The sequence below is a fragment of the Neisseria elongata subsp. elongata genome (assembly GCF_900113545.1).
Classification (GTDB): Bacteria; Pseudomonadota; Gammaproteobacteria; order Burkholderiales; family Neisseriaceae; genus Neisseria; species Neisseria elongata.
In genome coordinates, this window is the sequence record NZ_FOPS01000012.1 from 1 (window position 1) to 46,588 (window position 46,588).

Below are 46,588 nucleotides of genomic sequence, written 5' to 3' on the forward strand. Positions count from 1 at the left end.
TTAAGCGATGATAGAAGAAACCACGCCCGCACCTACGGTACGACCGCCTTCGCGAATCGCAAAGCGCAGACCTTCTTCCATAGCGATAGGTGCAATCAGTTCTACAGTGATGGCCACGTTCTCACCAGGCATAACCATTTCTACACCTTCTTCCAAAGTAACCGCACCGGTTACGTCGGTAGTACGGAAGTAGAATTGTGGACGGTAGTTAGCGAAGAACGGAGTATGACGACCACCCTCTTCTTTGCTCAATACGTAAACTTCTGCTTTGAATTTGGTGTGAGGAGTGATGGTACCCGGTTTAGCCAATACTTGACCGCGTTCCACTTCTTCACGTTTGGTACCGCGCAGCAATACGCCTACGTTGTCACCTGCTTGACCTTCGTCCAGCAGTTTGCGGAACATTTCAACACCGGTACAAGTGGTTTTTTGGGTTTCTTTCAGACCTACGATTTCGATCTCGTCACCGACGTGGATGATACCGCGCTCTACACGACCGGTTACTACTGTACCACGGCCGGAGATAGAGAATACGTCTTCGATAGGCAACAGGAACGGTTTGTCCACGGCACGCTCAGGTGTCGGGATGTAGCTGTCCAATGCAGCAGCCAGTTCGAAGATTTTTTCTTCGTAAGCTGCGTCGCCTTCCAAGGCTTTCAGTGCGGAACCTTGTACGATCGGGCAGTCGTCGCCTGGGAAGTCGTAGCTTGACAGCAAGTCACGGATTTCCATTTCAACCAGTTCCAACAGCTCGGCATCGTCAACCATGTCGCATTTGTTCATGAACACGATGATGTAAGGTACGCCTACTTGGCGGGCCAACAGGATGTGTTCGCGGGTTTGCGGCATAGGACCGTCAGCAGCGGAACATACCAGGATTGCGCCGTCCATTTGTGCGGCACCGGTAATCATGTTTTTAACGTAGTCGGCGTGGCCCGGGCAGTCTACGTGTGCGTAGTGGCGGTTTTCGGTTTCGTATTCTACGTGTGAGGTATTAATGGTAATACCGCGAGCTTTTTCTTCGGGAGCGTTGTCGATTTGGTCGTAAGCTTTTGCAGCACCACCGAATTTTTTAGCCAAAATAGTAGTCAAAGCAGCTGTCAGAGTGGTTTTACCATGGTCAACGTGACCGATGGTGCCAACGTTTACGTGCGGTTTGCTACGTTCAAATTTTTCCTTTGCCATGGCAAATTTCCTATCTCAAATTACTAAATAAACGGGTATTTGGTGCCCATGGGCAGATTTGAACTGCCGGCCTCTCCCTTACCAAGGGAGTGCTCTACCCCTGAGCTACATGGGCCAAGATTATTGGAGCGGGTGAAGGGAATCGAACCCTCACCGTAAGCTTGGAAGGCTTCTGCTCTACCATTGAGCTACACCCGCAGACTTACTGCATCAATGCTCCAACATATTGGAATTTGGTGGTGGGAGAAGGATTCGAACCTTCGAAGCTTTCGCAACAGATTTACAGTCTGCCCCCTTTGACCGCTCGGGAATCCCACCAAAGAGATTGAACATCTTACTTAAACCTCAAAACCTTGTCAAACAAAATACGGTTAAAAAGATAAATTTTAACACAACCAATTGTTTTATAATTTTATTTTTCTTCTACGATGCGGATGTATTTTGCATACAACTCATCATGTGTTTCAGGATGTTCTTCATCAATCAATATGCAATCGACAGGGCATACCTGTTGGCATTGCGGCTCATCATAATGCCCAACGCATTGTGTGCACAAATTGGGGTTGATTTCGTAGATTTCCTCACCTTGGGAAATTGCGTCGTTTGGACATTCCGGTTCACAGACATCACAATTGATGCAGTCGTCCGTAATAAAGAGGGCCATAATTCAAAGTCCTTCTCAGATGCGGTATGGTTAAAATTATCGGGCGCGGATTATAGCACAACTTCTCTAGACGATTGTTTTCTTTATATTTATGAATAGTTATCATTTTTTAAACGCTTACCTTCCGAAGCAATACGAAACGGCTTAAGCCGGACCGTCCATCCCGGTAGTGTTCCAGCCAATCCGGATATTCGGGCAAAGAGCCTGCTTCGATATAGACAAATGCGTTTTCTTTGAGGCATTCCCTCAGCTGAGGGAATAAATCCTGCCACTGCGTCCAGTTGAACGGAGGATCAAGAAACACGACATCAAAAAGTTTATTCGTCGCCTGTAAAAAAACGGCAGCTGATTGCTGATGCAACGTTATTTTTTCTTGCCATCCAAATTGGTGGATATGTTTTTGCAAATTCTGAAACGTATTTCTATTTATTTCCACCATAGCTACTTCGGCAGCATTGCGTGAAGCAGCCTCAAAACCTAACGCACCGCTGCCGGCAAACAAATCCAATACTTTTAGCCCGGTTAAGTCCTGCCCCATCCAATTAAACAGCCGTTCACGAACGCTATCGGGAGTCGGACGCAATCCGTCGGCTGAAGAGAAAGTCAGCCTGCGACCTCTGCATTGCCCGCCGATGATACGTACTTGATTATTATGTTTATCGTGTTTATTGCTTGCCATTTTCACATATGAAGGCCGTCTGAAAGTTTTTCAGACGGCATTTGTTATTGATTCGGAAATAATTATACCTGCAAAGGCCGTCTGAAAATCAGAATATGGATTTTCAGACGGCCTTTTCTCTTTTAAACCAATCTAATCTTACTCTTTCGGTGCAGGCGGTTCAATCTGCTCTTTCCAGCCGCATTCTTTTTGCGGGCAGACTTTTTCCACGCCCCAGCGTTTGGTGGTTTTGATGGTCAAAACCGGCCAATGGCAGTTCGGACATTCTTCGGCGACGGGCGGGTTCCAAGTGGCATAGTTGCAGTCGGGATAGGTGCTGCAACTGTAAAACAGTTTGCCGTAGCGGGATTTTCGCTCGACGAGGTTGCCTTTTTTGCATTGCGGGCATTGGACGCCGGTGTCTTTAGGTTTTTCTAACGGCTCGACGTGTTTGCATTTGGGGTAGTTGGCGCAGCCGATGAATTTGCTGCCGGTGCGGCTGTATTTGTACACCAGCCGTCCGCCGCATTTAGGGCATTCGCGTCCGTCGAGTTCGGCTTGCTCGGCTTCGGCTTTGGCAATGCGCTCGGCGGCCTCTTCGGCGGTTTCGTTGACGTTGCGGGTGTAGCTGCACTCGGGATAGCCGGCGCAGGCAACGAAGCGGCCCATTTTGCCGAACTTGATTTGCAGTTTGTGTTCGCCGCATTTGGGGCAGGTTTCGTCGAGTTCCTGCGTGGTGAATTTGGCGCGTTCGATGCCTTCTTTTTCTTCCACTTGCTTGATGAACGGTTTCCAGAATTTGTCCATCACAGGAATCCAGCGGCGTTTGCCGTCGGCGATTTCGTCGAGCTGGTCTTCGAGTTTGGCGGTGAAGTGGTAATCGACGTATTGGGCGAAATGTTCGGTCAGGAATTTGTTGACGATGTCGCCTGTGTCGGTGGGCATGAAGCGTTTTTGCTCAAGGGTAACGTATTCGCGGTCTTTGAGCGTGGAGATGATGCTGGCGTAGGTCGATGGGCGACCGATGCCGTATTCTTCGAGGGCTTTAACCAGCGTGGCTTCGTTGTAGCGCGGCGGCGGGGTGGTGAAGTGTTGTTCGCCGTAGAGTTTGTCCACGGGCAATTTGTCGCCTTCGCTCATTTCGGGCAGTTTTTTGCTGTCTTCGCCTTCTTCATCGTCGCTGCTTTCTTCGTAAACGCTGAGGAAGCCTGCGAAGGTTTGCACTTGTCCGGTTACGCGGAATACGCCTTTGCCGACGGTAATATCAACGGTGGTTTGGTCGAATTTGGCGGGCGTCATCTGACAGGCAACGGTGCGCTGCCAAATCATTTGATAGAGTTTGAACTGGTCTGCGCTCAGGAAAGGTTTGACGCTTTCGGGCGTGCGGTACACGGAAGTCGGACGGATGGCTTCGTGCGCTTCTTGGGCGTTTTTGGATTTGGTTTTGTATTGTTTGGCGGCACTCGGCAGATATTCTTTGCCGATTTTGTTTTCGATGTAATGGCGGATTTCGGTTAACGCTTCATCGGCCAAATTCACGCTGTCGGTACGCATATAGGTAATCAGACCGATGGCGCCCTGCCCTACGTCTATACCTTCGTAAAGCTGCTGGGCGGTACGCATGGTGCGGTCGGTGGTGAAGCCGAGTTTGCGCACGGCATCCTGCTGCATGGTGGATGTGGTGAACGGCGCGGCAGGATTGCGGCTGCGCTTTTTCTTTTCGATGGCGGTAACGACTGCCTCTTTGCCTTCAAGTTCTTTCAGCACGTCGGCTTGCGCGGCTTCGTTCGGCAGGTCGAATTGTTCGAGTTTCGCGCCGTTGTATTGGGCGAGTTTGGCGGTGAACTTGCTGCGGCCTTTGTGGCTGTCGAGATGCACCGTCCAATATTCCTGCGCTTCAAAGGCGCGGATTTCGTTTTCGCGTTCGCAAATCAGGCGCAGTGCTGGGCTTTGCACACGACCCGCACTCAAACCGCGGCGGATTTTTTTCCACAACAACGGCGAGAGGTTGAAACCGACCAGATAGTCCAAAGCGCGGCGGGCTTGTTGCGCATCCACCAAATCCATTTCGATTTCGCGCGGGTTGGCGACGGCGTCGAGCACGGCGTTTTTGGTGATTTCGTGGAACACGACACGCTGCGGCTTGATGTTTTTCAGGCCGCGTTTGGTTTTGAGGATTTCATAAAGATGCCATGAGATGGCTTCGCCTTCCCTATCCGGGTCGGTTGCGAGGTAGATGTTTTCGGCTTCTTTGGCTCCGGCGACAATCGCATCGACGTGTTTGGCGTTGCGTTTGATCAGCTCGTATTTCATGGCGAAGTCGTGTTCGGGATCGACGGCACCGTTTTTGGGGATAAGGTCGCGGACGTGGCCGTAGGAGGCCAGAATTTCGAAATCGCCGCCAAGGTATTTTTTCAGGGTTTTGGCTTTGGACGGTGATTCGACGATTAAGAGGTTTTTCGCCATTGTCTGTTCTCTTTTAATGTATTGGATTTTATATTTCAGACGGCCTCTGCCGTATCGGGAGGCCGTCTGAAAGTTATGAAATGTGTTTGGATTTTGTGTTGCGCCGTAGCGCGGCGGCCGTTTTCAGACGGCCTCAATGCATGGTGGCTTCGCCGTGCAGCGCGGCCATCAGGTCGTCGCCCACCAATACGGGCAGTTCGGATTTCTGCGCCCACAACACCAGCAAGCTCATCACTTTGGCCATATCGACGGTAATGTCTTCGGCGGGCATGAACATCAGGGCGTTGATGACGAACTCGCGTTGTCCGGCATCCAGCGCGCCGGCCTGTTCGAGGTAGTGCAGCAGGCCGCGCACTTCCATCGGCAGCCTGTCGCTTTCCTCCGCCCAATAAACGCGCATGGCGGTGCCGCTTTGTTCGGCAACTTCCCATTGCGATGCTTCGTTCAATACGTCGATCAGCATCAGCAGTTTGTGTATGTCGGCCTCGTCGAAGCCCACTTCTTCCAAAACGTGCCCCAAATCGCCGCCCGAAGGGCAGGAGTCGAAGTCTTGGAAGTGTTCGATTAAGAAGGCTATCAATTCCACCATTTTTTATTCCTTGTCCGGCCGCGTTTTCAGACGGCCTGTTTATCCGATGCGTTGGTAACGCCCGCCCGGCATGGCGGCAACGAGTCCGCCCAGTTCCAATTCCAACAGGGCGGCGTAAATGTCGGCCGCGTTTTTGTCCAGCTGTTCGGCCAAAGTGTCGGGATGTATGGGGCCGTAGCCCATTTTCTCAAGAAGGGCGGCGGCATCGTTTGAGGCCGTCGCTGGGGAAGGTGGGCTTTCAGACGGCCTGTATTCTTTGTTTTCAACGACTTCTTCCCGCCTGCCGTCCGTTTCTGCCGCAGGGCTGACGGAAATTTTCCGCCGTACGGGCGTTTCCTTATATATAGAATATGATGAAGCGGCACTTTCTGGCAACAGTTGCGGGCATTCCTGCAGGATGTCTTCCAGCGATTCGGTCAGTTTCGCGCCTTCTTTAATCAACTTGTGGCAGCCTTTGCTGTGCGGGTTGTCTATCGAGCCGGGAACGGCCAGCACCTCGCGCCCCATTTCGCCCGCCAGCCGCGCGGTAATCAGCGAACCAGATTCCAAGGCGGCTTCAACGACCAATACGGCCTGCGAGAGTGCGGCTATCAGGCGGTTGCGGCGCGGGAAGTTGCCCGCCAGCGGGCGGGTTCCGAGCGGGAATTCGGATACGATCGCGCCTTTTTCGCCGAGTTCGTAGGCCAGTTCGCGGTTGGACGACGGGTAGATGCGGTCTATACCCGTCCCCCAAAAGGCCACGGTGCCGCCGCCGGCCGCCAATGCGCCGCGATGGGCGGCCGCATCAATGCCGGCGGCCATGCCCGAAACGACGGGAATCCCGAGCTCGGACAGGCTGCGGCCGAAATCATGGGCGATACGCAGTGCCTGCGGGGTGGCGTGGCGGCTGCCGACTATGGCCACGGACGGGCGGTGCAGCAGTCCGATGTTGCCGCGGACGAACAGCATCGGCGGCGGGGTGATGCCTTCGGACAGCATGGTGGGAAAGTCTTCGTCGCACAACAGCAGCAGGCGGCAGTTTTCCTGTTCCGACCATTTTTCGGCGGCTTCGGCGGCCTGTTCGGCTTCTCCGCGCCGGTTTGCCCATGCTTCCTGCGCGGCTTTGCGCACCAGTACCTGCCGTACGGCTTCGGCATCTGCCTGCCACGCGGCGGTGGCCGTGCCGAAATGGCGGATAAACTGCAGGAAGGTTTCCGCGCCGATGTGTGGCATCAGTGCCAGCCGCAGCCAGTAATGGCGTTCTTGTCCGTCTGTCATGCTGTTTTTCCATTCGCGTAATGTGGGCGCGGTTATGGCATATTTTGCCGCCGTTGGCAACGGGAAAGGCCGTCTGAAAAACGGCTTTTGCCCTTTTCAGACGGCCTCCTTTACCTGTTTGCTCAGGCTTCGCCTTCGTGTTCGCTCAAAAAGCCGCCGCTTTGGCGCGACCACAGTTTGGCATACAGTCCGTTTTGCGCAAGAAGTTCGGCATGGGTGCCTTGTTCGACGATGTGGCCTTTGTCCAAAACGATGAGTCTGTCCATGGCGGCGATGGTGGACAGGCGGTGGGCGATGGCAATCACGGTTTTGCCGTCCATCATTTTATCAAGGCTTTCCTGAATCGCGGCTTCCACTTCGGAATCCAGCGCGCTGGTGGCTTCGTCGAGCAACAGAATCGGCGCGTCTTTCAGCATGACGCGGGCGATGGCGATGCGCTGGCGTTGGCCGCCGGAGAGTTTCACGCCGCGTTCGCCGACGTGCGCGTCGTAGCCGCGCCGCCCTTTGGCATCGGAAAGGTTGGGGATGAAGTCGGCGGCTTCGGCGCGTTCGGCGGCCTGCATCATTTCTTCGTCCGTCGCGTTCGGGCGGCCGTAAACGATGTTGTCGCGCACGGAGCGGTGCAGCAGGCTGGTATCCTGCGTCACCAATCCGATTTGGGCGCGCAGGCTTTCTTGGGTAACGTCGCCGACGTTTTGGCCGTCGATGGAAATGGTGCCGTTTTGCGGTTCGTAAAAGCGCAGGAGCAGATTGACGATGGTGGACTTGCCCGCGCCGCTGCGGCCGATTAAGCCGACTTTTTCGCCCGGGCGGATGGTCAGGTTGAAATCCTGCAGCAGCGGTTTGCCCGCTTCGTAGGAAAAATCCACTTTGTCGAATTTGATTTCGCCGCGTACCACTTTCAGCGGCGGCGCGTTCGGTTTGTCCAAGATGGTTTGTGGTTTGGACAGGGTGGCCATGCCGTCGCTGACAGTGCCGATGTTTTCAAACAACCGTGCCGATTCCCACATGATGTATTGCGACAGGCCGTTCACGCGCAACGCCATGGCCGTGGCGGTAGCCACCGCGCCCACGCCGACCTGCCCCTGATGCCACAGCCAGATGCCCAGCGCGGCGGTGCTCAGCGTGAGCGACGTGTTCACCAGAAAACTGCAGGTGTGCAGCATGGTGGCCAGACGCATCTGGGCATGAACGGTTACCATGAATTCTTCCATCGACTGCTTGGCATAAGCCGCTTCGCGCGCGCCGTGGGAAAAAAGTTTAACGGTGGTGATGTTGGAATAGGCATCGGTGATGCGGCCGGTCATCAGCGAGCGGGCATCGGCCTGCGCGGCGGCGGTTCTGCCCAATTTGGGAATCAGGAAACGCATCACCAAGGCAAAGCCGATTATCCAGCCGATAAACGGCAGCAGCAGCCAGCTGTCGAGCGTCGCCAGTATCACGCCCGACGTGATGAAGTACACCAGCACATAAGTTACCATGTCGGCCAGGGTCATCACCACGTCGCGCAGCGAGAGCGCGGTCTGCATCACTTTGGCCGATACGCGTCCGGCAAATTCGTCCTGATAAAAACCCAGCGACTGCCCCAGCATCAGGCGGTGGAAATTCCAGCGCAGGCGCATGGGGAACACGCCTTGCAGGGTTTGCAGGCGCACGTTGGACGCGATGAATATCCAGCAGATGGAGAACAGCATCATCAAGGCCATGCCCGCCAATGCCCAACCTTTTTCGGCAAACAGCGTTTCGGGCGTGTATCTGCCCAGCCAGTCCACCACCTTGCCCATAAACTGAAACAGCAGGGCTTCCATGATGCCGATGCCCGCCGTCATCACCGCCAGCACGGCAATCCATTTGCGCACGCCGTCCATGCCCGACCAAACAAACGGCAGCAACCCTTTTTTCGGCGACAGCGGCACGGCCTCGGGATACGCTTCGACCCGGCTTTCAAACCAGTTGAAAATCTTGTTAATCATTTTATTGTGCTTCGATAAGTTTTCAGACGGCCGATAGCAAGACAAAGGCCGTCTGAAAGCATTTGTTGGAAAAGGCGGATTTTACGGGAAAAGGCACGGCGGAAAAAGCGCGGTATGGGAAAAGCGGTGTTTACGATCGGGAAAAGCCGTCCGAACAGTTTTCAGACGGCCTGCCGCAGCAAGGGCCGCTTAAGCAGCCCTATCCGTCCTGCTTTACCGCTCAACCCCCGTCAAACGGATACGCCGGTTTCGGTTTGGTGATAGGCAACGAAAATCAGCCGTAAAGAACAAAAAGGCCGTCTGAAAACGGAGAACCCTGTTTTCAGACGGCCTTTCCATCATTCAACCCTACCTTATTCGGGACGCATTTGCGGGAACAAAATCACGTCGCGAATGGTTTGCGAATCAGTCAGCAGCATCACCAGACGGTCGATACCGATGCCGCAACCGCCTGTCGGCGGCAGGCCGAATTCCATCGCGCGGATGTAGTCGGCGTCGTAGTGCATGGCTTCGTCGTCGCCCGCATCTTTTTGCGCCACTTGCGATTTGAAGCGTTCGGCTTGGTCTTCGGGGTCGTTCAACTCGGAATAGCCGTTTGCCAGCTCGCGACCGACAACGAACAATTCGAAACGTTCGGTCAGACCTTGTTTCGTATCCGAAGCGCGTGCCAACGGGGAAACTTCGACCGGGTAATCGACGATGAAGGTCGGGTTCCACAATTTGCTCTCAGCGCAACCTTCAAACAGGGCGAGTTGCAGGCTGCCGATGCCGGGGGACGGCGGCAGGCTTTCGCCGTGTTTGACGATTTCTTTTTTCAGCCACTCCGCATCATTCAACTGCTCGTCGGTGTAGTGCGGATTGTATTTTTTGATGGCTTCGAGAATGGTCAGGCGTTCAAACGGGCTTTCCAAATCGACTTCTTTACCGTTGTAGCTGATTTTCGCCGTGCCGTTTACCGTGCGCGATGCGTTGCGGATGATGTCTTCCGCCATCTGCATCATGCGTTCGTAGTCGGAGAAGGCTTCGTAGAATTCGATCATGGTGAATTCGGGGTTGTGGCGAACGGACATGCCTTCGTTGCGGAAGCTGCGGTTGATTTCAAACACGCGCTCCAAACCGCCGACCACCAGGCGTTTCAGATACAGCTCGGGGGCGATGCGCAGATACAGCGGGATGTCCAAAGCGTTGTGGTGGGTAACGAAAGGCTTCGCCGTCGCGCCGCCCGGAATCGGGTGCATCATCGGGGTTTCGACTTCGAGATAATGCTCGTTCACCATGAAATTGCGCACAGATTGGATGATTTGGCTGCGTTTGATAAACGTATTACGCGATTCTTCGTTGGCAATCAAATCGACGTAGCGTTGACGGTATTTGGTTTCCTGATCGCTCAAGCCTTTGTGTTTGTCGGGCAGCGGGCGCAGGGATTTGGACAGCAGGCGGATGTCGGACACGCGCACGGTCAATTCGCCGTGGTTGGTTTTGAACAAAGTGCCTTCCGCGCCGACGATGTCGCCCAAGTCCCAATGGTTGAAATCGTCCAAAACCTCCTGACTCACGCCTTTGTTGTTCAGATAAAGCTGGATTTGACCGGTCACGTCTTGAATGGTGGCAAAGCTCGCCTTGCCCATTTGACGCTTGAGCATCATGCGGCCGGCAATTTTGACGGGGACGGCTTGCGGGTCGAGTTCTTCTTTGCCGATTTCGCCGTATTGGGCGTGCAAATCAGCGGCAAAGCTGTCGCGTTTGAAGTCGTTGGGATAGGCAATGCGCTGTTGGCGGATGTTGTGCAGTTTTTCACGGCGCAGGGCGATGATTTGGTTTTCGTCCAACTGCGGCTCGGTTTGGTGAGTGTTTTGTTCGCTCATTTGGTTTACCTGATAAAAAACAGGCAGTTGAATCTGCCCGATAGGAATGGTGCAAACGGCGGATTCTACGCTGTTTCGGCTGTTTGTGAAAGCAAAGGCCGTCTGAAAAGGCAGGATATGCTTTCAGACGGCCTTTTGCGGTGCGGCAGTCGGGTTTTCAGCGTATATCCGCCCAAGTCAGCCCGAAGCGTTGCAGGTATTTGCGCAGGCGGTCGCTGTCGTTGGCGGTGGCGCGTTCCAGCCGCGATACGTTAAACAGGGCGCGGCCGGCGGCGGCCATGTTGGGGTGGCGGCGGCATTCGGCGATGACGTGTTGCAGTTGGACGCGGTCGAACAGGTCGAGGGTTCCGGCATCGATTTTGGCGGGCAGGCCGTCTGAAAGCCGGTTTGCAAAAGGATTTTCCGCATCGTCCGCATCCGTTTCGTCCGCCCACAGCCATTTCAGACGGCCTATTTCGGCTTCAACCAATTCTGTCTGTATCCTGCCCTGCGGGGCAAGTGTGGCCAGGCGCATGATGCTGGCGGCAAGGTCGCGGAAATTGCCGCGCCATCGGGCTTCGCTTGAATGGGCGAAGGCAAGGTAGGCGGACAGTGCTTCTTTATTGAAACGGGTGGCACGGCCGAGTTCCTGCGAGGCGAGCGCGAGCTGGTGTTCGATGTTCGGCTCGATGTCTTCGCGGCGGTCGGCGAGCGCGGGCAGCGGGTAGTTCCAAATATTGATGCGGGCGAACAGGTCTTCGCGGAAGCGTCCGGCGCGGATTTCCCGCCGCAAATCGCGGTTGGTACCGGCAATCAGCTGGAAACTGCTTTGCACTTCCTTGTCGCTGCCGACGGGATAAAAATGTTTTTCTTCAATGGCTTTGAGCAACATGGCCTGCTCGTCCAAGCCCAATTCTCCGATTTCGTCCAAAAACAGCACGCCGCCGTCGGCGGTTTTCAAATAGCCTTCGCGCTTTTCCGCCGCGCCGGTAAACGCGCCTTTTTTGTGTCCGAACAGGGCGGAAGCCGCGCCGTCGCCGCGCAAGGTGGCGCAGTTCACATCGACAAACTCGCCTTTAATCAGATGGCGCGCCTTTTTCAATTCGAAAATCCTGCGTGCCAACATCGATTTGCCCGCGCCGGTAGGGCCGGAGAGCAGAATCGGCGACGGAGAATGGAGCGCGACTTGTTCAATTTCGGCAATCATGCGGTTGAAGGCGGCGTTTTGGGTGGAGATGCCGCTTTTCAGGTAGCGCACCGCATCATCGCGCACGGCGGCGAGGCGTTCGGCCAGCACATCGTAACGCGCCAAGTCCAAATCGATGATTTCATAACTGCCGACATCGCCTTTTCCCATGTTTCGCCTTTGATTTTTCGGCGGCGCAGTCTGCAACAGCACGCCGGGGATTTGACGCGATTCCACCAATAAAAACAGGCAGATTTGCGCAACGTGCGTACCCGTGGTGATGTGGGTAAGATAGGTTTCCTCTTCCGTATCAAACGCATAGCCTGCTGCCCAATCGTGTAGCTTGGTATAAACCTCGGAAAAATCCCACGGGTTTTCCAGCTCCATAGGCACGAGATTGACGGCGGTGTGCGGCGACACCTGCTGAATATCGGCTTTTACATGATCCGCCAGATCGCGGTATTTCTCCGAATAAAACAGCTCCATGCGGTCAAGATGGAAATCCTGACGCTGATTCATGGCAACGTTCGGCCGCCATTTCTGCCAACGCCCTTGCCCGAAACCGCTATCCAATACCGTGCCGAGAAAGCTGACGGCGACGTTTTTTCTACTATTCATTTTTCTACTTTTCTATATTTTAAGATATTTTTTAGCATTCTACCCCTTCCGCAGCAAAAGGCTACCTGAAAATATCTTCTTTTTATTTTCAATCAATTAAAAATAATTTTTGCCATTTTACTCATGCTTGGCACGGCTATTGCAATATGGTTTTCAGGCACCGGCAAATGCCGGAGGAATTACAGCCTACGAAGCTCGAGGTCGCGGGTTCGAATCCCGCCTCTGCCGCCAACGATGGCAGAGTAGCTCAGAGGATAGAGCGCGTAACAATTTCTCCACCTCTAGTTGCCGAAGTGCCCCCTACGGGCGGATGCCGGCAGGATTACATTGTCTGGAAACAGCGGGTTCGATTCCCGCCGCCGGAAACGGCGAAATCCTGCCAATCTAGCCGCCCACCTTTTTTCGCGGCATGGAAAAACAAATGCCTTCGAAACTACATTGGTCGCAGGTTCGAGTCCTGCCCCGCTCCAAACGGGTAGCTCAGTTGGGTAGAGCGGTGAGGCGTTTCCAAAAAAACTCGTTGTTTGCCATGCCGCCCCTTAATAAATATTTTCAGGTAGCCTGAAACAGGATGTTTGTTATGAACACTTGGCAAATCATCAGCGTCATCGTTTTTTCGACCATGATTTATCTGTCCTTCCAAAACAGCCGCAGCCGTAAACGCGAACAGGCTTGGCGGGAGCGGACTTTTCCCGAAGCGGAATGCCGTTTGATAAAGGAAGGCAGCCGTTACGACATCATGCTTTCAGACGGCCGCGCCTTCGGCCAAGCCGAAATCCTCGGCACGGCACAGGGCAAAGAAGCGGAGTTTCTGTTCGGCTATGGGAACATGCTTGTTTTGAGGCTTTCAGACGGCCGCAAGGCCTATGTGCGGCAGTTCTGCGTCCGCTGCATGATTGAAAGCGAAAGGCCGTCTGAAAGCGCGGCTTCGATGAAGTTAAAACTAAGTTCCTGAAGGAGGCTAGGTTTCTGTGAAGCTAAAACGAAATACAGGCTACCTGAAAACGAAGTGTCCGAAGGAAGCTGAGTTTCTGCGGAGCTAAAACGGAGCTTCCAAAAGAAGCGAAGTCTCTGCGAAGCCAAAACCAATATTTGCAAGTTTTACGGGCGGATGCCGGCAGGATTACATTGGATAAACAATCGTCGTACTAATAATACGAAGCAGGAATCCTGCCACAGCCTAGCCGCCCACCCTTTTCCGGTACGGCAGACAGATGCCGGAGGAATTACATTCCACGTCCGAAGGTCGCGGGTTCGAGTCCCACCCTGCCGCCAACAAACTTCTATGGCAGGATAGCTCAGGGGTAGAGCATCGGAAGAGAATTTCTCCAACACCTAGCTGCCCGCCGTACCCCCTTTTTACGGCAGCAGGCGGATGCCTGAAGGGATTACATTAACCTGTAAAGTTAAAAACCGTATCCCTTCAAATATTAGCCGCCGCGCCACCACCTATTCGAGGCCGTCTGAAAGCGCAGTTTCTGCGGAGCTAAAACAACTCAGGCTACCTGAAACCAACAACACGAAAGGAAATGAAAATGGCTAACACCACCTTGTTCCAATCCATGAAAACCCGTTCAACTGCCGCCGACACCCGTAATGAAGCCGGCGGCATCGCCTATACGCTGACACCCAAGCAACAGCTCGCCCAACTTGCCGCCACTGGCTGCCTGAACAGCACCTACTACGCCGATGCGCAAGACCAGCTTGAGCAAGTATTGGAATTGGCAGAAAACCTGGATGCCGAGTTTATCGCCAAAACCGCCGTGTACGCCCGTCAAAAAGGCTTCATGAAAGACATGCCTGCACTGTTGCTTGCCGTGTTGGCGCAAAAAGACGTGAACATGCTTGCCCGCGTATTCGACCAAGTGGCGGACAACGGTAAAATGTTGCGCAACTTCGCGCAAATCATCCGAAGCGGCGCGGTCGGTAGAAAATCCTTCGGCAACCGTCCGAAAAAACTGATGCAGACCTGGCTTTTGACCGCCACCGAAAAACAACTGTTGAACGCAGCCATCGGCAACGCCCCGTCGCTGGCGGACGTGGTCAAAATGGTGCATCCCAAACCGCGTGAAGCATGGCGTGCCGCCTGGTTTGCGTGGCTCATCGGCAAACCGTATGACCGTGCAGCATTGCCGCCCATCACCCGCGCTTTTGAAGACTACAAACAAAGCCGCCAAGGCGCATTGCCCGACGTTCCGTTCCAAATGCTCACTGCCTTGGAATTGAACAGCGGCGACTGGGCGCAAATCGCCCGCAACGGCTCATGGCAGCAGGTTCGCCAAAACCTGAACACCTTTCTGCGCCACGATATGTTTGCGAAAAGCAAAAACATCAAAATGGTGGCAGAAAAACTGCGCGACAAAGCCGCCATTGCCCGCGCCCGCGTTCTGCCTTACCAATTGCTGACCGCGTATCAAGCCGCATCCGAACAGATGCCGTTTGAAATCCGCGAAGCCCTGCAAGATGCGATGGAAACCGCCGTACAAAACGTACCGGCAATCCGAGGCAAAGTCGTGGTTTGCCCCGACGTCTCCGGCTCCATGCACAGCCCGGCCACCGGCTATCGCGGCAGCGCGACCAGCAGAACCCGCTGTATCGACATCGCCGCGCTCGTGTCCGCCGCCATGTTGCGCACCAACCCGCAAGCCCGCGTGATACCGTTTGAACAAATCACAGTAAACGTGCAGCTCAACCCGCGCGACAGCATCATGACCAACGCCCAAAAACTCGCCAATATCGGCGGCGGCGGAACGGCATGCAGCGCACCGCTCGCCATGCTGAACCGCGAAAAAGCCGATGTGGATTTGGTCGTCATCGTGTCTGATAACGAAAGCTGGGCAGACCGCGGACAATGGGGCGGCAAAACCGGCCTGATGAAGGAATGGGACATCCTGAAACAACGCTGCCCCGAAGCCAAACTCGTCTGCCTGGACATCCAGCCCTACACCACCGCACAGGCGCAAAACCGCCGCGACATCTTGAACATCGGGGGCTTCTCCGACCAAGTGTTCACGCTCATCGGCTCGTTCGCCGAGCAAGGTATGGGCGCGGATTTCTGGGTGGAAGAGATTGAGAAAACCGAGCTGGCGGCGGTAAATTAGCCAAGGGGTCGTCTGAAGATAAGGTGGCAACGTTTTCAGACGACCTTACCGATAAAAGATTGAGTGGCAAACATGAATGCTGACGAACTTGCCTTGATTGAAACCTTTCCCGCAGCCTTGCGGCATGAGACAGAAAGACCGTATCCGCAGCTATTGGCATTGTTATCACAGCCGCCGTTATCCCGATTGGCAAAGTTATCCCGTCCGTTTGCTGGCGGAAAAAATCGATAAGGAAATCGCCCGTATTGTTTTCAGACGACCTCCTACGCCAAACGTCGTCTGAAAACCCAAATAAGGAAACCAAAACCATGCAAAAATTCATCTTAATCCGCGGTCATCAAGGTTCGGGAAAATCGACTTTCGCCGAACAAAAAGCCGCCGAATTTAAAGCGAAGTACCGTGATGCGGAAATTGTCCGTATTGAAAACGACTTGTTCATGACCGACGAAAACGGCGTGTACCGCTGGTCAGGCGAGGCGGTGGATAAGGCGCAGAAGCGCGGTAATGCCTTGATGACTGAAACCTTAAAAATCGGACGCCAAAATCCGAACCGCAACATTTTAATCATCCATTCCAACACCAACCAAAAGGCTTCGCGTTGCCGCCATTTGTTGGATTTGGCGAAAAAAAGCGGTTTCGAAACAGAAATCTACCGTATGCACAATTTCTATCCCAACCTGCACGGCGTGAAAGAGCATGACGTGTTGGCGGCGTATATCAAGCTGAACCAAAACCGTGTGGCAAACGAAATCCACGTCGAAGCCATGCAGCCCGCCAACGCGGAACAGTTGGAAAAAATCAAGCAAATGCAGGCTTTCGAGCGGCAACCCTTGTCGTTTGACGAAGCGCAGCAAACCTTCGTCACCGAAAATTATCTGCAACACGGCAGCCGCAACTTTACCGCCAAAGCATCCAAGCGTTATCCAGAATTGCGCGTGTTGAAATACGCACGCAGCGTGTTCTATAACAACCGCTTCGACGATGCACTGCTGGAAATGCGCGGTTTGATTATCGACGCGCACAACCGCATCATCGTGCGCCCGTTTAAAAAAGTGTTCAATTATTCGGAGCGTATTGCCAAAGGCAGCCGTTACCCGATCCGCGTCAGCGACGAGCGATTAGTGGATGCGGTGGTAAAAGTGAACGGCTTCCTCGGCTGCTGCACTTTCGTCTCGCTTTCAGACGACCACCCGTCCCACGGCGCGGCGTTTGACGGCAAAGTGCTGTATTCGACCACCGGTTCGCTTGATAGCGCGTTTGCAGACATGACCGCCGCACACTGCGCGCAATACGAAACCCTGTTCCGCGCTTATCCGAACCACACTTTTTTGTTTGAAATCACAGACGCGAAAGATATCCACATCATCCGCGAAGAATTGGGTGAAACCCTAATCGGCTGCATCGACGTGGCGACAGGTCATCAATTTTCTGAAGCGGAATTGGACGAAATCGGCAAACAATACGGCATCCGCCATCCCGAAACGCTGAAAAACATTACGTTTGGCGAGCTGAAAGGTCGTCTGAAAAACGTGGAACACGAAGGCTTTATGGTATTTGATGCCCAAACCGGCGAAATGCTGTTCAAACTCAAATCGCCGTATTACCTGATTTCCAAGTTTCTGGGACGAAGCAACGAAGGCAACATCGGACGCAAGCTCGACAAACGCCACGTCGATGAAGAGTTTTACCCCTTAATCGACCATATCCACGATCATCGCGAAGCGTTCAACGCCATGCCGGAATTGGATAAGATTGCGTTTATCCAAGCATTCTTGCGGCAACTGTAAGGCCGTCTGAAAAACGCCGAACGCTTGTGATAAGATGACGGCGGCGGATACTTCGTTTCATCCGCCCCCTCATTATTGCAAAAGGAAAAATGATGAAAAAAACCAATATTGTCAAAAAATTGATGCTTGCCGCCGTGATGTTCCCGTTGGCGGCACAGGCGGCGCAAGCTGCGGAGATGGCATCCTTCGGCGAACCGCCCAAAGACTTCAAAATCGGCTATCAAACCGAGCAAAACGGCATGGTAATGGTCGAGCTCGTACCGCAGAAACAGACCGTCGACAACTGGACAAAAATGATTACCCTGCAATCCATGGCAGGCGCAAAACCGGGCGTGGCCGCATTCGGCAACAATCTGTCTACCTTATGGAAAAATACCTGCCCGGGAGGCAGCTTTGACACTGTACAGGAAGGTAAAGAAAACGGTTATCCCTTCGCATTATGGATGATGGCTTGCGAAAACAACCCGAGCAGCAACAAACCCGAATTGACTTGGGTGAAGGCAGTACAAGGCAACGACGGCCTGTATGTGAAACAATACGCCTTCCGCTATGCGCCAAACGATGCCGAAATTACCAATGCCATGGGGCATCTGCGCAATTTAATCGTCTGCGACAATAGTGCGAAGCATCCTTGCGGCAAAAACGGCAAATAAGCGTTTAAATATTTTCAGACGGCCTTGGCAGTAAAATGCAACAAGGCCGTCGGTTTAAAATAACAAAAAACAAACACTCACGCGCCGCACTCGAATGCCTCGATTTCGCCAACCTTGGGCGCATAAGCGCTGCTTGTGTCGTGGCGCAAATCCAGCCAAATATCCACCAGTGCCCAAGCGGCAGGTGCGGCAATCACATTCTGCCCCATGCACAACACCTGCGCGTCGTAGTTTTCCACCGAACCGCGGACGGTAAGCAAATCGTGCGCCGTCGCCGCCCGTATGCCGCGCACCTTATTGGCAGCAATCGCCGTACCCACGCCCGTACCGCAAATCAGGATGGCGCGGTCGGCACGCCCCGCCGCCACTTCCTGCGCCGTCGCAAACGAAAGCTGCGGATAAGTGCCTTCGGGCGAAGACAAATCGACCAGGCTGCCGACACGCGAGTCGTTTTGCAAATGCGCTTTGAGCGCGTCTTTTAATAGTGCGCCGTTGGCAGGCGCGGCAATAACCAAACGCATACATACTCCTTAACCACATAATAAACATAACCAGCATACGCCCGCTTGCAATACGCTTCAAGCCGGACAGCCGCACTACCACATCAAAAAATCACAGGAAACGCAACATGAGCAAAATCTTTTTCACATCCGACCTACATTTTTCGCACAAAAACATTGCCAAATTCTGCCCGCAGTTCCGCCCGTTCGACAACATCGCCGACATGGACGAATACCTGATCGAAACATGGAACAACACCGTTTCCCCCGATGATGACGTATACAACTTGGGCGATTTGTCTTTCGCCCACGACATCAAAAAAATCGCCGCCGTCCTATCGCGCCTCAACGGCAAACACCACCTGATTTACGGCAACCACGACGACATCATCCGCCGCCACAACAAATACCTGTTTGAAACCGTCAAACACGACGGCCACCCACTGCTGTCATCCGCCCGAACCTACCGAAAACTGCAATTGGAAGAAATAGACAACACGCTGATTTTGTTCCACTACCCGATTAACGAATGGGACGGCTGCCACAAAGGCTGGTATCACTTATACGGCCATTTGCACGACCGTCTGGCAGAAATCCCCGGCCGTGCCTTAAACGTCGGCTTCGACCTGCACGGCCGTTTCCTCACCCCGCAAGACATCGACAGCTTCCTCAGCCCGCTGCCGAAAATCTCGCATTTCGGCGAAAACACATCCGTACCGTCCCAATTAGAAACTGCCAAGGACTTCGTGGCACATCGGCTTCAGGCAATCAACAATTTGTAAGACACGAAACCGCAGCGGAGTAACCGGAATTTGCGAATTTATATATTTTCGAACACGAATACCCAGCCTCCGCCCAATAACAAAAAGGCCGTCTGAAATATATTTTTCAGACGGCCTTTCATCAAAAACACCCTCAAACGCCGAACAACCGCCACCAAACCGCCCCGCCCGTTTTATTCCGCTATATAATCCGTCCTTTTTTCCGCCGTCCGAAACCGCCCCATGTCCGCCAAAATCCAAGTCCGTCCCGTCAATCCCCAAACCTGCCAAACCCTGATTGCCGCCGGTGCCGACCCGCTGATCGCCCGCCTGTGCGCCGCCCGCGACGTGGCCGGGCCGGACGAGTTGCTGGACAAACTTTCCGCCCTGCTGCCTTATACGCTGCTGAAAAACTGCGAAACCGCAGCCGTCCGATTGGCCGACGCAATCGAAAAACAGGAAAACATCCTGATTGTCGCCGACTACGACGCCGACGGCGCAACTGCCTGCGCCGTCGGCATCAAAGGCTTGCAGGCCATGGGGGCGCGGGCGGATTTTATGGTGCCGAACCGCTTTGAAAACGGCTACGGGCTGACACCCGAAATCGCCGAAGCCGCAGCGGCGGCCGGCGCGCGCCTGATGCTGACGGTGGACAACGGCATCGCCAGCATGGCGGGCGTGGCGCGGGCTGCGGCCTTGGGCTTAGAAGTCATCGTTACCGACCACCACCTGCCCGCCGAAGAAACGCCCGACTGCATCATCGTCAATCCCAACCAGCAAGGCTGCGGTTTTCCGAGCAAAAACCTGGCGGGCGTGGGCGTGATTTTTTACGTCCTCACCGCCTTGCGCGCCGAAATGCGCCGACGCGGCTGTTTTTCAGACGGCCTCACCGAGCCGAACCTTGCCGACCTGCTGGATTTGGTGGCTTTAGGCACGGTGGCCGACGTTGTGCCGCTCGACCACAACAACCGAATTTTAGTGTCGCAGGGACTGAAACGGATGAGGGCGGGCAAGATGCGCCCGGGTATCCGCGCCCTGTTTGACGCGGCACGGCGCGACTGGCGCAAGGCGCAGCCTTTCGACATGGGTTTTGCGCTGGGCCCGCGCATCAATGCCGCCGGACGGCTGGATGACATGTCCGTCGGCATCGCCTGCCTTTTGGCCGACAACGACGCGGCGGCACAAACGCTGGCGGCACAGTTGAACGACCTCAACATCGAACGGCGCGAAATCGAACAATCCATGCTCAACGACGCGCTGGCGGGCTTCCCCGAAACACTGCCGTTCGGGCAGACCACGCTGACGGTTTACCGCGACGACTTCCATCAAGGCGTAGTCGGCATCGTGGCAGGCCGTCTGAAAGAGCGTTTCCACCGCCCCACCATCGTCTTCGCCCCGGCGGACAACGGCGAAGTGCGCGGTTCGGGACGCTCCATCCCCAAGCTGCACCTGCGCGATGCGCTGGATTTGGTGGCCAAACGCCATCCCGACCTGATTTTGAAATTCGGCGGACACGCGATGGCGGCCGGCCTGACCATACACGGAAACGACGTCGCCCGCTTTCAGACGGCCTTCGAAGAAACCGTGCGCGGCCTGCTGGATGAAGACGACCTGACCCAAACCTACCTTACCGACGGCAGCCTTCCCGCCGGCGACATCACGTTGGAACGCGCGCAACACCTGTCCGCACACGTCTGGGGGCAGGGATTCGCCCCGCCGAGCTTTACCGACGAATTCAGCGTCATCCGCCAGCAAAGCATGGGCGCGGAAGGCAAACACAAAAAAGCCCTGCTGAAAAAAGACGGCTACGAATTTGAAGCCATGTTCTGGCGGTGCGGCGAAAACATCCCCGAACGCATCCGCACCGTCTACCGCCCCGTGGCCAACGAATGGCGCGACAACATCGAACTGCAACTCTATATCGATTATTGGGAAGCGGCCTGATTCCGGTATAAAGGCCGTCTGAAAATCTCAAACCGCGCGACGGCAAAACAAAAATACAAACACACGAACTACGAAGGAACCCTCGGATGAAACCCCTGCTTTTCTGCCTGCTCACGGCAGCCATCGGCAACTGCCTCTACCACCTCGGCCTGAAATCCGCCGACATTCAGGGCAACCCGATGCGGGCCTTAAGCCTGTATTACGCCTTCGCCTTCATCCTTTCCCTGGCAGCCGCGCCGTTTTTCGGCCCGCTGAAACTTTCAGACGGCCTCGTTTCCGCCGCCGATTGGCGCATCTGGTTGGTGGCCGCAGGCATGGTATTAATCGAACTCGGCTTTTTCTTGGCCTACCGCAGCGGCGGCTCGCCGCAATGGTCGGGCGTGGCAGTAAACGGTACCGCCGCCTTGTTGTTGGTACCTCTGGGCATCCTGCTGTTTCACGAACAATTTTCCATGCAAAAAGTGCTGGGCATCATACTCACACTATCGGGCATCTATTTTTTGGCCTCCAAATAAAACAGCTTGATATCAATATGCTACCGTAATCCACTAAATTTTATTGCACAAATTATATGCAGGCTATATGATGACCGACCACCCGCACCCACCATCAAAGACACACCGCTCTTCGGAGAAACCATCATGAGACTGCCCGTATTGTTCATCGGCCACGGCAGCCCGCTCAATGCCATACGCGACTCCGCCTACACCGAAGAATGGCAAAACTACGGCGACGAACTGCTCGACGAATACGACGGCGAAATCGAAAGCATCCTCTGCATCTCCTCCCAATGGCAGACCGAAGGCACGCGCGTCACATCTGCCGAACAACCGTCCACCCTGCACGATTTCGACGACTTCCCCGACGAACTCTACCGAATAAATTATCCCGCCGAAGGCAACCCCGAACTGGCCGCCCGCATCGTCGCCCTGTTGGGGGAAGAGCAAGCCGCCGCCGACCCGCAACGCGGCCTGGATTACAGCGCGTGGGCAGTATTGAAACGCCTCGTCCCCGCCGCCGACATCCCCGTCGTGCAAATGAGCCTCGACAGCCGCCTGAACGCCCAAGGCCACTTCGACCTGGCGGCCAAACTCGCCCCGCTGCGCAAAGAAGGCGTGCTGATTGTCGCCGCCGGCAACATCGTCTCCAACCTGCCGCTACAAGACTGGCAACATCCCGACCGTGCGGGCAATGCCTACCCGTGGGCGGATTTGGCGCACGAACTGGTCAACAAATGGATAACCGGCCGCCGCTACGACCGCCTGCTGGACGAAGCCCAATATCCCGTCGCCATCCGTCAGGCATTCCACAACCGGCAGAATTTCTACCCGCTGCTCTACGCCCTGGCATTACGCGGCGAAAAAGAACCGATCGAATTTTTCAACGACGAAATCATCGGCAAATCCGTCAGCATGACTTCGCTGGTCATCGGCTTCGTCTGATTCTCGGAAGCGCAGTCCTCCTTTACAGTTATCGGCCGAATCATTATCATCCGGCCGATAAAAACAACAGGAAACGTCTGCCATGCCTGTCCGAAAACTCCTCTCCGGCCTCCTTGCCGCCGTCCTTTTCGCCGCGCTTCCGGCTGCTGCCAAAGACATCGTTTGGAAACAGCAAACCATCACAATCGCAAAAAATCCAAGCCGCATCGCCGTTTACGATCCTGCCGCGCTCGACATCCTCGAAAGCCTGGGCGTACAAACCGCCGCATACAACGACGGCGGGCAACCCGATCCCGCCAAACTCGCCGCCGAACCGCCCGAATTGATTATCCTCGGCGGCGCAACGGCAGGCCGTCTGAAAGATACCGCCGCCATCGCCCCCTCCCTCGACCTCACACCCGATACCGACAGCTACCTTACCGACCTTGCCGCCCGCACCATGCTGCTGGCCGACATATTCGGCAAAAACAAAGCCGCCGAACAAAAATTGAAAGCCGTATCCAACAAACGGGCCATCTTAAAACAGCGCACCGAAGGCAAAACCGCCATCTTACTGCTGATGGAAAACGGCGGCTTCATCCCCCAATCCGAAGACGACCGCTTCGGCTTCTTCTACACCCTCTCCGACCTGTACACGCCCGACAATGCCGACTTGACGCATCATCCCGAAGACCGGCCACCCGCGCCGCTGCCGGAAAAAGCTTCCTCGCGCCAAAAAAAGGCCGCACGGGAAGCCGAAGAAAAACGGCTGGCCGAACAAAATGTGCGGTTGGAAAAACTGCTGGCCGCCCGTCCCGACTACATCGCCGTCCTCAACCCGCACGCCGATGCATCCGCCACCCGCGCCGAACTGCAAAAACACTCCGTACTCGGCCGGTATTCCGCCCAAACCATCCTCCTCGATACCGGCTCTTGGTATCGAATCGGCGCGGGGCTGGACAACACCACCCGCATGTTGGACGAACTGATACGGGCAACCGACTGAAACACCGAGGCCGTCTGAAAACCCGTCAGGTTTCGCGGGAAAGCCGATTTTCCGTACCGGCGGCCCGATAGGCAGTCTCTCAGGTGGAAGACGGTTTCTCACGAATCCCTTTCGACTCCTCTGCCCCTCACGACACGCCCTGCCGCACCTGAACCGAATATGCCCGGCCGAACCGATGGGAAAACGGTAACCGTGCGCCCTATCCGTCCCGACCCGTTTTTTTACAACATAAAGCCTGCGGCAGGGCAGGCAACACCTCAACCGGACATGCAAAAAGGCCGTCTGAAAACATCAGCTTCTGTGAAGTAAATGTTTTCAGACGGCCTTTATTCAAAAATATCCGTTATCCGGCCATTGCGGCGAAAACTGCTTCTGCCGCCGCCACGGTTTCGTCTATCAGCTCGGGCGTGTGCGCGGCGGAAACGAAGCCCGCTTCGTAGGCCGACGGGCCGAAGGCAACGCCGCGTTCCAACATACCGTGGAAGAAATGTTTGAAACCGTCGGTATTCGAGCGCGCCATGTCGGCGTAGTTTTGCGGCACATGATCGGCAAAATACAGGCCGAACATGCCGCCCACGCTGTCGGCGGTAAACGCTACGCCTACTTTGGCTGCGGCCGTCTGAAAGCCTTTAACCAACTGTTCGGTGCGCGCGGTCAGGTTTTCGTAGAAGCCTTCGCGCCGGATGATTTCCAGTGTTTTCAAGCCGGCTGCGACGGCAATCGGGTTGCCCGACAAAGTACCCGCCTGATACACGCCGCCCAGCGGGGAGATGCAGGCCATGATGTCTTTGCGCCCGCCGAACGCCGCCAGCGGCATACCGCCGCCGATGACTTTGCCCATCGTGGTCAGGTCGGGCGTGATGCCGTGCAGCGACTGCGCGCCGCCGAGTGCGACGCGGAAACCGGTCATTACTTCATCGTAAATCAACACGGCGCCGTGTTTGGCGGTGAGGGAGCGCAGGGCGCGGACGAAGTTTTCAGACGGCCTGACCAGATTCATATTGCCCGCGAACGGTTCGACAATCACGCAGGCAATTTCGCCGCCGATTTTTTCAAACGTTTCTTCCAGTTGGGCGGTGTTGTTGTATTCGAGCACCAGCGTGTGCTTGGTGAAATCGTCGGGCACGCCGGCGGAAGAAGGGTTGCCGAAGGTGAGCAGGCCGCTGCCGGCTTTGACCAGCAGGCTGTCGGAATGGCCGTGGTAGCAGCCTTCGAACTTGATGATTTTGTCGCGGCCGGTAAATCCGCGCGCGAGGCGGATGGCCGACATGGTGGCTTCGGTGCCGGAGCTGACCAGCCGCAGTTGTTCGACGCTGGGCACGAGTTCGGCGATTTTTTCGGCGATGACGATTTCCGCCTCGGTGGGCGCGCCGAACGACAAACCGCCCAACGCGGCTTCGCGCACGGCTTCGATGACTTCGAGGTGCGCGTGTCCGACAATCGCAGGCCCCCACGAGCCGACGTAATCGATGTAGCGCGTGCCGTTTTCGTCCCACACATACGCGCCTTGGGCTTTTTTGATGAAGCGTGGCACGCCGCCGACGCTGCCGAATGCGCGGACGGGGGAGTTTACGCCGCCGGGGATGATGGCTTTGGCGCGGTTGAACAAGGTTTCGTTGCGGTCGGTCATAATCATTCCTTTCGAGGCCGTCTGAAAATGCGGCCGGATAAATTTGCATCAGACGGTATGATACCGTAAATCGGACCAAGCCATTCCGTTAATCCGTATCGATATCGACTTGACCATATTTTATATAAATTTGATAATATTTATCGTTTGTTAGATAATCTTACCGTTTCTTCGGGGTCTCCCCGCCTGCAAACATTCATTGATTTTTATATTTTCCCCACATAATGAGGTTCCATATGAAAAAACGTAATGCCGTCATTCTCAGTGCGGCTTTGGGTATTTCTGCTTCTTTCTGTACCTACGCCGCCGATTTCGGCCACGAGCAAACTTTGACCATCAGCGGCAAACCTGCCTATTTGGCCGAAACATCCGCCCGCGTTCTAGCCAATCAGAATGCCACTGCTCCGGAATTGGTAGAAGACATTACCGACGGTTTTGGCGCGAAAAAAATACCCGGCTACAAACTGATGGTAATGGGTCGTACCTATTCTATGGCCGCCGAAACCAAACCGCCGAAACAGGGTCAAACCCAATGGCGGGAAAATGCCTATGTCCATAGGGGCATCAAATTGTATCTCGGCATTCCGGTTGCCGGCGGCAAAATGGATTTGGCCAATGCGAAGCTGATCAATATCGGCGTGGTGGATGATGACGGCGGCTCCGCCCCCCACGTTCCCGAAGAAAAAATCCGGCCGGTAGGCAAACAGTTGATGGGAAAAGATACAAAAATTGAAAAAGCCAAACTGCGCATCAGCGAATTGGATTTTCCCGATATGGATAAAGGGGAAACCAGCGGCGGCGGCGTACGGCTGGAAGCGGAAGCCTTTATTGACGGCAAACCCGTCCACACCAAAATCAACAGCACATTTGCCCGCTTTTATACAGGCAAACCGGCCAGTGCCGGGGCATTCAAGGCTGATGCGCGTTTGATGAAATAAGCGAAGACAAAAAAATTAGGAGCTGCCCGCATTTCAAAAAGCAGCTCCTTTATAATGCTTCCAGACAGGAGGCCGTCTGAAAAACCGTATGCTACCAACGCACCATCAGCGCACGGTGATCCGAATGCCGCCAAGGCAAAGGTTCGGCACGCACCGGCTGTTTTGCCAAAACATGATCGAGGTTTAGCCCGAACGGCAGCCAGGTTGGCGTCCAAAACCGTGTTTGCGCCCGTATGCCCGCCGTTTCGGTAAAACTGCGGAACAGTGGCGAAAACGGGCTGCTGTTCAGATCGCCAACCACCAGCACATTTTCTTCCTTCCCGATGAATACGGCCGTCTGCGCCAAATATTCCTGCCGTTCCACCGCCAATGAGGCACTGACGGGCGGCGGCGGATGAAGGGCAAATAAGGCGGTATTGCCCGCTACCGCACGAATATACGGATAATCGCCGACAAACCTTACCTCACAGCCGGCCAGGGGCTTCCTGCTCCACACTGCCAGGGCAAACGGACTGTCCGACTCCCATTCGCAACCATAGGGATAACTGCGGCGCAAAGCCTGCCATCCGCTGTCGGCCAAATCGATTTCCGCCAAAGCCAGCACTTCCGGCGCGGCAGCCAAAATCTTTGCCGATTCTTCGGCTGCCTTGGGATTATCGAGATTCACGTTGTACCACAACAGGCTGTGATGTGTTTCAGACGGCCTCTCCCCTTCGAAAGGCTGCGCCAGCCACAGCAACAGCACAGATGCCGCACCCAGCCATAGCCAACGTTTCCAACCACTGTCCAACCAAACCGCCAACACGAAAACGGCGGCATAATAAGGCACAAAATGGCTGAACAACTCAGCCTGCCAATACGATGCGCCGATATTGCCCGCCAATACCGCAATCATCGATAAAACCGCCAATATCCGCACCCTTTGAACGGCAAACTGCCGCCAACCGAATTTTTTATCCATATTTTTCCAAACTGCAATCATATAATCATGTAACTATTGGCTTGCCTATTGTAAACTTCCACCTTCAACCGTATCGGAGCATACGGTATTGCTGCCGACCGCATCCATTTTTTACTCACCCATTTTACTTTACGGGAAATTCTGTCATGAAAAACAACCGCCTTGCCTGCGCCGTTTTAGCCGCTTTGCTGTCTATCCAAACCCTGCCGGCATCTGCCGCCAAACCTGATACCGCTTCAACTGTAGGAACACCCTCACAGAACAATCCTGCTCCTGCAGATGCCAGACTTCCCGCCGACCTCGCCGAACAAATGGTTGTCGGCCCGGCGGTTATCGATTTGGGCAACCAGGCAAAACTGAAACTGCCCGCTAAAATGGTCTTTATCAAAAAAGAAGCCGCCAACACCATGATGGAGGAGGCCGGCAACGGTACAGACCCCAACCGTTACGGGCTGATTCTGCCGGAACAAGAGAATGATGAAAGCGATACTCCCTGGCTGGTGGATCTGACCTTTACCGATTCCGGTTACATCAAAGACGATGATGCCAAAGAATGGGATGTCGAAGCCATGCTTGAACAATTGAAAGAAGGCACAACCGAACAAAACAAAGAACGTGCCGCCCGCAATCTGCCCGAATTGGAAACGCGCGGCTGGGTGGAAAAACCGCAATATGATGCCGCCAACCACCGGCTCATTTGGTCGATTGACGTTTACCACAAAAACGAACCTAACCAAAACCCATCCATCAATTACAATACCTTCCAGCTCGGCCGCGAGGGTTATATCGAACTGACCATGGTCAGCGATTTGAAAAACATAGAGGCATACAAACCCGTAGCACGGGAGTTGTTAGGCAACATCGAATTCAACGAAGGCAAGCGTTACAGCGATTTCAATGCCGCCACCGACAAAGTGGCGGAATACGGATTGGCTGCCTTAGTCGGCGGATTGGCTGCGAAAAAACTGGGCTTGTTGGCCCTTGTCGGCGCATTGCTCGCCAAATTCGGCAAATTGATTGCTGTCGGCGTGATTGGGGCAGGCGCGCTGTTTAAAGGCTTATGGCGCAAAAAAGATAAAAACCAAAGCGAAGAATAAGTCCCTGAGAAACCAAAAAGGTCGTCTGAAAATTTTCAGACGACCTTTTCAACGCTTTAAGAACGTATCCGTTTCAACACTTCTTCCTTGCCAATTAGTGCCAACACGGCATCGACGCTGGGTGTTTTCGCCGTGCCGCAGACGGCGAGGCGCAGGGGCATGCCGAGTTTGCCCATTTTGATGCCTTCTTCGTCGCAGAAGGGTTTGAACAGGTCGTGGATGGCTTCGGCGTTCCAGTCTTCCAGCCCTTCGAGGCGTTCGGCGAAGCGCAGCATACGGGTGGCGGCTTCGTCGTCCCAGTGTTTCTGCACGTCCGCTTCGGCGGGCGTTTGTTTGACGTAGAAGTAGAGGCACTCGTCGGCGAGCGTGTTCAGGTCTTGGGCGCGGTCTTTGACCAATGCCAACACGTCTTCCAACGCGGGTTTTGCCGTGTCGTAAATGTCGTGCAGGGCGAGGCGGGGTTTGACGAGTTCGGCGAGTTTCTCGTTGGGCGTGATTTTGATGTGTTCGCCGTTAATCCAGTAGAGTTTCTTCAAGTCCATGCGGCTTGGAGACGGCGAAACATCTTTCAAATCAAACCATTCAATGAATTGTTCCATCGTGAAGAACTCGTCGTCGCCGTGCGCCCAGCCCAAACGCGCCAGATAGTTGAGCATGGCTTCGGGCAGGATGCCCATCGCGCCGAAATCGGTGATGGCGACGGTATCGCCGCTGCGTTTGGAGATTTTTTTGCCTTGTTCGTTGAGAATCATGGGCAGGTGGCCGTATTCGGGCAGGTTCGCGCCGATGGCTTTTAAGATATTGATTTGTTTCGGGGTATTGTTCACATGGTCGTCGCCGCGGATAACGTGGGTAACGCCCATGTCGTAGTCGTCCACCACGACGCAGAAGTTGTAGGTCGGCGTGCCGTCGGCGCGGGCGATAATCAGGTCGTCGAGTGCTTCGTTGGGAATGGAGATTTCGCCTTTGACCAAGTCCGTCCACTTGGTAACGCCTTCCAAAGGCGTTTTGAAGCGGACGACAGGTTGCACGTCGGCAGGGATTTCGGGCAGGGTTTTGCCTGCTTCGGGACGCCAGCGGCGGTCGTAAGTCGCCGTGCCTTCTTTTTCGGCTTTCTCGCGCATGGCTTCCAGCTCTTCTTTGCTGCAATAGCAGTAGTAGGCGGCACCTTTTTCCAAGAGTTCGGCAATGACTTCTTTATAGCGGTCGAAACGGCGGGTTTGGTACACGACGTTGTCGGCGTTGTCGTAGTTCAGGCCGACCCATTTCATGCCGTCGAGGATGATGTTGACGGATTCGGCAGTAGAGCGCGCCAAGTCGGTGTCTTCGATACGCAATAGGAACTCGCCTTTATGATGGCGGGCAAACGCCCATGAAAACAAGGCGGTGCGCACGCCGCCGATGTGCAGGTAGCCGGTGGGGCTGGGGGCGAAACGGGTTTTGACTGTCATGTTGTTTCCAATATTTATGTAAGATATTTAATTTAAAACAGAGGGATACGGTGGCTTTCCAAATCCAATAATGCCTGTTTGCGCGGCAATCCTCCGGCATAGCCGGTCAGCTTGCCGTTGCTGCCGATAACGCGATGGCAGGGAATGATGATGGAGATTTTGTTTGCACCGTTGGCGGCAGCTACTGCACGAACGGCTTTAGGATTAGCCAAAGCTTCGGCTTGCTGTTTGTAGCTGCACGTATCGCCATAAGGTATGGTTTGCAGGATATGCCAAACCTGCTGTTGAAACGGCGTGCCGATTAAATCAAGCGGTATGTCGAAGTTTTGCCGCCGGCCGGCAAAGTATTCGGCCAATTGGCGGCGCAGGTTTTCAGTATCGGCGTTCTTTTGTTCAATACATTCCTCCGCATTATGGTGTTTCATAACGGCCTGTAATTCACGCGATAAAGTCTGTTGGTCGGTAAATTCGAGCAGGCACAGCCCTTTTCTGCTGAATACGGCTGTCATTTCACCAAGCGGAGTATCTATTTCGATGCGGTTTAAACTATCAGCGGCGTTTTCAGACGGCCTTTGGATGTGATTATTCATCTTCCATATTTCCTTGCTCACTGATATCAATCGCACGCGTCTGCCGCCAAGCAGCCAAACAGTTTTCATAATTGGCTTGCGGGATACACATGGTCAGACGACAGTCGAGTTGCAAATCTTGTGCAATAATTTCAGCCTGATGCTGTTTGGCAATCCTCACGGCATCGTTCAAATTTGGATAATCGCAACGCAAAAAGACGGTTTTCTCAATGTTTTTTTCTACTATATCGGCAGTTTTCAAGGCTTCGGCTGCAGCTGTTTTGTAAGCATGTATCAAGCCCGGAACACCCAGCAGTGTACCGCCGAAATAGCGCACGACAATAATCAATACATCGGTCAGACCGAAAGAATCAATCTGCCCCAATATCGGCCGTCCTGCACTGCCGGAAGGTTCTCCATCATCATTGGCACGAAATTGCAGGCCGTCTGTACCGAGGCGGTAGGCATAACACCAATGCCGCGCCTTATGATGCGCCTGTCGCTGGTCATCTACCAGTTTTTTTACCTCTTCAGTGGTACGTATCGGGTAGACGTAGGCAATAAAACGGCTGCCCTTATCTTTAAATTCGGCTTCAACCGATGCGGACAGGGTACGAAAAGTATCAGCCATATTCAGACGGCCTTCCTGACAATAAAAACCGCTTTGCAGACCGCCGACAATAAGCCTTCCATCTTTTTGAAACGGATATTGAAACCGCACATGAAGCACACCCTTTCCACACCATTCCAATCATAGTTGCGTCTTGACTGTATCGGATTTTGGATTTGAAAAATGATGGATTTAAAAGCACAGGCCGTCTGAAAGAGGATGCTTTTAAGTTTCCGTTCAGACGGCCTGTTTCACGTGAAACGCCTTATTGTTTCAGTGCTGTCGTCAATTGCGGCACGATATCAAACAAATCGCCCACTATACCGTAATCCGCCGCATTGAAAATTGCCGCTTCGGGATCTTTATTGATAGCAACCACGGTTTTACTGTCCTGCATGCCGGCGATGTGCTGAATCGCGCCGGATATGCCGACCGCGATATACAGCTCGGGCGCAACTACTTTGCCGGTTTGGCCGACCTGATAATCGTTGGGCGCATATTCGGCATCAACGGCCGCACGGGACGCGCCTATTGCCGCACCCAGAACATCGGCCAGCGGGATCAGCACGGCATCAAAATTCTCTTTGCTACCCAAACCTTTGCCACCGGACACCACTATACGCGCCTGTGTCAGTTCGGGACGTTCTGATTGCGGCAGCTCGCGGCTGACAAAGCGGCTGATATTTTGCGCGGGCGTAGGTGCGGCAGAAACGGTTTCGGCCGAACCGCCGTCTGCGGCGGCATCAAAAGCGGTGGTACGGAAAGTCAGTACCAATTTCGGCTCTGTACATTTCAATGTAATCAGTGCGTTTCCGGCGTAAATCGGACGTACAAAGGTATCACCGTCTATGATTTCAACCACATCGGATACTTGCGAACAATCCAACAAAGCAGCAATGCGCGGCATCAGATTTTTGCCGAAGGCATCGGCAGCGGAAGCAATGTACCGGTAATCGGCAGCCAGAGACACGACCAAGGGAGCGAGTTCTTCTGCCAATGCTTCGGCATAATGCGGCGCATCGGCCAGCAATACTTTTTCCACACCGGCCACTTTTACCGCCTGCTCTACCACAGCCGACGCGCCGCTGCCCGCCACCAGCATGTGTACACTACCCAGTTTGGCAGCGGCGGAAACAGCATGGAGGACGGACGGATTCAAGGTTTGATTATTGTGTTCTGCTATCACTAATACGTTCATCATTTTCTCCTTAAATCACTTTGGCAGCTTTGAGTTTTTCTACCAATTCAGCCACACTGCCGACTTTTTCGCCGGCCTTCCGCACTTTCGGTTCGGCGTAGGACACCGCCTGCATACGGGGTGCCGTATTTACACCTAATTCTTCGGGCGTGGATTTTTCCAACGGTTTTTTCTTAGCCTGCATAATCTGCGGCAGTTTGACGTAACGCGGTTCATTCAGGCGCAAATCCGCACTGATAACGGCAGGCAGTTTCAGGGCGACCGTTTCCATTCCCCCGTCGATTTCACGCGTTACCACGGCTTCACCGCCGTCAATTTCCAATTTTCCGGCAAATGTACCTTGCGGCGCATTCATCAGAGCAGCCAGCATTTGGGCGGTTTGATTGGCATCGTCATCTATCGCCTGTTTACCCAACAGCAGGATTTGCGGCTGCTCTTTGTCGGCCACAGCTTTGAGCAATTTGGCCACAGCCAGCGGTTCTAAAGCGGCTTCGGTTTCAACGTGGACGGCGCGGTCGGCACCCATGGCCAAAGCAGTGCGCAGGGTGTCTTCGCATTTTTTGCCGCCCAGCGACACGGCGACGATTTCACTTACTTTACCCGCCTCTTTAAGGCGTACGGCTTCTTCCACCGCAATTTCGTCAAACGGGTTCATCGACATTTTGACGTTGCCGATGTCCACGTCCGAGCCATCGGCCTTTACCCGCACTTTGACGTTGTAATCCACCACGCGCTTTACGGCGACCAGTGCTTTCATTGGAATTCCTTTCGACTATATTTTGAAGAAATTATTTTGATTTTTCGGATTGCCGAATCGAATGTTTTCACACACGGGTTTACACAAATCGCAGCCTTGTCCCTATTTGAAAATTTGCATTTTCTTCCGAACAAATCCCAGCCTTACGACCCGAACAAGGATAAGGTCCGCATAGGAAATTTTTGATAAAACCAAACATCGGCGCACAATCAATAAACTGTAATACCGTTAATTTTTTTAAATATCCGGCAATGTTTCCGACCAAACAATACAAAATGTACCGCCGCCGTATCCGGACTGCCAACCTGCTGTCAAAGCCTTGCGAATAGCGGCGGCAACTGTTTTAGGGCTAACAACGCTGTGAGGTACGTCATGCATAATGTCATATCGTGCGGCATTCATCTTAACGTGCAATAAACTGCCGCGTATATTTTCCTGCGCAACGGCAAAAGTAAGCGGTTCGGCATAATCAGCTTGCCCGCGCGAAGGCTTGCGGCGGATCACCCAACGATACACTGTGCCGTCTACAACAATTCGGCGGCTGCCTTTTTTTCGTTATCGACATTATTTGTTACTTCATCTGTTTTCAGACGGCCTCTTCCGCATTCATACCCTGCAACAATAATTTAAAAACGGATTCAGGTTCCGGCATTTGACCTACACCTCCGATATTGGCTGCTTTCGGCAACGATTGCACGCCGGTTTTTTCGGGGGCAGTGTCGGTATAAATACCGACCAAAGGCTTATCGAACGCATTGGCCAGATGCAGCAATCCGGTATCCACGCCGACCACACCGGCCGCATCCTGCAATAATTCTGCCGCCTGCATCAGATTCATTTTATCGCACACCCGAACATACGGCAGGCCGTCTGAAAGGCTCTCGGCACGGATTTTTTCCTTCTCACTGCCCCAAGGCAGGTATATCGTACCGCCGTCTCGTTCATGCATCAGCCGCATCAGCTCGCGCCAATATTGAGGCTGCCATAATTTGCTGTCGCGACTGGTGGCATGTAGGGCAACATAATACGGTTTTTCGGTTTTCAGACGGCCTTTCTCGGGAATTCGCGCACCGAAAATCAATTTTTCCGGCAATTCGTAACCGAATGCTTGGGCAAACAGACTGCGGTTGCGCCAAACGGCATCTCGGCCCTTAGGAACAGAAAACATCCGGTTGTACAAGCAGGCCGCCCAGCTTTCACGCGCACTGTATTTGTCCAGCCCCCACACCGGCGCACCGGCCATTTTTGCCGGCAGCGCACTTTTTATCAGGCTTTGGCTGTCCAACACCAAATCAAATTTTTCTTGCCGCAAATTGGCTTTCAGACGGCCTATTTCCTGCCAAGTTTCCCTTTTACCCAACTGTTTGCGCCATTGCCGCCAGCTTAGGGTATGGATTTTTTTCACAAAAGGATGCAGCCGTGCAATATCGGCAAACCCCGCTTCACACAACCAATGCAATTCGATATCGGGGCAGCAGAAGGATAAATCGTTTACCGCCGGCAAAGTGTGGATTAAATCGCCCATACTCGACAGGCGGACCAATAATACTTTCATTGCGTTATCGCCAGATTCCTTTTGCACCGCATTGGCCTGTTTCACGTGAAACAGAATCAAACTGATGATTTCAAATAATCTTTTATTTTTTCAGCATTCGGCAACACGATTGCTCCGGCTGCCTGCATTTCGTGCCAAGCTTGTTCAACCGTTTCTTCGGCAATGCCGCGGCAGGCCGCCGCATTCACGATAACCTGCCAATCTCCGCTGCGGCAAAGCTGCAATACCGTATATTTAACACAATAATCGGTGGCCAAACCACCTACCAGAACTGTCTCCGCACCCTTTGCCGTCAGCCATTCGATTAGGCCTGTACTCAACCTTTCTTCGATATCGTGATAACACGCGCCGTAAGGGTGCAATTCAGGATCTACCCCCTTCCATACGCAATAATCATACCCATGATAATCAGGAAGGCCATTTAATAAATCGAACCCTTCACTGCCGACAATCGCATGGGAAACCCACGTCAAATCAGCGTTTGCCAAACCTGTCGGTTTCAACATATCCACAGGGTTATCCACAAGCCAGCGGGCATTCGGGCTGTGTGCGTCTTTCGTCATTACACGCAAATCGGCCAACTCGGCCTGCGCGTTCAACTCCGCGGCAATAGTGTCCCCGCCGGCCACCGGCAATTCGGCCGGACAAAGCGGGGTAAAGGTTTTCTGTGCATCAACATCAATTGAAACAATCATGGCGCTATTTTCCCATCGGCCGCAAACAGAGCGGCATTATAACAAAAGCACCGCCGCACCGTGCTACAATCCGCACAACTTACCAACATAGTTATCCACAATGCGGTATACCATAGAAACCATAGGCCGCGTACATTCGCCCTATACGCAGAAATTCGGCATCGCCCGCCAACCCGGGCTGGTGCCGTCGGCGGAAATCGTCATCGAATTGAAGCCCGAATTTACCGCCGATTCCGTACGCGGTTTGGAAGGTTTCGGCTACATCTGGCTGCATTTTATCTTTCACGGCGTACTCGGCAAAGGCTGGTCGCCCATGGTGCGGCCGCCGCGTTTGGGCGGAAAACGGAAAATGGGTGTGTTTGCCACCCGCAGCCCGCACCGTCCCAACCATCTCGGCTTGTCGTTGTTGAAACTGGAAGGCATAGAATGCGGCAGCGGCGGCGTAAAAATCCGCTGCAGCGGCGCAGATTTGCTGGACGGTACGCCAGTTATCGACATTAAACCTTATATTCCATTTGTCGAAGCCCGCCCCGACGCGGCTGCCGGTTTTGCCACCGAATCCCCTCCGTTGCTGGATATTGTTTGGCAGACTGAGGCGGACGGCCTTTCAGACGGCCTGAAAACCCTGATTGAACAATCCGTCGCTCAAGACCCGCGCCCGGCCTATCAAGACATCGCCGAACGGATTTATGTGATGGAAATTGCCGGTTGGGAAGTAAAATTTAGGATTGAAGGGCAAACCGCCGCTATCATTCAAATCAAACCAATCGAAGCAATTTGAATTTGAGGCCGTCTGAAACGATATTTTCAGACGGCCTCAAATCCATTCGGAAGAAAAGATTTCAAACTATGCCAACCGGCAGGCAACCATATAATTAACATCTACTTTATCGCTGAGCAAATAATGTTTCAGCAGCGGGTTGTAAGTCAAACCCTTGCTGTCGGCAATATCCAGCCCGGCTTGGCGGCACATGCGCGCCAATTCGGCGGGCGTGATGAACTTCTGCCAGTCGTGCGTACCTTTGGGCACCAGCTTCAAAATATATTCCGCCCCCAAAATGGCATGCAGATAAGATTTCGGGTTACGGTTGATGGTGGAAAAAAACACCATGCCGCCCGGTTTGGCCAAACGGGCGCAAGAACGGATGATGGCGGCAGGATCGGGCACATGCTCCATCATTTCCATGCAGGTAACGACGTCGTAAGCCTGAGGGGTTTCGGCCGCCAAATCTTCCACGCTGACGCAGCGGTAGGCAATATTGTCCAACTGCCTCATTTTTGCATGGTTTTCGGCGGTTTGCAGCGATTTTTCCGCCAAATCGATACCCAAGACCTCCGCCGCGCCTCGGTCGGCCATGCTTTCGCTCAAGATGCCGCCGCCGCAGCCGACATCCAGCACTTTCTTGCCCGCCAAACCGGCAAAGCGGTCGATATAGTCCAAACGGATGGGGTTGATGTCGTGCAGCGGCTTGAATTCGCTCTCTTTATCCCACCATTTGTCGGCCAGGCGGCTGAATTTGTCGATTTCTTCGTTGTCCACATTCGGCTGTTGCTCGGTTTGATTCATTGGATTCTCCGTTTTTCAGGTCGGCGGCATTGTACCCGAAACACCGCCTGCCGTATTTGTCTTTCAGACGGCCTGATGCCTGCCGCAGAAAACCAAAAGGCCGTCTGAAAACCTTTTTCAGACGGCCCAAACAATCACTGACACCGGATTAGGCGTTCAAACCCGCCCAATAAACCAATGTACGGATAAGCTGGCAGGCGTAAGACATTTCGTTGTCGTACCACGATACGGTCTTCACCAACTGATTATTTCCGCTGCCGATAACGCGGGTTTGCGTGGCATCAAACAGCGAACCGGCCTGCAAACCGATAACGTCGGAAGAAACAATCGGATCTTCCGTGTAGGCAAAGGCTTCGCTTTCGGCAGCCTTCATCGCAGCATTGATTTCCTCAACCGTTACTTCACGCGACAAGACCGAAACCAATTCGGTCAGCGAGCCGGTGGCGACGGGTACGCGCTGCGCCGAGCCGTCGAGTTTGCCTGCCAGCGCCGGAATCACCAGGCCGATGGCTTTGGCCGCACCGGTGGTATTTGGCACAATGTTCAAAGCGGCGGCGCGGGCGCGGCGGAAATCGTTTTTCCGATGCGGCGCGTCCAAAGTATTCTGGTCGCCGGTGTAGGCATGAACGGTGGTCATAAAGCCCTGAACCACGCCAAATTCACGTTGCAATACGTTGGCCATCGGCGCCAGACAGTTGGTGGTGCAGGAAGCGGCGGAAACCACTTCTTCGCTGCCGTCCAAAATCTGATGGTTCACGCCGAAAACGACGGTTTTGACATCATTGCCGCCCGGGGCTGAAATCATTACCTTCTTCGCGCCCGCCCGAATATGGGCCTGCGCTTTTTCTTTTTTGGCAAAAAATCCGGTGCATTCCAAAACCACGTCTATGCCGAGTTCGCCCCACGGCAGTTCTTCGGGATTCGGATTGGAAAATACTTTGATTTCTTTGCCGTTTACCGCGATATTTCCGTTTTTCAATTCCGCTTTTCCGCCAAATCTGCCTTGTGTGCTGTCGTATTTGAACAGATGCAGCAGCATGTCTGCCGGTGTCAGGTCATTGATTGCCGCTACTTCGATGCCCGGTGTTTCGCTGATAAGGCGCAAAGCCAGTCTGCCGATGCGTCCGAAACCGTTGATTGCCACTTTGATAGCCATGTCTCACTCCTTGTCTTCAATATTTTGATGTAAAGAAATATCGCCGGTCCGTTTTATCACATTCGGCACGGACTACCTAAGATTACCTGTTATTTTTTGCCGATTTGTCGTAAAAAGATACTAAATAATATGAAAATATAAATTGATGATGCGGATGAATACTGAAATTTATTGTGGATAACAAAAATTATCTATTTATTTCATAGCACTATATCAATTTCAAATAGGTGGATAACGCTAATTTTTCTTTTTTGAATACTGTGGGTATTTTTTCAGACGGCCTCCATATCTGTGGACAAAACCAGATTGTGGATATTTTTCGGCAGCGGTTGTCCACATCAGGCTAAGGCCGTCTGAAAGATTGGGAAAATTTATGGAATACCTGCTGCCGATATCGTATTTTTACCGTATGATGACGCGGCATGATTAGGATTGGAAAGGAAGCAATATGCGGCAGAGAACTTTGGTAAAATCGGTCAGTGCGACGGGCGTCGGCCTGCATTCGGGCGAACGGGTGATATTGACCCTGCATCCGGCAAAAGAAAACGAAGGCATCATGTTCCGTCGCAGCGATTTATCGGGCGAACAAGGCGAAATCATCCGTTTGTCGCCCTATCTGATCAACGACACCCGCCTTTCGTCCACCATCGTAACCGAACAAGGCGTGCGGGTCGGCACCATCGAACACATCATGTCCGCCCTTGCGGCCTACGGCGTGGACAATGTCTTAATCGAGCTCAATGCGCCGGAAATTCCGATTATGGACGGCTCCAGCCTGCCTTTCCTCTACCTTCTGCAAGATGCCGGTATTGTCGATCAGAAGGCGCAAAAGCGTTTCTTGAAAATCATCAAACCGGTGGAAGTAAAGGCCGACGGCAAATGGGTGAAATTCACTCCGCACAACGGCTTTAAAGTAACGCTGACCATCGAATTCGACCATCCCGTATTCAATTGCAGCCCGCCGACTTTCGAAATCGACTTTGCCGGCCAATCGTATGTGGACGAAATCGCCCGTGCCCGCACTTTCGGTTTCATGCAGGAAGTGGAAATGATGCGGTCGCATAATTTGGGTTTGGGCGGCAATCTGTCCAACGCCATCGTTATTGATGACAACGACGTGCTTAATCCCGAAGGCCTGCGCTATCCCGACGAATTCGTGCGCCATAAAATCCTTGATGCCATCGGCGATTTATATATCGTCGGCCACCCAATTATCGGCGCGTTTGAAGGTTACAAATCCGGTCATGCCATCAATAATGCCCTGTTGCGGGCAGTATTGGCCGACGAAACCGCCTATCAGTGGGTGGAATTTCCCGACGACAGCCTGATTCCGCCCTCATTCTTTCAAATTAACGGACAAGCAGCCTGAAAAGTGGGAAAAAATCGGGTTTATCCACAGAAAACTGAGGCCGTCTGAAAACAGTCCACAATCATCCCTGCGTAAACAGAATGGTTGCCGACAGCTTTTCAGAAGGCCTAATCACTTGAAAAAGAAAACATAAAACAGCTTATCCACAGATAATTTAACGGTTTAACAAAACAATCTGTTTATATAAAAGCATATTAAAGTACAAATAACGGCAAACAAAACAAAACCGTAAAAATGGGACTTTGTTATAAAATTTCATAAAAACAGTATAAAAATCAAAGCGAACAACCAAAAATCATAGCAGGAACAGCAGCAATCGGGTAAAGTTACGCCATTTTCCAACCGAATTTTGAAGGACACCTGATGAAAGGCGACATCGGCGTAATTGGTTTGGCCGTAATGGGACAAAACCTGATACTCAACATGAACGACAAAGGCTTCAAAGTAGTGGCCTACAACCGCACCGTTTCCAAAGTGGACGATTTTCTCAACGGCGCGGCAAAAAACACGAATATCATCGGTGCGTACAGCATTCCCGATTTGGTGGAAAAACTGGAAAAACCACGGAAAATTATGTTGATGGTTCGGGCTGGAACAGTAGTGGACGACTTTATCGCCCAATTGTTGCCACACCTTGAAGAAGGCGACATCATCATCGACGGCGGCAATGCGAATTTCCCCGATTCCACCCGCCGTACGCACGAACTGGCCGCCAAAGGCATACGCTTTATCGGTGCGGGCGTATCTGGTGGCGAAGAAGGCGCGCGCAACGGCCCGTCGATTATGCCCGGCGGCAGCGAAGAAGCCTGGCCGTTTGTCAAACCCATTTTGCAGGCCATTTCCGCCAAAACCCCGCAAGGCGAGCCCTGTTGCGACTGGGTCGGCCGCGACGGTGCGGGGCATTTCGTCAAAATGGTGCACAATGGTATCGAATACGGCGATATGCAGCTGATCTGCGAAGCCTATCAGTTTATGAAAGACGGCTTAGGCATGAGTGCCGACGAAATGCAGCAGACTTTTGCCGCATGGAATAAAACTGAGCTGAACAGTTATCTGATTGAAATTACTGCCGACATCCTTGCTTATAAAGATTCAGACGGCCTGCCTCTGGTAGACAAGATACTCGATACCGCCGGACAAAAAGGCACCGGCAAATGGACAGGCATCAACGCTTTGGATTTGGGCATTCCGCTGACTTTGATTTCCGAAGCCGTTTTCGCCCGCTGCGTTTCCGCCTTTAAGCAGCAGCGCGAAACTGCCGCCGCATTGTTCGGCCATACCGCCGAAACAGTGGCGGGAGACCGTACGGAATGGCTGGAAGCCCTCCGTCTGGCCTTGCTGGCATCCAAAATTATTTCTTACGCCCAAGGTTTTATGCTGATACGCGAGGCGGGCGAGGCCAACGGCTGGGAACTGAACTACGGCAACACCGCCTTGCTTTGGCGCGAAGGCTGCATCATCCGCAGTGCGTTCTTGGGCAATATCCGCGACGCTTATGAAGCCGATCCCGATTTGGTTTTCTTGGGCAGCGACCCTTATTTCAAAAATATCCTGCAAACCGCGCTGCCGTCTTGGCGCAAAGTGGCGGCCAAGGCCATCGAATGCGGCCTGCCCATGCCGTGCATGACTTCCGCGCTGACTTTTTTGGACGGCTACACCACAGCACGCCTGCCGGCCAATCTGTTGCAGGCGCAACGCGATTATTTCGGCGCGCACACTTACGAACGCACCGACAAACCGCGCGGCGAATTTTTCCATACCAATTGGACGGGTACCGGCGGCGATACGGCTTCGACAACTTATGATGTTTGAGGCCATCTGAAAACATGATTGCCGACGATAATCCGCGCCTGCCTTTTCTCAACCAAGTGCTTTCGGCCGTGCAAAAACTGCCTGATGCCGCCGTTTTGTCGCATTATTTTGCCGAATATACACCTTTGCCCGATATGAGCCTGTTGCTGACACATCCCGATTGTGATGGGCCTTTGGTTGTATCCGCTGTTTCCGTGCAAGGTGGCGATGTCGTTTTCCAACCGTTTCCCGCCGATGGCAAACCGCATTGGCGTTTGGATTGCGAAAGCGGTGAAATTTTTTACACCTGCGATTTGGATGAAGCGGTCGGTTTTGTGGAAGATTGGCTGGATTTTTGTCAAAGCACCCGTTTAATCAGGCAAGATTTGCCGTTGCGGGTTGCCGCCGAAGATTTGCCCCCGCCGTCTGCCGTTCTGCCACAGCAGCTTGTTTGGTCGGAAGGAACTCCGCCCGATATGGCGGATTGGCCTGCAGGGGATAAAGCTGCCTTGGCTGCCGATTATGCGGCTGCAGACAGGGAGCGTATCGCCGAAGGCTTTCCTCGCGACAAGCGCGGCAATGCGGCCAAAGGAAGTACGGTTGTTTTGGCGTGGTATGGCCCGCCGGTTGGCTATATGCGCCGTCGTCCGGCTTTGGTGGTACGTGCGGCGGCAAAAAATACGCTGGTTTTCGCGGCGGAAAAACTGATTGTGGAAAACCAGACTCATTGTTGGGCTGACGAACGATGGCGTTGGCACAGCGGTGAAGAATGGCCGTCTGAAAGTGTCCGCAACGGTACGGCAGGCGACGAGGAACGTGCCGCCCAAGCATCTGCCGCGTTGGCAGAAGGCCGTTTTGATGACGCGTTGGCTTTATACGGTATCGGTTGGGACAAATATTTGGCGCAAGTGCTGAACGGTTTGCCGCTGAATATGAGCGATGCTGTACACTGCGACGATTGGCGGGAAGAGTTGGTCCGGCTGATGGCCAATCTCGCTCCGTGGCGTTTGGCCAAAGCCGTATTGCAGGGAAAACGCCGCCCGCGCCTGCTGCTGTTTTCCGGCCAGCAACGTCAGAGTAAGGTTTGCGTGTTGTTGGAACGCGGCGGAGAAGGTTTGCGCTTGGTTGTGGATTACAGCGGCTCGAACGAACGTTTGCCGCAAAGCCGCTTTTTGCGGGAAATATGAGGCGTAGCGGACTTTAGTACATTTTGGAAAATCTTTGATGCTACCTACCTGCCCAAACTGCCCGTAGCATTTATTTTGTAAATCATGTTTTGATACATGATATCTTTACCTGTTTTAGTATCCAACGTATGTAAGAAATTCTGGCATTATGTCCATTCACGCTATACGGACATTCTTTAATACTTATTCAAAATTTAATCTACCTATACATTTTTTAATCTGAGAAATATTTACAGGTGCATAAATCTTTGTTAAAACCTTGCCGTCATATTGTGCATTTTTCGGGCAGTCAGAAATTTTACCAGTTCCATTAAGGTTGTCTGTCTGAATGTCCAATGACCGGGACTTGCCGTTAAAGCGGTAAGGGAATGTGTACTCATTCATAGGAGGAATCTTATGTATTTCGAAATTTATAAAGATGCAAAAGGTGAATACCGTTGGCGTTTGAAAGCGGCCAACCATCAGATTGTCGCGCAAAGCAGCGAAGGCTATACCACCAAACAAAACTGCCAGCACGCTGTCGATTTGGTTAAAAGCACCAATGCCGACACTCCTGTAAAAGAGGTATAAAAACCGCTTTTTTCCTTTTTTCGGCCCGCGCCAGACGCGGGCTTTTGTCAGTTTCCAACTAAGGCAATATGGAAACAAAACATGAATCAGGCCGTCTGAAGACTCCGATGATATGGTTTTCAGACGGCCTTTTTGGCTTCATGCTTTAATGATTATCTGCTTACGAACTGTAAGCTTTATGGATAATTTTGACGGTTTTGCCGCTTTTGACAAATTCAGTGTCGGCGGAAAAGGGTGAAGCGCAATCCGAACCACGGTATTGCATATTGACGCTGTTGGCGTTTTGACGGCGCAGTTTAAAAGACCATTCAAAAGTTTCGGGTTCGTTACCGCACTCTATTTTTTCTTTGGCATTCAGGGTCAAGTTTTTGCGCGGCAGGACGGACGGTACGGTTTTAGGGTAAGGTGCTTTATCGTTGTAACCTTGTTTCATAAAGGCCGCATAGGCTTGCTGCAGCGAGCCGGTGTAATCGCATTCGTAGCGGGTAACGATGGAATCGAGCTCCTGGTTGCCTGTGGGTTTCGGGCTTTCATGACAGGACAGGTTGCCGGCAAAAGCAGCTGGGGAGGCCAGAAGCAGGCAAAGCAGCAAAGGTTTAACAGACATCATAAGTTCCTTTAATTCGGTTTAACAGGACAGGCCGTCTGAAATCCAAATAAATTTCAAACAGCCTTATCTAAAAACAACGGCGCGATTATATATCCAACAATTTTTCTTGGCACTAAATTTCCCCATCCGCCAATTGCTTCAAACGATACAGTGCATCCAAGGCTTCGCGCGGGGACATCTCGTCAGGATGGATACTATCCAGCTCGGCAAATAATGCGGATGATTTTTCAGACGGCCTTTCGCCGTCTTGTGCCGAATCATCGGCAAAGTCCGGTTCAAAAGACGCGGAGCCGAAAAAATCCAGCTGCGGCCTTTGTTCGGCAGCCTGACTTTCCAAATTTTCCAAATACCTTTGGGCCGCTTTCAATGCCCGTGCGGGCAGTCCGGCGAGTTTGGCCACCGCGATGCCGTAACTCTTACTGGCGGGGCCTGCTTCGATATGGTGCAGGAAAACAATATCCCGCCCCTGTTCCAACGCGCTCAAATGCATATTTACCGCCGCTGGGTAACGTTCGGGTAGAGCAGTCAGCTCAAAATAATGTGTGGCGAACAAAGCGAACGAACCGTTTTTCAACAGCAAATGTTCCGCTATCGCATGTGCCAATGCCAAGCCGTCGAAAGTGGACGTGCCGCGCCCCACTTCGTCCATCAAAACCAGCGACTGCGGTGTGGCGTGATTCAAAATATAAGCCGTCTCACTCATTTCCACCATAAAAGTCGAACGGTTTGATGCCAAATCGTCCGATGCCCCGATGCGGGTGAAAACCTGATCGATAGGGCCGATTTTTGCCGCCGAAGCCGGAACGAAACTACCGGTGTGCGCCATCAGCACAATCAGCGCGACCTGTCGCATATAAGTCGATTTGCCGCCCATATTCGGGCCCGTGAGCAGCATCAGGCAGTGTTTGTCGTCCAAGCGCGTATGATTGACCGTAAAACGCTGCACTTGCTGTTCGACAACCGGATGCCGTCCGTCCGAAATCTCAATCACCGGGTAATCCGCAAATTCAGGGCAGACATAGCTGGCCTCTTCAGCCGTGGCGGCAAAACAGCACAACACATCTAATGTTGCGGCGGCTTTGGCTGCTTTCTGTAATAGCGGAAGCATGTCCTGCAACTCCCGTATCAGGCCTTCGTACAATTTTTTTTCCAAAGACAAAGCCTGCTCTTGTGCCGTCAGCACTTTATCTTCAAAAACCTTCAATTCGGGCGTGATAAAACGCTCGACATTTTTCAGTGTTTGGCGGCGTTGGTAATCGGCAGGTGCCTGTTCCGCCTGAACCTTAGACAATTCAATATAAAAACCGTGTACGCGGTTGAACTCCACCTTCAAAGTGGACAAACCCGTGCGTTCCCGTTCGCGCGCTTCTAAAGCCAGCAAAAATTCATCGCCGTGATTTTGAATATGGCGCAATTCGTCCAACTCGGCTGAAAACCCGCGATTGATTACCCCGCCGTCGCGAAGCCAAACAGAAGGCTCGGGCAAAACCGCCGCCGCCAGCCGTTCGGCTACCGCCACACTTTCCGGAAAAATGCCTTGTAACGTATCCAGTAAAGGCGAAGAAGGCAGTTTAATCTGTGCCAAAGCAAACAAACTGTCGCGCAAACCGCTCAAATCGCGTGGTCGTGCCGAACCGACCGCAATCCGTGCCGCAATCCGTTCAATGTCCGCAATGCCTTTCAGACGGCCTGTAATGTCATCGTTGTTACCAAACAAAGCCGATACCGCTTGCTGTCGTGCACGGATATGGCTTCTGTTACGCAGAGGATGATGCAGCCACAAAGCCAGCAGGCGGCTGCCCATATGTGTGGCACAGCGGTCGAGTACCGAAAATAACGTGGGCGACTTTTTGCCGCCCAAAGTTTGCGTAAGCTCCAAATTCCGCCGCGTGGCCGCATCCATGCCGATATATTGCTGCTCGCTTTCCAAACTTAAGCCGTCCAAATGGCGGGGCAGTTGCGACTGGGTCAGCTTGATATAATTCAACAATGCGCCGGCAGCACCGATGGCGGGCGCATGATTATCCATTTCCAAACCAAATCCGCGCAAGTCCTGGCAGCCGAAATAGCGCGTAATCAAGTCAAAACCACTGTCCGCATCAAACTGCCAATCATGCAGCCGCGTAACATTTGCTTGTGGCAGACCGATATTGAGGGCGGATTTATCATCCGGCACAAGGATTTCTGCCGCCTGCAAACGTGCCAACTCGTCAACCAACCTGTCCAGCGTCGTCATTCTGACCTTAAACTCGCCACTTTGCAGTGATGCCCAAGCAATCCCCAAACGTTTTTTTCTTATACAAACTGCTGCAATTCGGTTTGTTTCCTTATCTTCCAACAAAGCCGAATCCGTCAGGGTTCCCGGTGTAACAATCCGTACAACCTTTCGTTCCACAGGTCCTTTACTTGCGCCGACTTCGCCCACCTGCTCGCAAATCGCCACACTTTTTCCCAGTTTTACCAAGCGCGCCAAATACTGTTCCGCCGCATGATAAGGCACACCTGCCATCTTAATTGCCTCGCCGTCTATTTGACCGCGAGTCGTCAAAGTAATGTCCAGCAACTTGGCCGCTTCTACCGCGTCGTCAAAAAACAACTCGTAAAAATCGCCCATGCGGTAAAAAACCAATTTATCCAAATGGTCTGCTTTAATGCCCAAATATTGCTGCATCATAGGAGAAACGGCGGATTTGCTCATTTTCAGACGGCCTTATACTAAGAAAAAACAAAAGCCATTTTAGCAATTCGGGCGATGGATTAGGTGGGGAAATTTCGGTATGTGATTTTCAAACCAAAATTCAAAAATAAATTTCCATTACAAACAACAAGATTACAAAAATAAGTAAAAAAAATCCTAACAAGATTTGACACGAATTACTAGGTTCTGTATAGTTCGGCTCTTCGCTGCTTCCACAGCAATGCTCTTTAACAAACAGATTACCGATAAGTGTGAGTGCTTAGGCCTCACACTGTTTAGAAGACAGACAAGATGATGTTTTGAACATTATTCTGTCGGTTTCTTTGAAGCAGACCAGAAGTTATAAGTTAGAGATTGAACATAAGAGTTTGATCCTGGCTCAGATTGAACGCTGGCGGCATGCTTTACACATGCAAGTCGGACGGCAGCGGGGTAGTGCTTGCACTACTGCCGGCGAGTGGCGAACGGGTGAGTAATATATTGGAACGTACCGAGTAATGGGGGATAACCAATCGAAAGATTGGCTAATACCGCATACGCTCTGAGGAGGAAAGCAGGGGACCTTC

Annotated in this window: 41 protein-coding genes, 3 tRNA genes and 1 rRNA gene; 18 read left to right on the top strand and 27 right to left on the bottom strand. The window is 53.1% G+C overall.

Going from position 1 to position 46,588, the window contains the following annotated elements; translation table 11 throughout:
• The 12 genes from tuf to rtcR form a co-directional block, all read right to left on the bottom strand.
• Positions 1–1,185 (bottom strand): elongation factor Tu, encoded by a 1,185-nt coding sequence (tuf, locus tag BM261_RS10235; RefSeq protein WP_074897945.1) that lies wholly within the window; start codon positions 1,183–1,185, stop codon positions 1–3.
• Between the two features lie 40 nt (positions 1,186–1,225).
• Positions 1,226–1,300, bottom strand: a tRNA-Thr gene (locus tag BM261_RS10240).
• 9 nt (positions 1,301–1,309) lie between these two features.
• Positions 1,310–1,383, bottom strand: a tRNA-Gly gene (locus BM261_RS10245).
• Positions 1,384–1,419: 36 nt separating this feature from the next.
• Positions 1,420–1,503: transfer RNA gene (locus BM261_RS10250), tRNA-Tyr, on the bottom strand.
• A 94-nt stretch (positions 1,504–1,597) separates the two neighbouring features.
• Entirely contained in the window at positions 1,598–1,849 is a 252-nt protein-coding gene (locus tag BM261_RS10255; protein ID WP_049249225.1) for a YfhL family 4Fe-4S dicluster ferredoxin, read from the bottom strand.
• Positions 1,850–1,958: 109 nt separating this feature from the next.
• Positions 1,959–2,528 (bottom strand): 16S rRNA (guanine(966)-N(2))-methyltransferase RsmD, encoded by a 570-nt coding sequence (rsmD, locus tag BM261_RS10260; RefSeq protein WP_074897947.1) that lies wholly within the window; start codon positions 2,526–2,528, stop codon positions 1,959–1,961.
• Between the two features lie 138 nt (positions 2,529–2,666).
• Complete coding sequence (topA, locus tag BM261_RS10265) at positions 2,667–4,973, bottom strand: type I DNA topoisomerase (protein ID WP_074897950.1); 2,307 nt, start codon at positions 4,971–4,973, stop codon at positions 2,667–2,669.
• A 133-nt stretch (positions 4,974–5,106) separates the two neighbouring features.
• Positions 5,107–5,562, bottom strand: a complete 456-nt coding sequence (locus BM261_RS10270) for a DUF494 domain-containing protein (protein WP_074897952.1) — start codon at positions 5,560–5,562, stop codon at positions 5,107–5,109.
• A 39-nt stretch (positions 5,563–5,601) separates the two neighbouring features.
• Positions 5,602–6,819 carry a DNA-processing protein DprA gene (gene dprA / locus BM261_RS10275; RefSeq protein ID WP_074898034.1) on the bottom strand — a complete coding sequence of 406 codons (1,218 nt, stop codon included), beginning with the start codon at positions 6,817–6,819 and terminating at the stop codon, positions 5,602–5,604.
• 122 nt (positions 6,820–6,941) lie between these two features.
• Positions 6,942–8,792, bottom strand: coding sequence for an ABC transporter ATP-binding protein (locus BM261_RS10280; RefSeq protein ID WP_074897954.1), 1,851 nt, complete (start codon positions 8,790–8,792; stop codon positions 6,942–6,944).
• Between the two features lie 353 nt (positions 8,793–9,145).
• Entirely contained in the window at positions 9,146–10,657 is a 1,512-nt protein-coding gene (lysS, locus tag BM261_RS10290) for a lysine--tRNA ligase (RefSeq protein ID WP_074897958.1), read from the bottom strand.
• A 157-nt stretch (positions 10,658–10,814) separates the two neighbouring features.
• Positions 10,815–12,440, bottom strand: coding sequence for an RNA repair transcriptional activator RtcR (gene rtcR / locus BM261_RS10295; RefSeq protein WP_074897961.1), 1,626 nt, complete (start codon positions 12,438–12,440; stop codon positions 10,815–10,817).
• Positions 12,441–13,020: 580 nt separating this feature from the next.
• Here rtcR and BM261_RS10300 point away from each other — a divergent pair.
• The 5 genes from BM261_RS10300 (at position 13,021) to BM261_RS10315 (ending at position 17,981) form a co-directional block, all read left to right on the top strand.
• Positions 13,021–13,395, top strand: coding sequence for a hypothetical protein (locus tag BM261_RS10300; RefSeq protein WP_074897964.1), 375 nt, complete (start codon positions 13,021–13,023; stop codon positions 13,393–13,395).
• 574 nt (positions 13,396–13,969) lie between these two features.
• On the top strand, positions 13,970–15,541 hold the full coding sequence (locus tag BM261_RS10305; RefSeq protein WP_074897966.1) for a TROVE domain-containing protein: 1,572 nt from the start codon (positions 13,970–13,972) through the stop codon (positions 15,539–15,541).
• Positions 15,542–15,665: 124 nt separating this feature from the next.
• Positions 15,666–15,824, top strand: coding sequence for a hypothetical protein (locus BM261_RS12705; protein ID WP_172459040.1), 159 nt, complete (start codon positions 15,666–15,668; stop codon positions 15,822–15,824).
• Positions 15,825–15,849: 25 nt separating this feature from the next.
• Positions 15,850–17,328, top strand: coding sequence for an RNA ligase (locus BM261_RS10310; protein ID WP_074897968.1), 1,479 nt, complete (start codon positions 15,850–15,852; stop codon positions 17,326–17,328).
• A gap of 92 nt (positions 17,329–17,420) precedes the next feature.
• Positions 17,421–17,981 carry a hypothetical protein gene (locus BM261_RS10315; RefSeq protein ID WP_074897971.1) on the top strand — a complete coding sequence of 187 codons (561 nt, stop codon included), beginning with the start codon at positions 17,421–17,423 and terminating at the stop codon, positions 17,979–17,981.
• Positions 17,982–18,058: 77 nt separating this feature from the next.
• On the opposite strand, the gene BM261_RS10320 is transcribed toward BM261_RS10315, so the two are convergent.
• A complete protein-coding gene (locus tag BM261_RS10320; protein ID WP_074897973.1) occupies positions 18,059–18,502 on the bottom strand; it encodes an RpiB/LacA/LacB family sugar-phosphate isomerase in 444 nt (147 codons plus the stop codon).
• Positions 18,503–18,609: 107 nt separating this feature from the next.
• Here BM261_RS10320 and BM261_RS10325 point away from each other — a divergent pair, with 107 nt between their 5' ends.
• From BM261_RS10325 to BM261_RS10345, 5 genes are all read left to right on the top strand, one after another.
• The gene (locus tag BM261_RS10325; RefSeq protein ID WP_074897976.1) at positions 18,610–19,263 is read left to right on the top strand and encodes a phosphoesterase; all 654 of its coding nucleotides are present in this window, start codon (positions 18,610–18,612) and stop codon (positions 19,261–19,263) included.
• Between the two features lie 222 nt (positions 19,264–19,485).
• Positions 19,486–21,186 carry a single-stranded-DNA-specific exonuclease RecJ gene (recJ, locus tag BM261_RS10330; protein ID WP_074897978.1) on the top strand — a complete coding sequence of 567 codons (1,701 nt, stop codon included), beginning with the start codon at positions 19,486–19,488 and terminating at the stop codon, positions 21,184–21,186.
• Between the two features lie 86 nt (positions 21,187–21,272).
• Positions 21,273–21,701: a hypothetical protein gene (locus BM261_RS10335; RefSeq protein WP_074897980.1), complete on the top strand. Its 429-nt coding sequence runs from the start codon at positions 21,273–21,275 to the stop codon at positions 21,699–21,701.
• Positions 21,702–21,827: 126 nt separating this feature from the next.
• On the top strand, positions 21,828–22,628 hold the full coding sequence (locus BM261_RS10340) for a dioxygenase family protein (RefSeq protein WP_074897982.1): 801 nt from the start codon (positions 21,828–21,830) through the stop codon (positions 22,626–22,628).
• Positions 22,629–22,710: 82 nt separating this feature from the next.
• On the top strand, positions 22,711–23,613 hold the full coding sequence (locus BM261_RS10345) for a substrate-binding domain-containing protein (RefSeq protein ID WP_074897984.1): 903 nt from the start codon (positions 22,711–22,713) through the stop codon (positions 23,611–23,613).
• A gap of 343 nt (positions 23,614–23,956) precedes the next feature.
• Here BM261_RS10345 and hemL read toward each other — a convergent pair whose 3' ends face one another.
• Entirely contained in the window at positions 23,957–25,243 is a 1,287-nt protein-coding gene (gene hemL, locus BM261_RS10350; RefSeq protein WP_074897986.1) for a glutamate-1-semialdehyde 2,1-aminomutase, read from the bottom strand.
• Between the two features lie 236 nt (positions 25,244–25,479).
• On the opposite strand from hemL, the gene BM261_RS10355 reads away from it, so the two are divergent.
• A complete protein-coding gene (locus tag BM261_RS10355) occupies positions 25,480–26,181 on the top strand; it encodes a hypothetical protein (RefSeq protein ID WP_074897989.1) in 702 nt (233 codons plus the stop codon).
• Between the two features lie 91 nt (positions 26,182–26,272).
• Here BM261_RS10355 and BM261_RS10360 read toward each other — a convergent pair whose 3' ends face one another.
• Positions 26,273–27,142 (bottom strand): endonuclease/exonuclease/phosphatase family protein, encoded by an 870-nt coding sequence (locus BM261_RS10360; protein WP_074898036.1) that lies wholly within the window; start codon positions 27,140–27,142, stop codon positions 26,273–26,275.
• 146 nt (positions 27,143–27,288) lie between these two features.
• Here BM261_RS10360 and BM261_RS10365 point away from each other — a divergent pair, with 146 nt between their 5' ends.
• Positions 27,289–28,239, top strand: coding sequence for a DUF2167 domain-containing protein (locus tag BM261_RS10365; protein ID WP_074897991.1), 951 nt, complete (start codon positions 27,289–27,291; stop codon positions 28,237–28,239).
• A gap of 56 nt (positions 28,240–28,295) precedes the next feature.
• Here the strand turns inward: BM261_RS10365 and gltX are convergent, their stop codons facing one another.
• The 8 genes from gltX to BM261_RS10405 all read right to left on the bottom strand — a co-directional run bounded on the left by gltX (position 28,296) and on the right by BM261_RS10405 (position 35,074).
• Entirely contained in the window at positions 28,296–29,690 is a 1,395-nt protein-coding gene (gltX, locus tag BM261_RS10370; protein ID WP_074897994.1) for a glutamate--tRNA ligase, read from the bottom strand.
• 32 nt (positions 29,691–29,722) lie between these two features.
• On the bottom strand, positions 29,723–30,280 hold the full coding sequence (locus tag BM261_RS10375) for a methylated-DNA--[protein]-cysteine S-methyltransferase (protein WP_074897996.1): 558 nt from the start codon (positions 30,278–30,280) through the stop codon (positions 29,723–29,725).
• Positions 30,273–30,890 carry an IMPACT family protein gene (locus BM261_RS10380; RefSeq protein WP_074897998.1) on the bottom strand — a complete coding sequence of 206 codons (618 nt, stop codon included), beginning with the start codon at positions 30,888–30,890 and terminating at the stop codon, positions 30,273–30,275. Before BM261_RS10380 ends, BM261_RS10375 begins: the two co-directional genes overlap by 8 nt.
• Positions 30,891–31,134: 244 nt before the next feature.
• A complete protein-coding gene (locus BM261_RS10385) occupies positions 31,135–32,067 on the bottom strand; it encodes an electron transfer flavoprotein subunit alpha/FixB family protein (RefSeq protein WP_074898000.1) in 933 nt (310 codons plus the stop codon).
• 10 nt (positions 32,068–32,077) lie between these two features.
• On the bottom strand, positions 32,078–32,824 hold the full coding sequence (locus BM261_RS10390; RefSeq protein ID WP_074898002.1) for an electron transfer flavoprotein subunit beta/FixA family protein: 747 nt from the start codon (positions 32,822–32,824) through the stop codon (positions 32,078–32,080).
• A 237-nt stretch (positions 32,825–33,061) separates the two neighbouring features.
• Positions 33,062–33,340 carry a hypothetical protein gene (locus tag BM261_RS12545; RefSeq protein ID WP_143095776.1) on the bottom strand — a complete coding sequence of 93 codons (279 nt, stop codon included), beginning with the start codon at positions 33,338–33,340 and terminating at the stop codon, positions 33,062–33,064.
• Between the two features lie 70 nt (positions 33,341–33,410).
• Complete coding sequence (gene waaC / locus BM261_RS10400; RefSeq protein WP_074898007.1) at positions 33,411–34,379, bottom strand: lipopolysaccharide heptosyltransferase I; 969 nt, start codon at positions 34,377–34,379, stop codon at positions 33,411–33,413.
• A gap of 56 nt (positions 34,380–34,435) precedes the next feature.
• On the bottom strand, positions 34,436–35,074 hold the full coding sequence (locus tag BM261_RS10405) for a nicotinamidase (RefSeq protein ID WP_074898010.1): 639 nt from the start codon (positions 35,072–35,074) through the stop codon (positions 34,436–34,438).
• A gap of 100 nt (positions 35,075–35,174) precedes the next feature.
• On the opposite strand from BM261_RS10405, the gene tsaA reads away from it, so the two are divergent.
• Positions 35,175–35,855 carry a tRNA (N6-threonylcarbamoyladenosine(37)-N6)-methyltransferase TrmO gene (tsaA, locus tag BM261_RS10410; RefSeq protein ID WP_074898012.1) on the top strand — a complete coding sequence of 227 codons (681 nt, stop codon included), beginning with the start codon at positions 35,175–35,177 and terminating at the stop codon, positions 35,853–35,855.
• A gap of 66 nt (positions 35,856–35,921) precedes the next feature.
• On the opposite strand, the gene ubiG is transcribed toward tsaA, so the two are convergent.
• Positions 35,922–36,641 carry a bifunctional 2-polyprenyl-6-hydroxyphenol methylase/3-demethylubiquinol 3-O-methyltransferase UbiG gene (gene ubiG / locus BM261_RS10415; RefSeq protein WP_074898014.1) on the bottom strand — a complete coding sequence of 240 codons (720 nt, stop codon included), beginning with the start codon at positions 36,639–36,641 and terminating at the stop codon, positions 35,922–35,924.
• A gap of 148 nt (positions 36,642–36,789) precedes the next feature.
• Positions 36,790–37,797, bottom strand: a complete 1,008-nt coding sequence (gene gap, locus BM261_RS10420; RefSeq protein WP_074898016.1) for a type I glyceraldehyde-3-phosphate dehydrogenase — start codon at positions 37,795–37,797, stop codon at positions 36,790–36,792.
• 448 nt (positions 37,798–38,245) lie between these two features.
• On the opposite strand from gap, the gene lpxC reads away from it, so the two are divergent.
• The 4 genes from lpxC to BM261_RS10445 all read left to right on the top strand — a co-directional run bounded on the left by lpxC (position 38,246) and on the right by BM261_RS10445 (position 42,714).
• Positions 38,246–39,166, top strand: a complete 921-nt coding sequence (lpxC, locus tag BM261_RS10425) for a UDP-3-O-acyl-N-acetylglucosamine deacetylase (RefSeq protein ID WP_074898018.1) — start codon at positions 38,246–38,248, stop codon at positions 39,164–39,166.
• Positions 39,167–39,529: 363 nt separating this feature from the next.
• Positions 39,530–40,978 (top strand): decarboxylating NADP(+)-dependent phosphogluconate dehydrogenase, encoded by a 1,449-nt coding sequence (gene gnd / locus BM261_RS10430; protein ID WP_074898020.1) that lies wholly within the window; start codon positions 39,530–39,532, stop codon positions 40,976–40,978.
• A gap of 14 nt (positions 40,979–40,992) precedes the next feature.
• Positions 40,993–42,144 carry a hypothetical protein gene (locus tag BM261_RS10435; protein WP_074898023.1) on the top strand — a complete coding sequence of 384 codons (1,152 nt, stop codon included), beginning with the start codon at positions 40,993–40,995 and terminating at the stop codon, positions 42,142–42,144.
• Positions 42,145–42,540: 396 nt separating this feature from the next.
• The gene (locus BM261_RS10445) at positions 42,541–42,714 is read left to right on the top strand and encodes a YegP family protein (protein WP_049249192.1); all 174 of its coding nucleotides are present in this window, start codon (positions 42,541–42,543) and stop codon (positions 42,712–42,714) included.
• A 160-nt stretch (positions 42,715–42,874) separates the two neighbouring features.
• On the opposite strand, the gene BM261_RS10450 is transcribed toward BM261_RS10445, so the two are convergent.
• Both BM261_RS10450 and mutS read right to left on the bottom strand, forming a co-directional pair.
• Positions 42,875–43,321: a phage tail protein gene (locus BM261_RS10450; protein ID WP_074898029.1), complete on the bottom strand. Its 447-nt coding sequence runs from the start codon at positions 43,319–43,321 to the stop codon at positions 42,875–42,877.
• A 115-nt stretch (positions 43,322–43,436) separates the two neighbouring features.
• Positions 43,437–46,022 (bottom strand): DNA mismatch repair protein MutS, encoded by a 2,586-nt coding sequence (gene mutS, locus BM261_RS10455; protein WP_074898032.1) that lies wholly within the window; start codon positions 46,020–46,022, stop codon positions 43,437–43,439.
• 356 nt (positions 46,023–46,378) lie between these two features.
• On the opposite strand from mutS, the gene BM261_RS10460 reads away from it, so the two are divergent.
• A 16S ribosomal RNA gene (locus BM261_RS10460) occupies positions 46,379–46,588 on the top strand; the annotation flags it as partial.

Coding starts and splice junctions, on each gene's coding strand:
- BM261_RS10435 (WP_074898023.1), top strand. CDS start 40,993: ATGATTGCCGACGATAATCCGCGCCTGCCTTTTCTCAACCAAGTGCTT.
- waaC (WP_074898007.1), bottom strand. CDS start 34,379: ATGAAAGTATTATTGGTCCGCCTGTCGAGTATGGGCGATTTAATCCAC.
- gltX (WP_074897994.1), bottom strand. CDS start 29,690: ATGACAGTCAAAACCCGTTTCGCCCCCAGCCCCACCGGCTACCTGCAC.
- BM261_RS10340 (WP_074897982.1), top strand. CDS start 21,828: ATGAGACTGCCCGTATTGTTCATCGGCCACGGCAGCCCGCTCAATGCC.
- recJ (WP_074897978.1), top strand. CDS start 19,486: ATGTCCGCCAAAATCCAAGTCCGTCCCGTCAATCCCCAAACCTGCCAA.
- BM261_RS10305 (WP_074897966.1), top strand. CDS start 13,970: ATGAAAATGGCTAACACCACCTTGTTCCAATCCATGAAAACCCGTTCA.
- BM261_RS10375 (WP_074897996.1), bottom strand. CDS start 30,280: ATGAATAATCACATCCAAAGGCCGTCTGAAAACGCCGCTGATAGTTTA.
- mutS (WP_074898032.1), bottom strand. CDS start 46,022: ATGAGCAAATCCGCCGTTTCTCCTATGATGCAGCAATATTTGGGCATT.
- BM261_RS10325 (WP_074897976.1), top strand. CDS start 18,610: ATGAGCAAAATCTTTTTCACATCCGACCTACATTTTTCGCACAAAAAC.
- tsaA (WP_074898012.1), top strand. CDS start 35,175: ATGCGGTATACCATAGAAACCATAGGCCGCGTACATTCGCCCTATACG.
- rtcR (WP_074897961.1), bottom strand. CDS start 12,440: ATGAATAGTAGAAAAAACGTCGCCGTCAGCTTTCTCGGCACGGTATTG.
- BM261_RS10450 (WP_074898029.1), bottom strand. CDS start 43,321: ATGTCTGTTAAACCTTTGCTGCTTTGCCTGCTTCTGGCCTCCCCAGCT.
- BM261_RS10255 (WP_049249225.1), bottom strand. CDS start 1,849: ATGGCCCTCTTTATTACGGACGACTGCATCAATTGTGATGTCTGTGAA.
- BM261_RS10365 (WP_074897991.1), top strand. CDS start 27,289: ATGAAAAACAACCGCCTTGCCTGCGCCGTTTTAGCCGCTTTGCTGTCT.
- BM261_RS10270 (WP_074897952.1), bottom strand. CDS start 5,562: ATGGTGGAATTGATAGCCTTCTTAATCGAACACTTCCAAGACTTCGAC.
- BM261_RS10335 (WP_074897980.1), top strand. CDS start 21,273: ATGAAACCCCTGCTTTTCTGCCTGCTCACGGCAGCCATCGGCAACTGC.
- BM261_RS10300 (WP_074897964.1), top strand. CDS start 13,021: ATGAACACTTGGCAAATCATCAGCGTCATCGTTTTTTCGACCATGATT.
- BM261_RS10445 (WP_049249192.1), top strand. CDS start 42,541: ATGTATTTCGAAATTTATAAAGATGCAAAAGGTGAATACCGTTGGCGT.
- tuf (WP_074897945.1), bottom strand. CDS start 1,185: ATGGCAAAGGAAAAATTTGAACGTAGCAAACCGCACGTAAACGTTGGC.
- BM261_RS10405 (WP_074898010.1), bottom strand. CDS start 35,074: ATGATTGTTTCAATTGATGTTGATGCACAGAAAACCTTTACCCCGCTT.
- hemL (WP_074897986.1), bottom strand. CDS start 25,243: ATGACCGACCGCAACGAAACCTTGTTCAACCGCGCCAAAGCCATCATC.
- lysS (WP_074897958.1), bottom strand. CDS start 10,657: ATGAGCGAACAAAACACTCACCAAACCGAGCCGCAGTTGGACGAAAAC.
- dprA (WP_074898034.1), bottom strand. CDS start 6,819: ATGACAGACGGACAAGAACGCCATTACTGGCTGCGGCTGGCACTGATG.
- BM261_RS10390 (WP_074898002.1), bottom strand. CDS start 32,824: ATGAAAGCACTGGTCGCCGTAAAGCGCGTGGTGGATTACAACGTCAAA.
- BM261_RS10385 (WP_074898000.1), bottom strand. CDS start 32,067: ATGAACGTATTAGTGATAGCAGAACACAATAATCAAACCTTGAATCCG.
- BM261_RS10355 (WP_074897989.1), top strand. CDS start 25,480: ATGAAAAAACGTAATGCCGTCATTCTCAGTGCGGCTTTGGGTATTTCT.
- BM261_RS10320 (WP_074897973.1), bottom strand. CDS start 18,502: ATGCGTTTGGTTATTGCCGCGCCTGCCAACGGCGCACTATTAAAAGAC.
- BM261_RS12705 (WP_172459040.1), top strand. CDS start 15,666: ATGAGACAGAAAGACCGTATCCGCAGCTATTGGCATTGTTATCACAGC.
- BM261_RS10315 (WP_074897971.1), top strand. CDS start 17,421: ATGAAAAAAACCAATATTGTCAAAAAATTGATGCTTGCCGCCGTGATG.
- BM261_RS10280 (WP_074897954.1), bottom strand. CDS start 8,792: ATGATTAACAAGATTTTCAACTGGTTTGAAAGCCGGGTCGAAGCGTAT.
- gnd (WP_074898020.1), top strand. CDS start 39,530: ATGAAAGGCGACATCGGCGTAATTGGTTTGGCCGTAATGGGACAAAAC.
- BM261_RS10345 (WP_074897984.1), top strand. CDS start 22,711: ATGCCTGTCCGAAAACTCCTCTCCGGCCTCCTTGCCGCCGTCCTTTTC.
- BM261_RS10380 (WP_074897998.1), bottom strand. CDS start 30,890: ATGGCTGATACTTTTCGTACCCTGTCCGCATCGGTTGAAGCCGAATTT.
- BM261_RS10360 (WP_074898036.1), bottom strand. CDS start 27,142: ATGGATAAAAAATTCGGTTGGCGGCAGTTTGCCGTTCAAAGGGTGCGG.
- ubiG (WP_074898014.1), bottom strand. CDS start 36,641: ATGAATCAAACCGAGCAACAGCCGAATGTGGACAACGAAGAAATCGAC.
- rsmD (WP_074897947.1), bottom strand. CDS start 2,528: ATGGCAAGCAATAAACACGATAAACATAATAATCAAGTACGTATCATC.
- lpxC (WP_074898018.1), top strand. CDS start 38,246: ATGCGGCAGAGAACTTTGGTAAAATCGGTCAGTGCGACGGGCGTCGGC.
- BM261_RS10310 (WP_074897968.1), top strand. CDS start 15,850: ATGCAAAAATTCATCTTAATCCGCGGTCATCAAGGTTCGGGAAAATCG.
- gap (WP_074898016.1), bottom strand. CDS start 37,797: ATGGCTATCAAAGTGGCAATCAACGGTTTCGGACGCATCGGCAGACTG.
- topA (WP_074897950.1), bottom strand. CDS start 4,973: ATGGCGAAAAACCTCTTAATCGTCGAATCACCGTCCAAAGCCAAAACC.